This window comes from Rahnella rivi (assembly GCF_019049655.1).
Classification (GTDB): domain Bacteria; phylum Pseudomonadota; class Gammaproteobacteria; order Enterobacterales; family Enterobacteriaceae; genus Rahnella; species Rahnella rivi.
On the sequence record NZ_JAFMOX010000063.1, the window covers coordinates 230,686 to 288,356 of the forward strand.

Sequence of the window (57,671 nt, forward strand, 5' to 3'; positions counted from 1 at the left end):
GCACGTGGTGCGTGCAGAGGGGGTCTGGCTGTATGACAGCGAAGGCCGTCGTTATCTCGATGCGTATAATAACGTGGCGTCGGTGGGGCATTGTCATCCGGCGGTGGTTGAGGCGATTGCGGCACAGGCCGCGCAGCTCAACACACATACCCGCTATCTGAGTGATGCCATCGTCGAGTTTGCCGAAGATTTTCTGACCGAGTTTCCGCCAGAGTTGCGCAGCCTGACCATGACCTGCACCGGCAGCGAAGCCAACGATCTGGCGCTGCGCGTTGCACGACTGGTCACCGGCGGGCAGGGCATTCTGGTGACCCGCTGGGCGTATCACGGCGTCACCAGCGCGCTGGCTGAGCTGTCGCCTTCGCTCGGCGAAGGATTTATGCAGGGAAACACTGTCTGGCTGATCGACGCGCCTGACACCTTCCGTCATCCGGGCGCGTTCGGCGCGGGTGTGGAAAGGGCGCTGGAGGAAATGAAGCAGGCCGGCGTAAAACCGGCGGCGTTGCTGCTGGACACCATTTTTTCCAGCGACGGAATATTCAGTCCGCCGCCGCAGGAGATACAGCGCGCTGTGGCACAGGTGCGCGCCGCCGGAGGATTATTCATCGCCGATGAGGTCCAGCCGGGCTTTGGCCGCACCGGCAGTTCGCGCTGGGGATTTGCCCGCTACGGCGTGCTTCCCGATCTGGTTAGCCTCGGCAAACCGATGGGTAACGGGCATCCGGTGGCCGGATTGGTTGGCCGACCGGAACTGTTCGCGGAGTTTGGCCGTCGTCAGCGTTATTTCAACACCTTCGGCGGCAATCCGGTGTCATGCCGGGCGGCGCATGCGGTTTTGCAGGTGTTACGGCGCGAGGCGCTGCAGCAAAACGCGCAGACAACCGGCGCATTGTTGCGTGAAGGATTGCAAAAACTGGCAGCGCGTTATCCGGTGATCGGCGATGTGCGTGGCGAGGGGCTGTTCATCGGCGTGGAACTGGTGAGCGATCAGCGCAACACCCCGGCACCGGATCAGGCCGCGTACGTGGTCAACGCGATGCGTCGTAAACAGATTTTAATCAGTGCTACCGGCCCGTCGGCCAACGTACTGAAAATACGTCCGCCGCTGGTCTTTCAACCGGAGCACGCGGCGCTGCTGCTGGAAACGCTGGCAGAGGTACTCGGGGAAGCCGCCCATGATCCTGCGCAATAAGTCGCCTTTGCAACGTTCGGGAAAAGTTAAAATGGATGAGTTCGTCAACTCATTCATTATTCCCTGTGCGGGATCTGTCTCAAAAAATATCTGAGATGAAAATAATAATTCCATTATTTTCTGTATAATAAATTCTCTGGAATAAGTTAATGAAGTATTCCTTATTCAGTTTTTCTTATTTAGCTATATGTTTTAGCTATGTTGCCAATGAATAAAAATAATTGTGTGAATGTATATTTTTAAAAGGAGAGAGAAATGTCTGTTCAGGAGTTTAATCGTTTTCGTTGCCGTCAGTCCGAATTACAAACTCAGGGGGGATTTTGCTGTGGGCTCAGTGTGGCTCTGGTGTCGCATATTCTTGATTGCGCTGACGGGGCAGACACATCCCTGACTCCCAGGCAAGTGTTTGATTACGCTGAGGAGTATCTGAGTGCGGTACGGGCGTCGGGGAATATTTTAGATAATACCGTCCCACCAGGGTTTCAGGATTTTCGCCAAAGAATTTTCCATCTGCAAAGCCAATATTCACGATGTATTCTTCCCGAGAAACCCTTCGTAAGGGGATGTGGTCTGGTATTACTGGTTTTATCTGTCGGAGAGATTAACAAGCGCAGAGATAATTGCGCCTATTTAAAACGCAGCACATATCCGATGAATCATATGGGCATCGCATTTTATGGTACCGGCGATGAAATCTTTATTTTCGACCCAAATACAGGGGGAATGATAATTCGCTGGAATGAGGATGTGTTTACGCCAACGGTGATCCACGCCGTCGATAATGGTTTGCAGAAAATGTACAAAATGTATGACCGTTTACAGGGTACGCGTACCGCCAATGTGGTGCTCACAGGAATGCTTTCCGAGCACCACATGCCTTACGGAGATCTGTTGTAACCGCTAAATCAGCTCGCTGATCGCGGTGCTTTTACTCAAACCCTTCACGACTGGCCGCCAGGAATTCGACCATTTTCTGGCTGCCGTCGAGAATATCTTCCTGAATCGCCCGTTTCGCCGCCGCGCCATCACCTTTACGCAACGCCAGCAAAATCTCCTGATGATGCTCGATAGCCATACGCTGGGAAAAATGGGCGTAAGCCTGAGCAATCAACGGGCCGGTGCGCATCCATAAGCTATCGATAAAATTACTCAGCAACGGCATCCGCGCACTTTCTGCCAGCATCAGATGAAACTCGCTGTTGAGGCGCAGGGCTTCGGGTAAATCTTCGTTGCTGATGGCGTTGCGGTTGGCCTCAATGTTTTGCGTAATGCGCGCTAACTCATAGCCGGTCACCGACTGCGCCGCTTTCTCCGCGCCGAGGCCTTCGAGCTCGAGGCGCAACGTACGAATTTCATGATATTGCTGCTCATCAAGCTGCGGCACGCGGATATCTTTTGGCGTGCGCATTTCCAGCGCCTGCTCTTTTGCCAGCTGTAAAATCGCATCACGCACCGGCGTGACGCTGGTGCCCACCTGCTCAGCCAGTTCGCGGATGCGCAGACGATCGTTAGGTTTCAGACGGCCGGTAATCAGGGCTTCGCGCAGCGTGGCATACACGCTGCTGCCCAGGTAGGCGTGGTTAATCGAGCTGATGGGATAATTCAAATGTTCACCGTAGCAATAGAGTGCGCGCACCCGGAATAGAGGAGAAACCGTCGGCGATGAGTATACAACATGATGCATCAAATGTGATGGATGTGAGGCAGCTTCTGCCTCATCACCTATTTACTGCGGATTTGCCCCAGTTTCATTTTCACCCGCTCAGGCATTTCTTCCAGATTATCCTCACGTAAACCCATTACGACGTTATATCCCATCAGTAACCAAGGGTCGCCGAGACGTGGCAACGGAGCCAGTTCCATGGGAATAGTGAGTGTCAGGCTGGCGTCATAATCACACCCCAGGTACACGCGTAGTAGTGTAAACACATCCTCCCGCAGTTGGCCGCCGGGTAACCAGCTTTTGGCTTCCGCCGGATCTTCTGTAAACATCTCCACGCCAATGCAGTAGTTGGCATCGGATGACATGCTGCCAAGTACCAGATGATCCCCCAGCCGTTGTTGTTCTGAAAAAGAGAACCTTGCCCGTTTTCCGGCGGGCATCCGCGTGACCTTATGCGGTTTAACAATGACGCGAGTGTTGGGAGCCTGCGTGCGGATCACGCTGACTATGCCTTCCGCTGTGCGGGTGGTTCTGACCAGCGGTTGAAGTAACGCCAGTAACCGCGAGGCGGGCACGTCGCCGCTGTCGGTGATGCCGGTCAGGGCCATCAGGCTGCGCGACGTTTTGTCTGTACCGCCGTCTTCAAAGGTGGCGGGATAATTGTACTTTCGCCAGATGCGGTAGAACTGCGTCATCATCCGATGGTTGAAGATGTCTAAAAAGGCTTCCATCGCTTCATGGCCTTCGCGCCGCTGGGTGATGTCATCGATATAACTGGTCGGGAGCGGCGAATCCACGCCGTACAGTCCCATAAAGGTGGTGCGCACCGTCGGCGGCGCGTCCGGGCGTTCCGCATTCGTCTCCACCGCTTTTAGCTCGCTGACCGGAAAACCCATCCCCGGATGCGGACGAAAACGCACCGCGTCGTTTTTCGGCGAAAAGGTGCTGCCGATCGGTTTGTTATCCGAGAGCTGTTTCTCCAGCAGCTGGCAGAAACGGTAGAAGTTAAACGCATGCGCCCGGTCGTTGCCTTCACTGTCTTGCCAGAATTCTTTCAGGCGCTTTTCGTTATCTTTCATCATCAGAATAAAATCCGGGTTAAGCGTCGTTCCGGCCATGCCCATTGTGTCCCGGACTGACTGAGCGTCACCGTCAGCTGAATGAACCGGCGGATATCGGCGTACTGGGTGTAGAACTGCTCCAGAATTTCGCAAAACAGCAGGGCATCGCCCGAACCACAGAACTGATGTTCATCCAATGTCACGCGGATGGCCACGCCGTGCCAGCCTTCGGCAGGGTAGTGAGACGGCTTATATTCAACGTGCGTAATGCCCGCAATACGCCGCGCGTTGTCCGGGTCATGCGTCCAGTCCAGCAGGCTGAGCGCGTGACGCAGCGTGTCGATTTCCATCAGACCGGCGATGGCCTGCGGATGCAGCAGAGACAGCACCTGCCACTGATAAAGTTCAGCGGTCGGCGGGTAATGCGGCATAGTGGGACGCAAGCGGGTTGAACACTTCAGTTCAAGATTACCCAGGGCGGTTTCGCCGTCGAAAACGCTCTCCTGCAACGCCATGCGCGGCCAGGCGCCGTTGGTGCAGGTCATGTTCAGCCGCATTTTCAGGCCATTCTGCTCTTCATGAGTGCGTCCCCCGAGCATTAGAATGGTCTCGTTCAGTCCGGACGTTCCGCGGTACATGCGGGTGTGGTAATAACGGTCGGGCCAGTTTTTAGCGTATTTCAGCATGCCGCCTTTCTGACGAAACTGGCTGTAGGGCACGTAGCTGAATTCAGCGTTGTCTTCGGCGACCTCTGCCACGTCATTGACCGCATAAATCTCGGTATGGCCGTCGCTGAGCCGGTGCGGCCGCAGGCGGTAATCGCTGACCGCGGTGGTTACGCTCAGCGGCTGGGCCAGCAGGCGGAACAGGTTAATCACCGGCACACAGTGCATGCGGATGGCGTCCGGCGGCACGGCCAGATCGTATGGCCAGCGTTCGCTGAGCGTCACCTCGATATCAAAGGATGTGGTGTCCGGCGGGAAGGTCAGGGCCTCGAGCCCGCGCAGCTGCATAAAGAAATAACGCGCCGGTGAAGTGAAATATTCCAGCCATGGGCGCACCTCTCCGCACAGTGCCGGGCTGTCGCTCTCCGGCCAGATTGAGGCGTCGTTTTCTGCCTGCCAGCGTGGCACAAACTGCACATCTACCGGCGTCAGCTCAGTGGATTCCTGCCAGAACCGCACGTTCACCCGCTTCACCTGACGGCTGAGGGCCAGATACAGCGCCGACTGCAGCACGCGATCGCCGTTGAGATACAGGCTGATGTTCTGCCAGTCGGCGGGGCGAATTTCAATCAGTGCGGGAAGTGAGAACCGCAGCCGTAGTGCCTGCTGGCCTTCCTGCAGGGTGAATAACGAGACGGTTTCCAGCGAAAATGGATGGATTTCCACATCCCGTACTGTGCGATACGCACAACGCTGGCGATCATTGCCGAGCTGTTGTGTAAAGAGCTCGCTTTCAGCGGGTAACAGCTCTTTCCGCACATGCAGATCCGGCGCGGCCGGTGTCAGTTCGACGATGGCCGTTGAGGGCAGGGTGCGGTTGATCACCGGCAGCAGGTGCGAAAGCAGCGGCTCGGTCAGCTCGGGAATGTCATCGTCAATTTTCTGCCGCAGTTTTGCCATCATCAGCGAAAACCCCTGAAACAGCCGCTCGACGGAGTCATCGCGGGGGACCGGACTGCAGTCCAGGCCTAAAGCACGTCCCAGCTCCGGGAATTCTTTCGCAAACTCCAGCCCGGCTTCCTTCAGATAGCGCATTTCGCCGTCAAAATATTTTAAGAAATTGTCTTCCATTACTGATTTTTCCTGAGCTGCAGCCGGTTGTCATTGAGCTCAACGATCCGGTCTTTACTGTCATCGAGGTCATTGCGTTCGAGAACCAGCCGCCAGGTGTTGTTTGTGACATCCGGTGCCATAAAGAAGGCCACCACGGCGACAAACTGTGCGTCGGCATCCAGCGGCACGGCCACCGTCGCCTCTGCATCCGGCATCACCTGGACAACCTGCCGGTCGAGCAGGTCAGCGGCCAGCACGGTGTTGTCCTGTTTGAGCAGGGCGGCGTAGCTGGCCGTATCAAAGGTTTTACGATCTTTGAGCTGATAAACGCGAACCACCGTCGGCAGCGCCTCGCCGCCTTCATTGCTGTTGAGCGCGGCGCGGGAGGTCAGCTTCAGATGCAAGATGTCTATTTTACGGTAGAGCACGGCATCTGCGACCGCAGAAGCGCCGTTTCCCACGCGCTGCGTCAGGCCGCAGCTGCTTATCAGTAAGGGCAGTAATAACAGCACGGTGCCGCGTCTTACTCGCTGGAAATTATTGGGCGTCATGGCGCGTTGTGTCCTCCGCATTGTCCGTGGCCATGCCCGGAGAGGTAAATATTTGGGCCGGCAGTTTAAAGCGGCGCAGGGCGAGCAGTTCCAGCGGGCCGCCGCCGCTTTGAGTGCGTAACACCACGTTCAGCGTCTCTTTGGTGGCGGTTTGCCAGCTCAGGCGATAGCGGCTGCTGTCGAGCTGTTCAACCTGCGCCTTATCGAGTAAACGCAGCCAGGCCCAGCCGCCGTCCGCCTGAAAATAGCTCTGGAAGGTGTCGGCGCTTTTCCCTGATGCCGCGACCGGTGAGTACGTCAGGGACACCTGCGGGTGTAAGCTTGCGGCGTCTGGCCAGCGGAACGTCTGCCAGCCCGGCAGCTGGTTAAAGTACTTCAGGGTGGCGTCGTCTATCTGCAGGTCAGTTTCTACCACGTTGCGGGTTGGGCGGATCTGCAGCTCAAAGGTCACGCCGGGTTTACCCTGCGGGAAGACGCGGCGGCCGAGCTGGCTAAGCTGGTTAACCGCGCTGAGGAAGTCCGGGTTGATACTCATTCCCTGGGTGTTGAGCGGATTAGGTACCCAGCTGTCACCCTGTTTTTCCAGCACGCCGGCCAGTTGCTGGGTAATAAACTGGTCAATCAGGCCGGTATCCGGCGTCAGGTAGTGAGCCAGCTGAGTGAAGTCGGCATCATTTTTGGTGTTATCGAACGGGTAGCGTCCGGTAAATTCGGCCTGCCACGGGTTCTGCACCTGTACCTGCCATGCATTGTTGATCCCGTGCTGCGCCGGAGCCATCACGCCGTTCCACGCCTGTTCCAGCGGCTGAATAAACGCGGCATCGGCAAAGCTGCTCCACTCTCCGCCAAGGCTGGCCGCCAGAAGCTGTGCGTAGTGGCGCCCCTGCGACAGCGTGGTGTCAACGTTGCTGAAGGCAGATTTGACCAGGCTTTGTGCCATCGCCTGCGGGTCGGAGGCATTGGCCACCTGCATCAGCTGTAATCGCGTTTGTGACACCTGCAGCAGGTAGTTGCTGAGGGAAACGCCGGCGGTGTTTTGCGTAGTCTGCGTTTCACCTGCCGCCGGGCTCTCCGGCGGTAACACGGCCAGCAGCGGGGCGAAGGTCTCGCTCAGCACGCGGGTCGGGTCATTGCGCCCGCCGGCAAATCCGACGTCCGGCGTGGTTTTCGACACCAGTTTTTGCGCCGATTTCAGCAGGGAATCCCCCATCGCTTCGCGGTGCTGACCGGCGGCGCCCTGATAGCGCAGGGTGCGGCTCAGGGCCAGCAGCGGTGACTGACGGGCATCGGCCAGCCGGGTCAGCTGATCGAGGGAGGTGCTCAGCGAGTCGCTGGTGTTCCAGCGGATGCTGTTGAGGAAATTAAGCCAGGCACTGGTGTAATCGGCAAAGTAGCGTTCGGTCAGGCGGAACTGCAGCTGGTCTTTGGTCAGCAGCTGCTGTTCGCCTTTATCATCCAGCACCCAGTCGGAGGTGACGTGGCGTGCCGCCGCCGCTTTATCCATCGCGTCGCTGACTTCCCCCTCCCAGGCTTCACGGGTGAACATGCCGGGCAGGGTGTTATCGGTGCAGAACAGCTGACCGCCGGCAGACTCTCCAAGCAGGCTGTCGAGCGTGACGTCGGCATAGTGCGGCGACACACTCAGCAACACCTGCTGATACAGCGCGTTTTCGCTGTTACTGATACCTTTCTGGCTGCGCAGGATGGTACGCACGTTGGCCACCAGTTGGTCATCGGCAGGCAACTTCCACTGCGGATGGCGCGGCAGCTGCTGCAGGTAAAAGCCGAGCAGCTTGTCCGAACGGGCCAGCCATTCTCCGGGCGCCACGCCGCCCTGCGCCGTCCACAGAGGAGACAGCACCGGCTGCATAAAGGCCGGATCGGCGTGTTCAGGATGCAGCAGCATCAGGTAGGCTTTTAGTTGCTGATAGGCCACTTTCCCGGCCAGACGTCGTTCGGCAGAGCCCGGCGGCAGTGACACAAACGCCTGCAGCCGGTCTTTCAGCGCGTTAACCATAGGCGTTATCAGCATTGCCTGACTTTGCCGTGTATAGGCGGGCCACAGTGCGTTGATCACCGCATCGCGCTGATCGAGGCCGAAGCGGTGCAGCCACGGCGAACCGTTTTGTTGCCACCACAGCAGGCGGTCAATGTTGTCCTGCAGGGCGACGCTGCGGGTCAGAGTGTCGGACATCGGGGCCGGCGTGCGGGTCGCCTGCAGCAGCGCCTGGCTGTCGGCGATAAGCGTGCGGTTGGCACAGGCAGATATTCCCATGCCGAGCACCCACAGCCCCGCCAGCATCAGCGTGCCGATGGCCAGCTTGTCACCGGTGGAAAGATGGTCGCGGCGACCCTGCTGCGTCCGGCTTTGCGCGATAACGCCGTTCCAGGCGGGGGATAAATAGCAGGCGTGGGAGTGTTGCTGAACAGAAGCCGATTCAGGGGCAGCAGGCATAAAGAAGATGCCGCTGGCCAGCACGCGCTGATGCTCACCGAGCCACGGCTGAAAACGCTGCCTGAGCAACGCGCCGGTGTGGTGTTTCAGATCCCCTGACAGCTGCAGCAGCCAGGCCCAGTGTTTGTTCTCGTTCAGCTGCGCAATGCCCTGTGGAATGAGCGTGGCGGCAAGCTGACTTAGCTGGTCATCAAGTGAGACCGGCGTGCCAGCCGGCCAGTGACAGCCGATACTCTGCACCGGGCGGTCGTCCTGTTCCCACTGCGGTTCACTCAGGCACACGCCAAACACCGGCGGACGCCAGCTGAGGGTGCGCCCGAGCGCGATAAACTGCCGATAGACGGCGTCGCTGTTGCCCGCCGGCAGCGTCTGATTAGGCACCGGCTGCGTAGTCCACTGGTATTGTGGTTCAGCCGTCACATCGGTGACCCACAGCACGGCGTTAAAGGCGCGGCGTCCGCGCATGTCGCGCAGCTGCGTCACGGCGGCCAAATCCAGCGCATCGGCCTCGCCACACCAGATAAGGACGGCATTCTGGCTTTCCTGCCAGAACGCCTGCGTCAGGCCGGGGGCGATTTTCTCCACCACCGCCGCCTCACCGGTGACCAAAAGCCACGGCTGTTTGTGCTTCCAGTGCCAGCCATAGCGGTGACGCAGGGTGAAACGCAGGGTATCAAACGCCGTGATGCGCGCGTCGTCCTGTGCCTCGGGCGGGCGGTTAAAATCGAGCAATTCCAAGGCGAAGGCGTAGCGGGCCAGCAGAAAATAGCCCAGCAGGATGACGCCGGTTGCCCACCAGGCCACGCTGTGGGTGAGGGTTTCCCCGTCCGCGTTCAGCCACAAGAGGCTCAGTGCCAGGGCGAGCATCACCACCAGCATCAGATGAAGGCTTTTAGTCATGACGTTGTTGTTCCAGCAGGTGCCATTCCACATCGAGCCGCTTACGCCATAAGCGCAGTGCCAGAGGGACAGAGAAACTCAGTAAGGCCGCGACCACCATCAGCCCGCCGCCCAGCCAGGGCAGCATGCCCATCTGCGTATCACGGTCGGCGGGGAGTAATATCAGGGCCAGCATCACAGCCACAATTCCCGCCAGATAGGCCAGCGGATAGCGTGAAATCGTATCGACAGGCATGTCCACGGGAGCAGCAGGCTGGGTGCTGAGCTGAACCAGGCTGATGGACTCCCCGGACTGTGCGGCGACCAGCTGGCCGCGCTGGCCTAAATCGCATCCCTGCGCCGCGAGGCACAGGGCAAGCCAGAAGGAGGCCGGGCTCGCAGGGCCTAGTAACAGGGACAGATCGTGACGCCCCTGGGCCGGCAGCATCACGTCGTGTTCATCCAGTAAGGCCAGCAGGGCGCCGCGCTCCCGGCTGTGCAACCCGGCATCCCACAAATGGCTCAGACGTTTGGCCTCGGTTTGACCGGCGGCAAGAAATCGCGGGAAGTCCGCATCGAGGTCGTGCGACTGTGTCACCAGCGGGCGGAACAGGTATACCGGGCGGAAAGGCGGGGCTTTTATCACCGGCCCGGAAGACCTCTGGAAGAGCAGGGCGGAGCTGCTGGCACTGGCCAGACTTTTGCCGTCAAGCAAATGCAGGGCAATCACCAGACGCGGGATGGAAATGTCTTCATCACACCAGTTGTCCACCAAGGCGGCGTCCGGGGCAATGCTCTGCCAGTGGATGTTCTCAGTGGGCAGGCGTTTTTTTAATTTGGCAGACCAGTACTGTTCGACCGCGTTTATGGCCTGTTCTTCCGGCGTATTTGTATACAACCATATTTCTATAGAAGACTGCGCACGCAATGTCTCAGACAGCGGCTTGAGCGTCTGGGAGAGAATATCTTTCAATGGGGACTCGCCCAACTGCAAGGGTTGAACGGGGGTGATTTCTGCCGGTTTCGCCGGGGCCTGCGGCGGCTGACCCTCCAGACCCAGTTCCCGGCTGGCGATATCCGGTTCCGGCGTCAGGCAGTGAAATGCTACCAGCCGCAGACACCGGCGTCCCCAGTGCTGCCAGTGGGCATATTTGCGGTCAATAAACAGATGCCGCCAGTCAGTCTGACGACGTGCCTGCAATGCAGCACTGAGCACAAAGGTCATCACCGCAGTGGAGACCAACACCGGCAACAGTAACAGCCAGAACCAGAATCGCAGATTGGTAAATCCACGCTGAACCGGCCAGGTGAAAAACAACGCGATAGCAGCGAGTGCGACACATGCTGGCGGTAACGCCAGCCACCACCACCAGGCAGGAAGTTTGGACAGGGTTTTGCGATCCATATCCGGGAGGCTCCAGTTCATCATTGCGCTCCGGCGTTCGGCAGGGTTGTTTTGAGAGTGCAACCACACTGCGCAACACAACCGTCAACAATCACAGCTTTGCCGTTCATTTTCCAGGTCGGATGCCCCTGATTCACAGGCACGGTGCCATGTTGAGAACAGCTGACGGTATCACCGGCTAACATCACCGGTTTACCCTCAAAGATGGCACCTGACGCTGAGCTGACTTTGCCACCGTGCGTATGGGGATCGCCTAAGCGAATGACACCTTTCATAAGACAGTCCTTTATCTTTAATAAAGATCGGATTCAATCTGGGAATCAGTAAATATGGAACCTAAGTAAGCCAGTCCATATTTAGCTGCTAATTTATTAGCCGTAAGTTTTGCCTCTATCAGATCGTCATGTGAAAGCTCTTTTCTGACTTTCTCTTTCTGAGGAACTCTTTTTACATTCAAGTAATTCGCCAAAGAATACCAGGCATACGCAGTTTTACTGTCCTTTGCCACTCCGGTACCATTGTAATAAATGTCACCTAAGGAAATTCTGGCCTGCAATGCACTATCACAATAGGTAAAGCTATGACCATCTTGATGACGACACTTTGAGGCTTTCAGATACCAATCTATGGCTTTTACGTCATCTTTCTTCACATACAAACCGTTGTAATACATATTTCCGAGATTAAGATTCGAGGGGGACGGGTCATCGTTGTCAATGGAGTTTGCTGATTTCAGATACCAGTTATAGGCAGCCTCATAATTGATTGGTGTGCCACGGCCAAGATAATTAGCATTCCCGAGATTAAATTGCGCAGCTGCGTCGTTAAACTTGGCCGCCTGCTCGTAAAGTTCGAATGCCTTTGCGTAATTGGGAGATGTGCTGGTGTAAAAATCATTACCTTGTTTTACATGGGATGCACCATCCGATTTAAAATTTTGGCTCTCCATATTTGTTAAGTACATGTCGCCTGTTTTTGATTGTTTTTCTTTTAATACACTTTCCTGAGGCGCATTTGAACTGCGTTTAGCTGAATGGTAAATATCAACTGGAAGCATAAGAGTATCAGCGACAAAAGAAAGAGGCAGATCAATCAGCGCTAAAGGAAAAAGTGGGGAAGGTATGACAGCAATGTCGTAAGCAGCTCCAGGATAGACTGCAGGCGGCGTTGCTCCAAGGTTAGTATTGCGTGCGATAACAGATGCACAACCGTTTATTAGCAGTGAATTTATCGCTACAAAAATTAGTAATGCTAACTTAGAACGATTCATTAATATTTATCCCGGTTAGCGTAGGTGGTAGTTACCGTCTGCGGGAGATTATTGGATATTTTCTCTACACCAAAAACAGCGGACTGGAATCCTGCCATGTATAGAATGACCAATGGGGTATCGATTTTTTGTTCTGTCATATAATTTTGTGTGCCAGCACTGACACTGTACTTAGCATTTTTGTTTGAAGGCATAAGAAGTCCGAGGCCTTTTATCATGACTGTACACTCAGAATAATTCTCATCTTTAAGCGCTTGCCTGGACGGGACTACCACTGGCAAAAACTCAGGGGACTGCTGTTCTGACATCATTAACGCCAGATACTCGCCACTGGTCTGTTTCTGAATGTAGAAATCTGCCACATTTTCAAACTTATAACTCCCCTGAATATCAGGACAGGCTTGTACAGATTGCAAGGATGAGGCATTACAACCCGCCAAAAGTAATCCTATCAAAGGTAGCGCACACTTCCATTTTGCGAAATTCATTTAGTTCCCTCTTATACGACTCTAAAAATGTTATTTTTTGCCTAACGCTTCGATGACTTTCGCGGGAAGCGAGGTTCATGTTTTATTCACACCCATCACGTCATCTGGCGAATCTTGATTTCATTTATAGCTTTCATTCCGTTGTAATTCCTAAGTTCGGGTCACAGCGCATATGATCCCAGCCGGTATAGTTTTTGACTTCGGGGACTTTATTAGGAATATTCTGCCAGTTAGGTTTAAAGGCATCGATAACCCAGGGTTTAGGGCTATTCACTGAATTCCAGGATAAATACTCTCTGCCCCAATCTAATCCCGAATTACCCGGCATTAAGCGGTCTTGCTTTAAGTTCCCGCGATGATCACGAAAAGTAAATGCAATCCCGCTTCCGCCAGGTGAGAGGCGAGGGTCATCAAAGGGCTTAGAGCTCATGTAAAGATCACCTTGTGTCGTCAGGACAAATCCCTGGTTATTGACAACTGTGATTGACTTAAGAAATTGATATTCAGGGTATGACGCTTTGTATCGTTCTGCCCCCCCTCCAGGAGCGTAGCGTGCGCCCATCCATGTCTGACCATAGTCTTTTGAAATCAAATAGCTACTGGTACTGTTATATTGCGGTATGACGATATATTGTTCAGATGGGTGTATGAACGTTTTTGTAAATATCCTATATCCATCTGATATTTCGTAGATTTCACTGTGAATATTTTTCTTTGTATCAATGTAATTAAGACCACCCTCGCAATTACTTCCCACAAGTTCTAAGTAACGATGGTCGTCAAATCGATATACCACCTGTGTTGGAGGGGACTGAGGTGTGGCCTGACATGCACTGATTAAGCCCGCCATAAGGGCTATGCCAGTTCTTTGAATAAGCATCATTTTGAAGCCAATCCTAAGTTCGGGTCACAGCGCATATGATCCCAGCCGGTATAGTTTTTGACTTCGGGGACTTTATTAGGAATATTCTGCCAGTTAGGTTTAAAGGCATCGATAACCCAGGGTTTAGGGCTATTCACTGAATTCCAGGATAAATACTCTCTGCCCCAATCTAACCCAGAATTACCTGGCATTAACCGGTCTTGTTTTAAGTTCCCGCGGTGATCAAGAAAAGTATATGCAATCCCGCTTCCGCCAGGTGAGAGACGTGGGTCATCAAAGGGCTTAGAGCTCATGTAGATATCACCGGCTTTTGTGAGCATAAAGCCCTGATCGTTGACGACGGTGAATGATTCAACTTCGTCTTTAGTTGGACCGGAAGAACCGTATCTTTTCGCACCCCCGCCAGGAGAAAACCGGGCCCTGTCCCAAGTTTCCCCATAGTCTTTTGAGATTAAAAAACCCGAAATATCGTTGTAAGCTACAACTATGTAACGTTCGGAAGGATGAATATATGTTTTGGTAAAAAGTCTGTAAAACTGGGAAGTTATTTCAGTATGAATATTCCTACGAGTATCTTTGAACCAAAGAGCACCTTCACATTCGAAGCCTTTCAATTCAAGATAACGGTGATCATCAAATCGATAGACAACTTGCGTTGGAGGGGACTGAGGTGTGGCCTGACATGCACTGATTAAGCCCGCCATAAGGCCTATGCCAGTTCTTTGAATAAGCATCATTTTGAAGCCAATCCTAAATTCGGGTCACAGCGCATATGATCCCAGCCGGTATAGTTTTTGACTTCGGGGACTTTATTAGGAATATTCTGCCAGTTAGGTTTAAAGGCATCGATAACCCAGGGCTTAGGGCTATTGACTGAATTCCAGGATAAATACTCTCTGCCCCAATCTAACCCAGAATTACCTGGCATTAACCGGTCTTGTTTTAAGTTCCCGCGGTGATCAAGAAAAGTATATGCAATCCCGCTTCCGCCAGGTGAGAGACGTGGGTCATCAAAGGGTTTGGAACTCATGTAAATATCACCAGCTTTAGTCAGCATAAAACCCTGATCGTTGACTACAGTGAATGATTCGATATCTTCCCTTTGAGGTTTATCATCAGCATATCTGACTGCACCTCCCCCAGGAGCGTAACTGGCCATATCCCATGTACGACCAAAATCTTTGGAAATATAGAACCCAGACCCTTCGAATTCAGTAATTGCTACATACCTTTCCGATGGATGGATATAACGTTTCGTGAAAATTTTGTAAAATTGTTCCTCTACTTGAGAATGAATCCCCAATTTTGTATCGGTAAACCACAGAGCGCCTTCGCAGTTGTAACCTACTAACTCCAGATAGCGATGATTATCAAAACGATAAACTACTTGTGTTGGAGGCGACTGAGGTGCTGCATTGCATGCATGAACAAAATTCGCCAGTACTATTATTGCTATTATTTTAATCGGTTTCATTTACTTTCCTTGTCAAACAAGCGGCTTAGGCATATCCCACTGCATAATTTCTACAGTTTGGTTTTCTATATCACGGTGGTTACCTGGTTTTACCGTTTGCCTGTTTCCATAATCGTTAACAACACCTTTCGTTCCCAATGGCATAGCATGAGGGCGTTCAGGTTTATTCATGAAGGGTTTGAAAGTGGGAGGCAGAATACCGTCTTGATAGTATTTTTTTTCTTCAATTATCGGGTTTTCTGCTCTTCTCCAATCAGCACGTAATAGCAATCGATCCCAAAACTCCTGATCCTCAAATGCTTCACATTTCCCTATCGCCAAATCGTAGGCCATAGACAAGGCCGGAGCTTTTAAACTCGCAACAATGGACGAATGCTGGCTATACACTGAAGGAATCTCAGCTGCCGCCTTTAATTCTTTTTCTGTCATCCTGCGAGTTAATGTTATGTTTTGTCCTTCACCTCTCTTCCCAGATACCTCAGCGTGCAAAATTTCCCATTCCGGGTATTTTGCTTTTACTTCAATCATTTGTCCTGGTTTTAAATTGTCGCGGTCAAACAAATTCCAGAATTGCGGGCTGTTAGGTACTTCAATTGAGCTATGAACAAGCCTTTCAGCTTTCATCGCTGCTTTAGCGATATGTTTGTCGTTATCGCCTAACTTGTCTGTATATCCGGTACTGCTTTTACCCATAAGGTCAAAAATGAATGGCGTAGGCAGCAGGGGGGCATTAATAATCACATCTTTAAATGAGTAGCCTGTATTGGGCGAGTCTCCTGACTTACGTGCTGGCATTTCAAAGTGAAATCCGGTTTTATCTCCGACCCAATAATCTCTACAAAATACCCGCTGATAGAGGTTGTTACCCATTTGATTTTTAGTTTTCATTTCATCAGGGATACCTCGCCAGCCAAATCCCTGGATAGGGGTCATCGATACGACCTGATCGTTCGGGCAGAAATAGTTGTAGACCATGCCGAAGTTATTACGGCTGTATAGGGGATCGTTCCATAACGTCTTATGAGCATTTTTTGACAGGCAACCGCTGTCTGTGAGTTTTTGAGTGTAGTCGCCTGTATGGGGGACATTTCCCATCTGATAATGACTATTTTTTGCCATCAGTTGGCAAAAGTGTGCAAATGTTTTCTGGCGTGCGGCATCACTTTGCTGATGCCCCGGCAACATGTTCTCCATCCAACGGTTTTCCATTGAATAAGGCGAGTGATTGAGGATCACACAATCCGCAGGATCGAAGCCTTCAGCATCCACCCACATGTTTGCCAACATGGTGATAATCGTCCCCTGACTGTGTGCCACAACATTTATAGTGTCATATCGGGTGTCTGGGTTACGCCTGATATCCAGGATCAAATCCGCCAGTCTCCGTGCGGCATAAGCCTGGTAAATACGGTGCGGGTTTTGATAAATAGGGTGACTCCAGTCCTCATCGCTCATGATACCCCCACGCGACTTGAGGCGGGCGACCATCTCAATGATCATGCCCTGGCCACCAGGGCCAAACATATCAGGAATATTGGTCGTGGCGTTGGCAAACGTACCGCCCCCTTTAGCAGAAGAAGGATCTAACCAGTTGTTTAGATTGTCAGTGTTTTCTCCATCATGGTTTTTAATTTTTGTTGCATCGAATTCGCGATAGGTATCATAGGGTAAATCGGCATCATTGCCTTTTTTGGCAAGTTCAGCTTTGTAGCGAGTCTGGTCGGCTTTCCAGGTATCATGATCAACGGGCTTGTATCCCCAATAAAAAGGAATAATGGGGGAGCGGTTGACTACCCCAATGCAGGTTTGCTCCTGCACGGCACAGGTTTTTGTTGTGATATTGCCGTCTGTATCCGAAATGCTGAACTCTTGTACTTTCCAGTCATGCGCGTGCATGTCCTGGCGACCGAGGCGAGTGTTTAAGCCCAAACAAAGCCCTTTATCCTGATTTTCATAAGCCTCACCTACATCATTGACGCCGTGTACCAGAATCACAATGCAGGGCAGCGGAGGTTGCACGCCACAAAGTTGCACACTCATTGGCCCGGAGCCTTTAGGACGCCCGGTATCACCTTCTGACAGGATTGTTGGAGTACGTATGTTGTTAGCCGCCATTATTTCACTCCCTTGATAATCTCAATTACTGCATTTTCCAGCTCATGCATTTGTAACAATGACGATTCACCCTGCTCATCAGTGACCCCTTCCGTGACAGAGCCGTCCTGACGACGGATACGGAATTTTTGATTTTTCATGACGTGCGTTGGGTCGCCATTAAAATGGAGCCGATATTTGAGTTCAAATGCACCGCTTTCAAATGACGGCATCGCCTGCTTCACGCTATCCCCACCCTGATACTCCAGTACCGGCGACTTTTGGGTAATACGGGTAGGAGCAAGCTCTTCGATCGTTCCATCCTTAATGCGGATCCCAGCCCCGCCACACATCAGCAGCAGCTCTTTTTTGGCGTTAAGCACGATGCGGCCGTTGGTGCTGGTGATCTGCATGTCTTCAAAAGAGGTCAGCTCCATCTGGTCTTTTTGCGCCTGTAGCTGCACCTTTCCAGCAGCGGCGATGAGCTTGATGCCTAACTTGTTCGCAAATACGGAGAACAGTTCCCCGGCGGCTACCGAGAAACGACGGAATACGCTGAAACTGACATCCTGGCCTGCGGTGGCCACCAGATTCTTCCCTGCAGTTTGTTGGATCGTTTTCGGCGTGGTGTGCGCAATTCCGGCATCGCCGTAAACGACGACGCCGGGTTGAGCGAGTTTGGTGAGGTCTGTCTTGAGCCGCTCCTGATCGGTGGTTTCTGCCGGCGACGCCTGAGCGATATCGGCGGTACTCTTCAGGGTTTTGGCCAGAGCCAGGGCTTTTTCAAGCTGGGCAATGGCGGCATCCATATCCAGTTGCTGTCCCTGAGCACTGTTCTTCGGCTCGGTAGAAAGCAGCACGCCTTTACCGCCGCGAACGGCAACATAGGCATCAGTTCGCAATTCTGCGCCTTCACCTCGTTGTTTTCTGGCACTGTCCACCAGGTGTCCCAGACTGAGCTGGCTCTTACCTGAATGTACCGTGCTGATTTTTATATGTTCTTTGCCGCGTTGATCCTCAAGTCGAATCTTATTTCCAGAAGGAGTGCGGATGACGTTCCGCTTGTAGTTGGGTAACGCCACATGATCCGGGTGCATTGAATCATGCAGTGCACAGGCGATATAAGGCCGGTCAACGTCACCATTTTCGAACGCAATGGCCACGCCGGTGGAATCCAGCAGCGGCATATGGAAGCCGTAGGTATCACCGGAATAGGGTTTAGCCAGGCGCAGCCAGCAGCTCTCAAAGCCTTTCTGCCATTCGGTGCGGTCGAAGCCAAACTGGGCGCGGTACAAACCGTCGGCGTTGATGTGGGCGTAAGGTTCGTCCGGATGCGCGCTGGAGATGCGGGCAGGCAGCGTGCCGGTGACGGTCGGCCACGGCAGCAAGGCAGGGCGATACGGATGTTGGCTATTACGCGGAACCGCGGTGAAGGTGACGAAATACGCCGTATCGCGGGCGACGTTGGTAGAGTTCGTGGAAACTATCAGCAGGCCGTCCGGCGCTTCAGGCCAGTCTTTGCCGGGCGTGGTGATGACCATCCACGGACGCAGCGTCATGCAGTTGGACTTGCCCTCAAAGGTGATTTGCTCACTAAGGTAACGTTCCTGACGGCGCTTCGCGTACCACATGCCCTGTCCGGGATCGCTGCTGTATTCCTTGCCCGGCTCGGGATAGTACTCACCCCAGCGGTAATCTTCGGCAACCAGCGCCGGATAGTCCGGATTGGTTTCCGTCGTGCCGGTCATATCGCTTTGTGCCGCGGGGTAATAGTCGTCGTTAACCGTGACAGATTTCGGGATAGATTTACGGCTGACCGACATCTCCCACACTGATTCCAGGCCGCCGTCGAACATGCCCGCCGGGTTGCGGAACGGGATGGCAACGGATTCAGGCCAGGCGTAGGAATGGTCGGCCAGCACCATGACGTCGCAGTTGTTCTCTTCGTCATATTCGAAGAAGTAGGAGATACCGCTGTCTGCCAGGCGGCGCGCAATGTGGGCGTATTCGCTTTCGCCGAACTGCATCATAAATTTTTTCAGCGGATACTGATCATTGAGCGCAAACCGAAAATCCAGCCGGTCCATGTTGTAACGCAGGAAGGTGTTTTCGGTCATGCTGATGATGCTGTCGTTCTGGTAAATCGCGTTATTGCTGCCCTGATTTAACCGGGTGACGCGGTGTTCCAGCGTGGCGACGTAGCGGGTTTCATCGGCAGAGGTTCCACACTGACGAAACCGGGTAATGACACCAGGAATAATACGCGGTTTAACCGATTCCCACGGCTTGCCGTCGGGATACATCAGGAACAGGGCAGAATAATTGATGATGTGCTGAGCGGGAATGTCTTTCACCGCGCTGGTGAACTCAATTTCATAGCGCAGAATATCGCTGATGGCCTCGCTGCCGCTGAACTTAAGCACCGAAATATCGACGCCGGGCTGCTGAGATTCCAGCCGTTTAAGTCTTAACTGGTAATGGTTGTGGATCGGTAATTGAGTGCCTGCAAGAATGTAATCCTGAATGCTCATTGTTTTAAGTCCCTTTTGAACAACTCATGTTGAACCCGGCATAGACAAAAATCCTTGTCCCCTGCGAATGATATGCTTCATTAAGTGAAATTTATAGAAAGAAAAGTCGGAAAATCACGAGTGGCAAAGATTAGTTTGTTGCGGTGATTTCATTGATTGATAGGGGATATAAATGGAGATGTGTGCGTAATAAAAACTTTATAAATAGGAAGGCGCGTCCCTGCGCCGCTAAAAACGGATTAGCTGCCCGACGCCTCTGGTGCGGGTTCGTCCTGTAAGTTCTTTTTAAAATGTTTCTCTATCTGCTCCAGCGTTTTGCCCTGCGTTTCCGGGGCGAAAATGATCGCAAATATCCCGCCTGCGACGCCGATGGCGGCAAAGCAGAAGAAGGACATCGTCAGGCCTATGGATTCCAGCATGATCGGGAACATAAAGGCGATGGAGAAGTTGGTCATTTGCATGGCAAATACCGAAACACCGTTAGCCATTCCGCGGATGCGCATCGGGAACATTTCTGACAGCAACAGCCAGGTCACCGGCGAAAGCGCGCCCTGCTGGAAGCACAGGAACACCAGCATGCCGCCCAGCACCAGATAACTGCGCAGGGTATCCGGATGACCATTTACCGTTTCCGGCATCAGCCAGGTGATAAGGCCGATCGCCAGCAGGGTGCAGGTACAACCAATCTGACCGGTCAGCAGCAGCGGACGGCGCCCAAAACGGCTGAGCAGCATGATGCCGACAAACGTCATGATCACCGAGATTACGCCGTTGGCGATGGTGGCGAGCAGCGAGGCGTTGGTGCTCAGCCCAGTGGCCTGCAACATGGTCGGCGCGTAGAACATGATGGTGTTCACGCCGGAAAGTTGTTGCAACATGGCGATACCAATCCCCAGAAACACCAGGCGCTTCATCCACACAGAAATGGTTTTCTGGCGGCGGGAATGCTTCTCGCTTTTGGAACTCATGGAGCTGCGGATTTCGCTCAGTTCTTTCTCCACTTTGCCCGCTTTACGGGTGCGTTCCAGCACGTCACGCGCTTCGCGATAGCGGCCATGCATGGCGTACCAGCGCGGTGTATCCGGCAGAAACAGCATCCCGACCCACAAAATGACCGCCGGCACGCAGGCGACACCCAGCATCCAGCGCCAGGTGGTTTCTCCGCCCCAGACTTCGTTAATCGCCGCATTACTGGTGTAGGCGATCAACTGCCCGGAGACGATCATCAGTTCCTGCAAGGTCACAAACTGCCACCGGCGGTTCGAGGGTACGATTTCTGCGATATAAATCGGCACTATCGCCGCCGCACCGCCCACCGCCAGGCCCAGAATAAAGCGGAAGGTAATCATCAACACCACGTTCGGCGCCATGGCGCAACCCAGAGAGCCGAGCATGAAAATCAACGCCATCGCGAGGATGATTTTCTTGCGCCCAAACCGGTCAGCAACCCGCCCGGCACACACGGCTCCCACCGCCGAACCGAGGATCAGGAAACTGGTGACCATACCGGTCGTTAACGATGTCAGATGCAGATCATGCTTCATGAACAACAATGCACCGGCGATGACGCCGGTATCGTAGCCAAACAGTAACCCCCCTAATGTGGCAATAAAGGCAATCACTTTCACCAGTGGTTCAGTGGGTTGCGAGGCTTTCGCCGCCTCATTCCCGCTGCCGCTGTTTATTTTCTCAATCACAGACGCTCCCTAATCAATACTTTTATTATGGTTATTGTGTGACTTAGATCACACGCTATAAATCTAACTCAAAATCAGAATTTTGCAGGAAACCGGTGAAATGAATAAAAACGGGGAGTCGCTGGCGGTTTTTGGGCGGTCAAAGATGTCACTTTTTTGTGATGAAACATTCGTCAAAATTATGGGTTCAAATTAAAGAATCACCCTCGAAAATGTTCATCAGCAGGAAAAGATAATGGAACCAATATTCTTACTCAAAAGTGAGTATCAGTGTGCGTTAGCTTGACATCCCACAAGGATGAATTTGCGTTAAGTGTGGGATGATCTTTTCCTTTTTGAGCCAATGTTATGAAAAATAAAGATAGTTGTGACGTAGTGTCAAACGTTACCCGGCGCGACTTCGTCAAGATCAGCAGCATGGTGGCTGCGCTTCCTCTGGTCGGATTCAAATTCAGCCACGCAGCCGGTCAGGCTGCGGTTACTCCTTCTGAGTTATCCTCTCCGGCGGTCAACGTCGTCCCGACGTGCAGCACCTTCGACTGCGGCGGGAAGTGCGATATCCGCGCGCACGTGCAGGACGGTGCGGTCATTCAGATCACCACGCGGCCTGATGCCGAGCTGGACCCGGCCATGCCGGTGATGCGCGCCTGCGTCCGTGGCCGGAGTTATCGCAAATTCGTCTACCATCCTGATCGCTTAAAGTATCCGATGAAGCGGGTGGGCAAACGTGGCGAAGGCAAATTTGAGCGGATCAGCTGGGACGAGGCGACAACGCTTATTGCCGACAATCTGCAACGTATTACCGAAAAATACGGGCCGTCATCGCGCTACGTCCATGTCGGGACGGCGGTCAGCGGCGGTACCTTCTCCGGCGACACCATGGCCCGCCGCTTGCTGAATCTGACCGGCGGCCATCTCGGTTATTACCATTCTGTCAGTATGGGCAACACCGGTGCCGCGACGCCTTATACCTATGGCACGGCGGCGAGCGGTAACACGCTGGATACGCTGGCCGATACGCCGCTGGTGATCCTGTGGGGGCATAACCCGGCAGAAACCGTTTTCGGGCACACCAACCACTATTTTCAGCAGATGAAGCAGAAGGGCACGCGTTTTATCGTGGTCGATCCGCGCTATTCAGACACCGCGTCTTCGCTGGCGGATGAATGGATCCCGCTGCGTCCTTCTACCGATAACGCGCTGATGGACGCGATGATGTACGTCATCATCAGCGAAAATCTGCATGACAAAGCCTTCATTGAGCGCTACACGCTGGGCTTTGACGAAAGCACAATGCCTGAAGATGTGCCTGCCAACGAATCACTGGTGTCCTATCTGAACGGGGCAAAAGACGGCATCGTGAAAACCCCTGAATGGGCCGAAGTGATCACCCACGTTCCGGCGCAGACCATTCGCCAGCTGGCGCGGGATTACGCAACCACCAAACCGGCAGCGCTGATCCAGGGCTGGGGGCCGCAACGGCATAACTGCGGCGAACGCACCGCGCGCGGCTCCACGCTGCTGGCCACAATTACCGGCAATGTTGGGATCAAAGGCGGCTGGGCGGGCGGTTACGGCGGCATCGGCAACCGTAAATTCACCACAGGGCCGGAAATGCCCGACAATCCGGTAAAACAGAAAATCTCGGTGATGAACTGGGTGCAGGCAGCGGATGACGCGAGCCTTGTCACGCCCCAGGACGGGCTGACCGGCGGCGAAAAGCTCGACAGCAATATCCGCATACTTTTCTCGCTGGCGGGAAATTATCTGGCTAACCAGAACCCGGACATCCATCAGGCCGTGAAGGTACTGGAGGATGAATCCAAAATTGAATTTATTGTTGCCAGCGATCTGTACCTGACGCCAAGCGCTAAATATGTCGATCTGCTGCTGCCGGAAACCAGCTTTATGGAACGCTGGAATATCGGCGAAACCTGGGGCACCGGCAATTACCTGATGCTGTCTGAAAAACTGATTGAGCCGCCATTTGAAAGCCGGTCGGATTACGACTGGTTGCGCGAGGTGGCGGCGAAACTGGGTGTTGAAAAGGAATTCAGTCAGGGACGTAACGAGAAAGAGTGGATTGCGCATATCTGGGAAAATACCCGTCTGGCGATGCCACAGGAGGCACTGCCGACCTTTGAACAATTGCAGGTGACCCGCCGCCATCTGTTCAAAAGCGCGCCGTACGTGGCGTTTGAAGACAATATCCGCGATCCGAAAAATCATCCTTTCCAGACACCTTCCGGAAAAATCGAGATCTTCTCCCGCAGGCTTTATGACATGCATCATCCGGAAATCCCGGCGCTGTCGCACTATGTGCCCGCCCACGAAGGGCCGGAGGATGTGCTGGCGGCGCGATTCCCGTTGCAGCTGATCACCTGGAAAGGCAAAAACCGCGCCAACTCCACGCAATATGCCAACCCGTGGTTGCAGGAAGTGCAGACGCAAAAACTGTGGATCAATCCCGCGGATGCCCGGCGTCGCGGTATTGCGCAGGGCGACAGTGTGCGGATCCACAACGACCGTGGCGTGACGCAAATTCCGGCGGAAGTGACCCAGCGGATCATGCCCGGCGTGGTGGCGATGCAGGCCGGTGCCTGGTGGCAGCCGGATGCCAGCGGTGTCGATCACGGTGGTTGCGCCAACGTACTCAGTTCGGCGCGTATTACCGCGCTGGCGAAAGGGAATTCCCATCAAACCATGCTTGTGGAGGTTGTTAAGGCATGAGTCAGTTTATTGATTATCCACCGGTCAGTGACCGTCAGCTCGGTTTCTTTATTGATTCCTCCCGTTGCTCCGGCTGCAAAGCCTGTCAGGTTGCCTGCAAAGATAAAAACAATCTTGACGTCGGCAGACGCTTTCGCCGTGTTTATGAAGTGAAAGGCGGCGGTTTTATCCCCACAGGGCAGGGCGGAATGACGAATAACGTGTACGCCTACACGCTGTCTATTTCCTGTAATCACTGCAAAGACCCGGTTTGCACCAAAAACTGTCCGACGACGGCCATGCACAAACGCCCCGGCGACGGCATTGTGCGGGTGAATACCGACAAATGCGTGGGCTGCGGATATTGCGCGTGGTCGTGCCCTTACGGCGCGCCGCAGCTCAATGAGCAGACCGGGCAGATGTCGAAATGCGATTTCTGCGTCGATCTTCAGGCCGCCGGGCAACAACCGGTGTGCGTCGCAACCTGTCCGCTGGGGGCGATCAAGTTCGGCCCGATCGATGAATTACGGGCGAAATACGGCAGTCTTTGTGATGTGCAGGGGCTGCCAGATTCCGCACTGACTCACCCCAGTCTGGTCATCAAACCGCACCAGGGTGCAGAAAAAGGGAGTCTATAATCATGCAGGAATGGCCACTGATCGTCTTTACGTTGCTGATCCAAATTTCCGTTGGCAGCACCGTTTTCACCACATTTACACTGGTGTATGCCGCTGACCGTCTGCACGCGCAGGAAAAATGGCGCGTCGCCGCACCGGCTATGTTGCTGGCTTTCATCGCCGGTGCGCTGGGACTTGTCGCGTCAACCGCGCATCTGGGCTATCCGCTCAATGCGTTTCACGCGCTGAGCCACATCGGCAGTTCCTGGCTGAGCAGGGAAATTGTCTTCGCCAGCCTTTATCTCGGCGTACTGGGGCTGACAACGCTGATTGCGCTGGTGTCAAAACGCGTGGTGACATCGCTTCTGTTGCTCGCTTCGCTGCTGGGCCTGATTGATCTCTTTTGCATGAGCGCGATTTACGTGCATGCGTCTGTCGCGACCTGGATGCACATCAATACGTACGTGATGTTTTACGGGAGCGCGCTGAGTCTGGGCGCGATCACCGCGCTGTGGCGGATTTCGCGCTGCCCCTGGCTGCCGTGGCAACGGGCGCGGAGGATCGCGGTGGTCTGCGGTGGCATACTGATCGCGGTTACACTGGCGCGCCTGCTGGAACAACCGGTCTATCTGGCGTATCTGAACGGGGTGAGCCGTGATGCGGTGACCTTCCCGCATCAGCCGCTGGTTGCCTTCGCGCAGTCCGGCACCTTGCGCCTGGTGGCGTGGGTGATACTGACCGCGGGCACGATCATCACGGCGCGCAGCCTGCAAACCCACCGCATTGGCCGGTTGCAGCTGCTGACGGGTGGCGCGGCGGTGTTGCTGGCAGAAATCATGCTGCGTTTTAACTTCTTCAGCATTCACTGATGAGTGTGTTTTTGCCTGATGCCCGGCCGCACCAAATCAGCGCCGGGCGGGCCTGCGTGCGCAATACGGTGAAAAACAGCCGCTGCGTGGTCTGCGCCGACGTCTGCCCGACCGGTGCGGTTACGCTGAACGCAGAAGGCACGATGGTAATCAATCCGCAGGCCTGTATCGGCTGCGGATATTGTCTTTTCAACTGCCCGACCGGTGCGCCGGAGGGCATTACTCCGGCTACACGGCATTATCGTGGTGACCGGCTGGTGATGCCGCTGAGTGCCGTCGCGCCATGCCCTGAAGAACTGCTGATGTGGCACAGCGAATTTGGCATCCGCTTTGTTGAGATGGACGCGGACAGCGCGGCTGGCTGGTTTCAGGCCGTCGCCGCACTGAACGTTCGTCTCAGACACATGCAGGAACCGCTGTGGAATATTGTTCCGCCATCCCCGCAAACGCTGAACGGCGCACGTCGCCGCTGGCTGCATCTGAAAAATGAAGGTGTTTCAGCGGGCAGCGTCCCCGTCGGGCGCAGATTCCGACGCGCCCGTTTCATGCAATTCAGCGAGTTTCGCCCTGTTATCTCAACAGAACGCTGCTCGCTGTGCGGTGCCTGCAGCCGGGTGTGCGCTGAACAGGCTATCCGGCTGGATGCGCAGGCGTTGACGCTGGACCCGGTAAAATGCACCGGCTGCGGCAACTGTGAGGCGGTGTGTTTTGACGCTGCGTTATCCGTGCAGGAAAGCTGCGAAGGGACGTCAGAGGTTTACCCGCTTGAACACGCCGAATGCCGGGTGTGCCATCGCCAGTTTCCCGCCTGGACTGCGCAGGAAAAAGCATGCCCGGTTTGCCGTCGTCATGCTTTTGGAATGCGTGAGGCGTGAAATGAAAATCCCGGCGGAACTGGGTTACACTTCAGGGATCACTTTTGGTTCACTTTTTGGGCTTTTGGCTTAAAACGAGCCTGTTTTCACTTCAGAGAAGTCTGTTTAGCGGGCGATGGAGCGTCAGGTTTTGCCTGAAACGGCGCAAAGCTATATTCTATCGGCCAATTTACTGAGACAGTTGCAATGAGGTCTATATGATTATCAAACCACGCATCCGTGGCTTTATCTGTGTTACTGCCCATCCGGAAGGTTGCAAGGCGAACGTTAAAGAACAAATCGACTACGTTACCGCTCAGGGCAAAATTGCCGGCGGTCCGAAAAAAGTCCTGGTGATCGGCGCTTCTACCGGTTACGGCCTCGCTGCCCGCATCTCTGCTGCTTTCGGTTCTGACGCTGCCACGCTCGGCATCTTCTTCGAACGTGCTGGTGATGAATCCAAAACCGCGACCGCAGGCTGGTACAACTCCGCCGCCTTCGAAGAATTTGCGGATGCAAAAGGTCTGTATGCGAAAAGCATCAACGGCGACGCGTTCTCTGATGAAGTGAAGCAAAAGACCATTGAGCTGATCAAACAAGATCTCGGTCAGGTTGATCTGGTGGTTTACAGCCTGGCTGCGCCGCGCCGTACCCATCCGAAAACCGGTGAAGTGTTCAACTCCACTCTGAAACCAATCGGTAAGCAAGTCACCATTCGCGGTATCAATACCGACAAAGAAACCATCAACGAAACCACGCTGGAACCGGCAACGCCTGAAGAAATTGCAGGCACCGTGGCCGTTATGGGCGGTGAAGACTGGCAGATGTGGATCGACGACCTGAAAGCCGCCGGTGTGCTGGCTGACGGCGCAAAAACCACTGCCTTCACCTATCTGGGTGAAGAAGTGACGCAGGACATCTACTGGAACGGTTCTATCGGTGAAGCGAAGAAGGATCTGGACAAACGTGTTCTGGATATCCGCAGCACACTGGCAGAGCAGGGCGGCGACGCGCGTGTTTCCGTACTGAAAGCCGTGGTGACTCAGGCGAGTTCTGCCATCCCTGTGATGCCGCTGTACCTTTCCTTGCTGTTCAAAGTGATGAAAGAGAAGGGCATCCACGAAGGTTGTATCGAGCAGGTTTACGGTCTGTACAAAGACAGCCTGTACGGCGCTGAGCCGCTGGTGGATAACGAAGGCCGTCTGCGCGCTGACCTGAAAGAGATCGCGCCAGAAGTACAGGACGAAGTGGGCAAACTGTGGAATGAAGTCAGCAATGACAACATCCCGGAACTGACCGATTTCGTCGGCTACAAAAGCGAATTCATGCGTCTGTTCGGTTTCGGCCTGAACGGCGTGGATTACGCTGCAGACACCAATCCTGACGTGAAAATCAAACATCTTATCCAGATGTAATTTGGTTTTACGCTAAGCGATGCTGAAAGCCCATTCCCGCTGCAAAGTGGGGGTGGGTTTTTTTATTGCAGCATAAAAAAGGGCGCATCCTGCGCCTTTCCTTCATTCATTTCTTACACATTGTCCGGCAAGCCGTGCGGCCATTCTGAAACATCAGTCATAAGCCAGTTTATGATTAATGTTGTAAACAGTGGCGGTAGCCGCCATGACGTGCTGCTGATCTTTACCCGGTTTGTGCGATTCCACATTGGTAATGTGATAGCCGACGGCACCCGCCGCTAACGCTTTTTTAACAAATGCGTTGTTGAGTTCTTCCATGGACGTTGCCCACGACACCGTTGTCACCCCTACAGCCTGCAGTGAGGAAATTTCACGATGCGATAATCCTGAGCGGATTAAGACAGGTTTGACATCCTTGGGAAAGAATATAGACAAGACATCATTTACTAAGCCTTTCATGATTTTATTCCTCATTAGTTCATCTTCAGGTTCGGGCGTATAGCCGTGCTACTCATTCAATTCGTGACTTGCGGGAATAAGAATTCGAGCGGGCACAACCCTAAGAAACACCTTTTCATGTAACGACGTTTAGCTTTAATTGCTAATTAGTTGTTAAGAAAACTTCCGTCACAATTAACGCGATCTCTAAAGAGGATGCTTTCACTTAGTTACAGGTTCGGTACTTTTGACATGAGCACTGCAATAGGCGATTACGGTGGCCGGAATGATAATAACCAGACAGTTTCCGTTCGCTTGAAAACATGGACAGATTTTTTATCCGAAGATAATTCAGTTCATATCGAGGGTTACATGATTTTTTCAAGAACTGTCCTCAGTTGATTCAGTGCTTCTGCGTGTTTATTTGCTGGCATATTCGACAGATTTTGTTGCTTCCAGCGTACTGCGGGCAAATTATCTATGTTATCCAGGCCCAACAAATTCCAGTCAGGATCTCTGTTTTTGAATGACAGTAAAAATGTTCTTTCATCTGTAGTCATTTCAGCATGGATTTGCTTAATCAATTGTTTGCGCACGGCGAGCAATTCATCCAGCGGAACATCTTTATCTGCCATGCTGCGAAATTCACCCTCATAGATCCCGGCGATGTCTTTTAAATGTGGCCGCAGTAACTCGGCGATAGGGCGTGAATGACTGATGATATAAACCATCAAAGCTTTACGCAGTAACGGAGTGAGGCCCTCATTGTCGAGTAAGAATTTGATGTCAAACAAATCTCTTGGATGTTGACGGTCGAGCGCCGCGCAAATTTTTCCGGCATAGAGATCAGCAAATGACACCACTGAAACCTCAGCAAAGCCAAACTCATTTTCCACCGTCTCACAGACAGGGAGAAGGGCCGGTTCATATACGGTTCCTCTTAATACCGGTGAGAGTTCAATCTTTATCATGACCCGGTCACGTATAACCGTCAGCCGCAATGCATCATCTTTATCTTCGTAGGACTTACGGACTTTGCTGCCCGGAAGGGTAACGACTATAGAATGAGCAATATTATCTAATGCAGATTTGATACCCCTGAGGGAAGCATCCCGCTCCAGTACCGGCAAATATACGAGATCGATATCAACAGATAAGCGGGGGAAATCACGTATAAAAAGATTGATTGCCGTCCCCCCCTTAAGTGCAAAGCAATCGTGTTTGGCAATAAGAGGAAGCAGCTGTAACAGCAACTGCACCTGTTTGTAGTAAATACTTTCCCTGTCCATTCTTGATTACATATCCTTGGGTACAGTGATATTCCAGGTGGTGTCCAGTCTGCCGGAATGAGCAATCACCCGCTTTCCGCTGCCTAGCTCATACTGTTCAGGCTTAAGGTATTTTAACCAGGCGTGGTTATGGCGCTCTGCCAGCCAAAGGAAGAGACGTTTTGATCTGATACTGCAGTTTGCCAGTAACAGCGGTTCAAGTTTGCGGGGAGAGAGGGTGAAAAGCCCCTGCATGATTTGGTCCACATGTTCAAAACTGATGTTTTTCGGTACCTCTGCGAGAAGTTCAATTATGGCTCTTTCTGGCCCGGAATAGTGCAGCGGCGGCAGTGATTGTCGCCATTGGCTTTCGCGGAGATATGCTGCATTTTCAATGATGCTGTCGGGCCATAAACGGCGTGTGCGGCGCCATTCAAAATTCGCGCAGGCAGTGATTTTGTTTAACCATGCCGGTGGCGAACCTGCAGAATAAAGGCTGACAGGCACTATCTGATTTTTAATCTGATAGTGTGCTAAACCTTCCAGATTCAACGCCGTAATTCCCCCCACAGTGATGAACGCAGGTTGCATACGCTGAAGAGAAGATACGATACCTTGCCAGCTTAAGGGTGTTTCATCACAAACATACACACCTGGAACCAGCATCCGCAATGTCCTGCTTTTAACCGCATTATCGATAAAATGCAGGTCTAATCCTTGCTGTTGAAGCCATGCTTTTGTAGCCACCAAGCCTGAGGGCAATAACGTTTTGAGTCGTTGTCTCGCATCGGTATTAAGCATACAACCCCTTTTGTTTATGAAATTCACAATTCACGGCGATTATTGCCGTGAATTTTATAATATGTAAACCGAATGCGACTCAATTTTGTTCTTGTAGGATATTGCGGGCGGACTGTAGCTCAGCTTAAGTCGCTAAACCAACTGGCAAATGATGGAAGTAAGAGATGGTTTCCAGAGAAATTTTGTGTGTTGCAGCGGATTACATCCGCCGTCGCCTCATACAGCTTGAAGCAAAACGACAGGTAATTTGACGACATCCGCTAACGATGGCCATAAAGGGACATATGACCAGTGAGCTTTCAGCAAAACCCTGTTAACTGCCTTCCAAAACGGATTCAAATATATTCCCTCCTGTACTAATTGCGACTCAGTTCACATCATCTCTTGTTAGTGATCTATATAAAACATCAGTCCAAATAAAAAGAAACAGCGGTTCATTAATTTATTTCACATTTTACATGAGCAGTGATGAGTGCGAATGTTGATTTTATGTGAATTTAAAGTTTTTAAAAAATAACAAGTGCCGCAATTTTCAAACAATAAAATTCAATACAAGAGGGGAAGATGGATATATTTCTGAGTTTGGTTAGAACGCCCGCGGTGATAATTGCGATTATTGCTTTTCTGGGGTTGCTGTTTCAGAGGGCATCCGTATCCAGAATAATCACGGGTACGGCGCTTTCTTTCATCGGATTCACCATGATCAAAGTCGGTGGTTCAATCCTGATGAAAGTGTTAACGGCGTTTAGTACGTTGTTTTCCAGCGCTTTTAACATTGTCGGCGTGGTGCCCAGCAACGAAGCGATCATGGCCGCAACCATCGATCAGATTGGTTCCACCGCAGCGATTATTTTGCTTTTCTCCATGGTGATAAATATTCTTCTGGCCAGATTTACCCGCCTGAAATTTATCTATCTTTCGCTGCATCTGGTGCTGTTTATGTCCTTTGCATTAACCGCTGTACTGATGCAGTTGGGCTACAGCCATTATCCAATCATTATCATCTCGTCGATATTTATCGGCTTCTATATGGCAGCCTCACCGTTCTTTCTTAATAAATTTAGCCGTGAAATCATCGGCTCAGATGAATATGCGATTTCCCATGCCGCGATCTCTTCTTACATTATTGGTTCTTATATGGGGAAATGGTTCGGCAATAAGAAAACCGACACAGAACATCTCAAAATCAGTAATAAATTCGACTTCCTTCGTGAACCCAATATCGCCACACTGCTGACGATGTTAGTTCTGCTGTTGATCTCCTGCGTTTTCGCCACGCAACCGCAGATCAAAACGGCCATGACGCTGGTGTACGGGGCGGGCGCAGCAGATAAGAATATGGTTATTTTCATTCTTGAACAGTCAGCCGTGTTTGCCTGCGGGCTTTATTTAGCGAAGGCGGGCGTTAACTTATTTACGGCGGAAATCGTACCGGCCTTTAAAGGATTTTCCCGAGTCTTCGCGCCCGGCGCTGTTCCGGCCGTTGATGTGATGGTGCTGTTCACCAAAGCTCCGAATGCCACGCTGATTGGTTTTCTGGTGAGTTTCTCAGTAGAACTGGTGTGTATCCTGATTTTTCCGTTTATCGGATTGCCGATTATTGTCCCCGGCATCATGGCGAGCTTTATTACCGGCGGCGCTGCGGCTATCTTCGGTAACGCGACCGGCGGGTTCCGCGGCGCGGTCATCGCCAGCGGCATCAACGGGCTGTTGTTGTGTGTTCTCCCTGCGCTGACCCTGCCGCTGTTTGCTCATCTCGGCGCTCAGGGTGTCACTTTTGCGGACCCGGATTTCACCCTGTCTTCACTGCTGTTGGATCATCTGCTGCGTTTGTTTAAATAACAGGATGTAAAGAAAAAGCCGCCTCAGGCACTGAAGGCGGCTTTTTTGCTATGCGGGAAACCAATGAGGCGCTGACGAATTAGCCGGTCAGCTCCCCCAGCGGCTTTTCAGATAACGAACCGCTTCCTGCGTCTGCGGCTGGTTGAGATAGTTCTCTCTGAAGAGAATGGTGCCCTGAATTTGGGGTACAGCGTCGTTTAAATCCAGCTGTTTTTTCAGTTCCGGCACGCCGCCGTTAACCATCCAGTCGGGTTCATTTTTTGAAGGTTCCCCGATTTTGTACAGCGCGATGCCAATATACAGGCGCGTGTGTGTCGGTTTGACCACCTCAGCCCACCAGCTAGCCAGTACGTCATAACGCGCGGCTTTGCGCGAGAAAGGCCAGTACAGCTGCGGGGCAATGTAATCAAGTAATCCCTGCTGAACCCAAAGGCGGGTATCGGCATAAGCTTCGTCATAGGCCGCTGCGCCTTGCGTGCGGGAACCGGCCGGATCGTGCGACTGATTGCGCCATACGCCTGCCGGGCTGACGCCAAACTCGACGTCCGGTTTGAGCTGTTTAATGGTGCGGGAAACCTGCTCGATCAACTGCTGGGTATTGTGCCGCCGCCAGTCCGCTTTAGAGGCAAACCCCTTTCCATATTTTTGGAATGTCAGGTTGTCGTTGAGGCTGGAGCCGGGGGATTCCGTGTAGAAATAATCATCAAACTGCACACCGTCGACAGGATAACGGGACACCACTTCAGCGACAATGCTGGTGATCCAGTCACGTGCATCGGGGATACCGGGGTCGAGCACAAAGCGATCGCTGGCGGTGCGGATCCAGTCGCGGTGCAAGACAAAGACACTGGCCGGGTTCAGGGTCAGGGTATTATTGAGTTCCGCCACGGTGGAAGATTTGGTGTTAACCGAAACCCGATACGGATTAAACCAGGCGTGGACTTTCATGCCACGCTTGTGCGCTTCATCAAGCATGAACTGCAACGGATCATAGCCAGGATCCTGACCAATTTTACCGGTCATCATGTCAGACCACGGCAAAATTCTGGACGCCCACAGCGCGGTACCATCAGGTTTTACCTGGAAAAATACGGTGTTGATACCCAGCGTTTTCAGTTTATCAAGCTTATCCGTCAGCGCTTTTTTCTGCAGGCTGATGCGCAGGGCAGGGCTGCTGACATTGACGGAGGCCACCGGTGGCCAGTCCAGACGAGAAACCGTGGTCAGCCAGACGCCGCGTACCGGTTCCTTATCGTGGGTGGTTTTACCCGGCAGGGGCTTGGTACTGACCGGCGGAAGTGGCGTAACCAAAGACTTCGGCGGTTTGGAAGAACAACTGGCCAGCAAAAGCATGGCAGCCACCAGTGCAATGCCATGCTTCACTTTTTTGAGGGGTAGAGCGCTGAGAGAGCAGACGATGGTAGACTCCGATTCTGTAAGGTAGTCGCTCGAAAGGAGACATTGTCTGTTTATGCCGCGTAAAGTCAATATCTTAGACACAGGGGTCACGCCCCCGCCGTGCCACTCAGTTATCCGAATTTCTTTTTAAACCTTTCCTTGCTGATTTTTCTCTCCATTTTGCCATTACAGCCTGGGCACAAATGCTGCTTTTTTCCTTCTAATTCCCATGTGTAATATTTGCGTTTAAACGCGATATTACACACATCGCACCGTCTGGGTTTTAACGCCGCGATAATGAATGAAATCAGAATCACCGCTCCAACTATCCATACAGACGTTTCCATAATAATGTCGGTTCCTTAATCCATGATGAAAAACAAGAGATGAAACTGCGCCATAAACCTTACAAGAAAAGGGGGTATCTGTAATTACTCATCTTACTCACCTCTTTTGACTTCATACCTCGCCTTTTACCTGGTCACCACTGCGCACCCTGAGAAAGAATCGCCTATGTTTAACGTTCCGTTCTCAGTTTTACGCTGTCCCGCAGGAATAACGCTTAAGCGGAAACACAGGATGAAAAGGGTATGCTCAGAAAAAAAACCAATGCCAGGCTGGACGAAGATATTTCGGTGCACATATTTACCGCGTCAGCGGGAATGGTTGGCGTATGTATTACGGTCATCGGGATTTTTCAGGTTATTACCACTCTCAGACGAGAAGGGACGCTGGGCGATGATTTGCTGGCAATTAACGCCATTTTGTATCTGGCTACCACAATCATGTCTTACTGGGCGCTGAGAACCCGTGGGCAGCGTCGTAATGTGGTGCTGGAAAAAGTCATCGACATTCTTTTTCTGGTTGCGCTGACCTTCACTACGGTCGTCGCGGGTGTAATTACCTGGGCGATGACCTTTACATGAAGCTCTCTCCTCTGATCCTGTATTCGTATTAACACTACGGCTGGCATCAGAGGTAAAACGTCTTTTAGATAAATCATCAGAAAAGCGTGGTTTAATCTCTGACACGCCGATCAGGGATTTATCTGTTTCATTCAAACCGGTGATTGGCTGCTGATGCCAGCAAAACGGCAGAGAGCGAAAGGATATAATCACAGGATGCTTCCATCCTGTGATTATTGGTCAGGGCAGGGGGATGACGATTACTTACGGTCGGTCCAGACGGTTTGCACGTTACAGAATTCACGTAAACCAAAGTGTGAAAGCTCGCGGCCATAACCACTTTTCTTCACGCCGCCGAACGCGACGCGCGGATCCGATGCGCTGTAACCGTTGATAAAGACTCCGCCGGTTTCCAGCTCGCCGGTCATCTCATTTGCCAGATCCAGATTGGCCGTGAAGATCGTCGCACTCAAACCAAATTCGCTGTCGTTTGCCAGCTCAACGGCATGCCGCGCATCACGCGCCACGGTAATGGCGGCGACCGGACCAAACAGTTCCTGACGGAACGCCGTCATCTCCGGTGTCACGTCGCCGAGAACCGTAGGCGTATAGAAGTTACCTTTACCGGCCATCTTCTCTCCGCCGAGCAGCAAGGTTGCGCCCTGTGCCAGACTGTCCTGTACCTGTTGATCCAGCTCATCGCGCAGATCGTAACGGGCCATCGGGCCGATGTAGGTGGCCTCGTCCAGCGGATCACCTGTCACCAGCGCCTGCGTTGCGGCGACAAATTTCTTCGTAAAGGCATCGAGCACACCCGCTTCGACAATCATGCGTTTTGCGGCGGCACACACCTGCCCGGTATTTTGATAACGGCCTGCGACCGCTGCCGCCACGGCCGCATCCAGATCTGCGTCGTTAAGCACGATAAACGGATCGGAACCGCCGAGTTCGAGCACACATTTCTTCACCGCTTTACCCGCCAGTTCGGCAATGGCAGCCCCGGCGCGCACGCTGCCGGTCACGGTGACGGCGGTAACGCGACGATCGGCTATCAGCCCCGCCACGGCGGGCGTATCGACATTAATGACACCAAACGCACCGGCAGGGAAACCGGCTTTCAGCACCGCCTGCTTCAACCTATAGGTAGTGCCCATGACGTTCGGTGCCGGTTTTAGCAGAAACGTATTTCCGGCGAGCAGCGCCGGCACGGCGCCGCGAAGTATCTGCCACACCGGAAAATTCCACGGCATGATCGCCAGAATCATCCCCGAGGGGCGGTAATGGATGTGCGCTTCACCGTTATCAACCTGCGTGGGTTCCGGTGCCAGCATGGCCGGGCCATGTTTGGCATACCATTCACACAGGCTGGCTGACTTCTCGACTTCCGCGCGCGCCTGTTTTACCGGTTTACCCATTTCAAGGGCGATCATGCGGGCGATGTCTTCACTGGCAGCCCGCAATTCAGCGGCCAGTTGCAGCAGATGCGTGGCGCGATCGTTGATGTCCACATTACGCCAGTGTTTAAAGGCGTCGCTGCCCTGAGAAACGGCGGCTTCCAGCGCCTGGGGTGAATCATAGGCGTAGTCAGCAAGGCGTTCGCCGTTGAACGGATTCAGTGAAATAGCGTGAGTCTGGGGAGTGGCCTGGGTCATTGATTTTTCCTCATCAGGAGTGATGGAGAGAGAATAACGGCTTGCGAGTTTCATTAAAAATGAATAAAAATGAACTTTCCTTTCATTTTTTGAGAATGGTTATGAATCTGTCACAACTGGAGATGTTCCGCGCCGTTGCCCAAACCGGCAGTATCAGCGCCGCCGCGCTGCTGGTGCACCGCGTACCCTCCAATCTCACCACCCGTATCAGGCAACTGGAAGCCGAACTGGGCGTGGAATTGTTTATCCGCGAGAACCAGCGGCTTCGCCTGTCACCGGCTGGCCGAAATTTTCTCAGCTACAACAACCGTATTCTGGATTTGGTGGAAGAGGCGCGGATGTCCGTATCCGGCAGTGAACCGCAGGGCGTATTCGCGCTCGGGGCGCTGGAAAGTACCGCAGCGGTGCGCATTCCGCCGCTGCTCACGCGGTATCACCAGAAATTCGGCAAGGTCGAGCTGGCGCTCAGCACCGGTCCTTCCGGGGAGTTGCTGGAGAAAGTGCTTGAAGGGGAGCTGGAAGCCACCTTTGTTGATGGCCCTGTGCTGCATCCGGTGCTCGACGGTGTGCCGGTCTATCAGGAAGAGATGGTGATCGTCGCGCCACACGACCACCCGCCAGTGACCCGCGGTCAGGAAGTGAACGGCGAGATTGTGTATGCCTTTCGTTCCAACTGTTCCTACCGGCGGCATTTCGAAAGCTGGTTCAGGGAAGATGACGCTGCGCCGGGCAAAATCTACGAAATGGAGTCTTACCACGGGATGCTGGCGTGCGTTATTGCCGGTGGCGGGCTGGCGCTGATGCCGCGCAGTATGCTGGAAAGTATGCCCGGCAGCAGCACGGTCAGTTGCTGGCCGCTGGCGGAGAATTACCGGTTTCTGACGACCTGGCTGATATGGCGGCGGGCAAGTCTGACGCGAAATCTCTCGGAATTCGTGACCATGGCGTCGGAGATCAGCCCTCTGCTACCTGCAAAATAATTTGCCAGTCCAGCGCGAGTTTGAACATCAGGCAGCCCGCAAAGACGTAAAACAGGGTTTTGTACATGGTGAAAGGAACGACTCTTATGTGATTTGCGTCACATTCTAAGTCGGGAGATGTGAACTCTTCCAGCGGATTTTTCGCAAATTCTGTGTTTAACATCTGGAAAAGGGGACTTTTTCCGGAAGGGGGTTAAAAAGATTAACTCTCTGCGGAGAATGGCGATATAAGCAACATTATATCGGGCGCATCATTCACTCTGCGACACTATTAAAACTAAGAGTAAAAATTTCACTTAATGGAAAAGTCAGTTAATACAAAGAAACAAACAGACAGAATATTGCGTAACAAGCTGTAATATTACGCTGGCGCAATTGATATAGTTATTTGTTTGTGTAGAATCAGACGCACTTTCAAAAAATAAACTCTCATACTGGCAGGAACATCATGGACAACGCATTAAACGTTTTGAATAATATCCGTACACTTCGCGCACAGGCACGTGAAATGCCTTTAGAAACACTGGAAGAAATCCTCGAGAAGTTGACGGCCATTGTTGAAGAATCTCGCGAAAATGTAAAAGCAGTGAGCGCTCAACAGCAAGAACGTAACGAGAAATTATCTAAATATCGCAAAATGCTGGAAGAAGACGGCATTGATATCGATGATCTGGTCACGCATCAGGGCACGAAAGAAACCACCAAAACCAAGTCTAAACGCCAGCCACGCCCGGCCATTTATCAATACAAAGATACCAACGGCGAGCAAAAAACCTGGACCGGTCAGGGCCGTACGCCATCAGCAATTAAAATTGCGCTGGATGGCGGTGCGACGCTGGAAAGCTTCCTGATCGCGCGTTAATGATACGACCGTATTACTGATGTTTCTGGGATTTCCTGTTTTGTTTACGCGAAACAGGAAGTCACGGATAACAATATTGCTCTTTCCTTACCCGTTTTTATTTTCAAAAATCCCAGTCTATTGAGTCACCTGATAATACTTTTCCTCTGCGCGTTACGATCTTTTAAGCTCCTTTCCCGTCTCTGAACACATCTTCACCAGTAAAGTAAATGTAAGTTTTTCACTGCCGCTTCTGTGTTGGCCGGATATTGTTATATGTGAATGATGACGAACTGGCTGAAATTTTGCATCCCTGTAGCCAGTGGGGTTTATTCAGCAGAATGTGCTTTATATTATCAGGGGATAAGATAAGGATCGAAAAAATAGCCCGCTACGGGAACGGGCATCAGGAAAGAATTAAGCGTTCTGGCGGTTCTTCTGGTACACACAAAGATGGGTATATGCCGCCTGTAAAAGCGGAACATTTATTCCCACACGAATTGCGCGCTCTACCAGATCGCCGACAATCTGGTCTGCTTCTACCGGGTTACCCTGCGTCATATCGCGGTACATGGAGGAGGTTTGCTCAGAGTGTTTGTCGGTGACGGCTTCTTTGACTTTCGCCACTGCCGCCGCGCGTTCTGCATAACCGAACGCTTTCATGGTGGTCAGCGCTTCATTAACGATGCCTGTCGCAAACTCCGTGCCGCCCGGTGCAGACGCTACCTGGCCGATATTGCCGTGCATGGTGCAGGTGATCGCGCCAAAACTGCAAAGCAAAAGCCATTTCTCCCACAGATCGGTCATGATCGTTTCAGAAAGGAATGCCTCGAAACCCGCCTCTTTGAACGCCTGATCGACACGCTGAATGCGCGCGGTTTTTTCACCGGAGAGTTCACCGTAATAAATCTGGTGCATCGGGGTCATCTGGTGGATATGGCCGTCGGCATCCAGGGTCGCATTGATTTTGCATAAACCGCCGAGGAGGGCGTGTTCGCCAAAACGCTGGCTCAGCGTCTCTATATGCTTCATGCCGTTCAGCACCGGCAGGATCATCGTATCTTCACCTACCACCGGCGCGATGTCCTTAATCGCCGCTTCCAGCCCGAAGCTTTTCACTGTCAGCAGGATCAGGTCATAAGGTCCGGTGAGTTGCGATGCCTGTAATACTGACGGCTGGAAATGGAAATCACCGTGCGGGCTGTGCACGGTCAGCCCGTCGCGCTGAACCGCAAGCGCGCGCTTTTCACGTAAAAGAAATGTCACATCCTGCCCGGCCTGCGCCAACCGCGCGCCGAAATATCCGCCGGTCGCGCCCGCGCCCACAACGAGAATCCGCATATATATTCCTCATAGTTCAAGACATTCAGAAACAAACCCGAGGGTGTAAACTACGGCAGACAGTGCCTTTGAATCAAGTGTCAGGGAATAAAGGGCTGGGAGACAGTAAAGAAGAATTTTTGATGATTTTGTCGCGTGATACTATTCAGCATCATTTTTTCTTCAAGGAGCACTGAATGGCCGGTTATCAGCCACCGTACAGTATCACGCCGGCCATTTTGCACCGGGTCGTTGAGGTTGGCGAATTACTCGGGCGCTGGGCCGCGCATGCGGAACAGTCATCAGTCCTGCTGCGCAAAGAAAACCGCATCCGGACCATTCAGGCTTCCCTGGCGATTGAACATAACAGCCTGTCTACACAGCAGGTCACGGCCATCATGGACGGCAAGCGCGTGCTTGCTCCGCAAAAAGACATTCAGGAAGTGCGTAACGCCATTCTGACTTACGAACAGCTTTCCGTCTGGAAAAGCTATCGTCTTGAAGATGTCCTGAAAGCCCATCAGCTGATGATGACGGGTCTTGTGGATGCGCCGGGCTACCTGCGTCGCGGTGATGTCGGGGTCTATCGTGATAATCAGCTGATTCATATGGCTCCGCCCGCCGGTCAGCTCCCGCGCCTGATGGCGGAGTTGCTGAACTGGCTGAAGGAAACCGATATTCATCCGTTGATTGCCAGCTGTATTTTCCATTACGAATTTGAATTCATCCACCCGTTTGCCGATGGCAACGGAAGAATGGGGCGTTTGTGGCAAACCTTGATCCTCAGCCAGTGGCGACCTGAGCTCGCCTGGCTGCCCGTGGAAACGCTGATTCACAATCAGCAACAGGATTATTATCGCGTGCTTGGCGAGTGCGACCGTGCCAGTGATTGCACGGCATTTGTCGCATTTATGCTGGAGAAACTGGTGGACGCATTACGCGAAGGGATTGAAACACAACTCTCGAACTAGACTCCCCGCCCGCAGGCGGGGATAACACACCTGGCGTTATTTCCCCCGCGCCAGAACTTTGCGGTACAGCACCGGCAGCGAAATCACCACGATCAGCATGGCGCCGACAATCACCGACATCACAATTCCCGGCACATTCAGCAGGCTGAGGCCGAAGGTTAGCAGGCCCATCAGGAACGCGGCGATAATCACGCCGGTCATGCTGCCGGAGCCACCGAGCACGCTGACACCGCCGAGCACCGCCATGGTGATCACGCTCAGTTCCCAGCCGAGCGCCAGCGTCGGACGCGTGCTGCCAAGGCGTGAGGTCAGCAGCACCGACGCCAGCCCGGACATCACGCCCACCAGCACGAACAGCGTCAGGTTATGGCGTTTGACGTTGATGCCTGAATACCACGCGGCGACCGGATTGTTGCCGATGGCGTAAGTGTGGCGGCCAAAATTCGTTTTGTGCAGCAGGAAATAAAATACCGCGCCGAGCACCAGGAACAGCGCGAACTCAAACGACAGCGGCCCCCAGACGTAGCCCTGACCAAACCATGCAAAACTGGCCGGATACTGGTTGAGCGACTGGTCACCGAGCAGCACATAAGTGATGCCACGGAACAGACTCATGGTGCCGATGGTGATGACGATAGACGACAGATTCAGCCGCGTAACCAGCAGCCCGTTGACCAGCCCGCACAGCAATCCTACGCTCAGCCCGACGCCGACCAGCGCCGGCGTGGGTAAACCCGCCTGCGCGCAGAACCCCATCACCGTTGAACTCAGCGCCATGGTTGAGGCGACTGACAAATCGATTTCGCGGGCGATGATCAACATCGCCATCGGCAGCACAATGATGGCTTTTTCGGTGAAGTTAAAGGTCGCGTCCGACAGATTCCAGATATTGAGGAAGTAGGGCGAAGCGAGGGCATTCGCGCCAAATACCAGCAGCGTGACAACCAGCAAAAAACCTTCCCAGCACATCAGGCGGCGGAAAAACGGCGTGGCGGCCAGGGTGGTTTTTTCTCCGGCGGCGGAATGCGGCGCGGTGCGCGATGCTAAGGTCTTGTTCATGATCTTACCCCGGTTTCAGTTCGCACAGGCTGGACAGCAGGAGAGTGACGCAGGATCAGCCGTCCTTTACGTTTATTGGCGCGTTCGTTGAGGATCACCGCGATCACAATCACGCCGCCGGAAATCGCCATCTGCCAGAACGGCGACACTTCAATCACCGGCAGGGCATTGTTGATAACGCCGAGGAACAGCGCGCCGAGCAGGCAGCCGACCACTGAACCGATGCCGCCCATGGTGCTGATGCCGCCGATAACGCACGCCGCAACAATCTGCAATTCAAAGCCGTTGGCGACATCGACGTACGCCACCGCGAAGCGCGAAATCCACAGATAGCCGCAGAATCCGGCCAGCGCGCCGGAAAGGCAGAAGCTGACGAACTGCATTTTGCCCGCATTGATGCCGGTGTAATACGCCGCCGTCGCGTTGCCACCTGCGGTATATAAAGCGCGACCGGTGCGGCTGTAACGCAGGAAGTACGCCACCAGAATCAGCGCGGCAATCGCGCACCAGCCGAGCAGCGGCAGGCCGATAAAGGTCGTACGTGGCAGGCTGAGAAAATCCGGGCTCATCTGATGGGCGTTGATCCAGCCACCGTTGGAGAGCAGAAAAATGATGCCGCGATAAATGCTCATGGTGCCGAGCGTGACCACAATCGGCGGAATACCGACTTTCCACACCAGCAGGCCGTTAATCGCGCCCATCACCAGCCCGAGCAGCGTCGCCAGCACCACCAGCGACCACACCGGAATATCCGGGTGATGGAAGTTAATCAGCGCGACGATCATCCCGGTCAGCGCCAGATTCGCCGCCATCGATAAATCGATGCCTTTGGTTAGCAAAACCATCATCTGCCCGAGGGCTAGGATGATCAGAATCGAGGTATCGTTAAACATCTCCAGCAGATTACCGATGCCGATAAACTCCGGCGAACGCGCGCCCACGGCGAGCACCATCAGGACAATCACCACCGCCAGCAGCAGCTCGCGGTATTTCAGCAGGTTTCTGATCATGCTGCCTCCTCGCCAGCGCCGCTGGCGGCGCTGACAATCATTTCTGCGCTGGCTTCACCGGCCCTGAATTCCGCCACCATCAGCCCTTCATGCATCACGATGATGCGATCTGCCATGCCCATCACTTCCGGTAATTCGGATGACACCATAATCACCGCCAGCCCGCGCCCGACCAGTTCAGACATAAACTGGTGTACCGCCGCTTTGGAGCCAATATCAATGCCTTTTGTCGGCTCATCGAGAATGATGATGTCCGGTTTCGTGGCCAGCCATTTGGCAATGACCACTTTTTGCTGATTCCCGCCAGAAAGGGTGCCCACCGCCTGTTTCCAGCTCGATGCCTTGACCTGCAACCGCCGGGCGTAATCATCTGCCAGCGCCCACTCTTTTTTGTCATTGAGTACGCCACGCGGATTGAGCTGGCTGAGCTGTGGCAGGCTGATGTTCTGGCTTATGGGTAAATCAATGATCGCGCCCTGTTTCTGGCGCTCTTCCGGCACGTACACAATCCCTGCCCGGATGGCCTGAGAAGGGCGCGAGAAGTGCTGCTCTTTGCCGTTGATCAGGATCTTGCCGCCGCCTGGCTGCGTAACGCCAAACAGCGCCTGCATAAGCTCGGTGCGGCCAGCGCCCACCAGCCCGTAAAAGCCGAGGATTTCGCCTTTGCGCAGCGAGAAATTAATGCCTGAAAATTCGGTCGGATGGCTGAGGTTTTGCACCTCAAGCACCGTTTCGCCCGGCGCGCAGTTCACTTTCGGGTAAGCCTGACTGACTTCGCGGCCAACCATCATGGTGACCATCTGCTGCTCGCTGATGTCGCTGATTTTGCCGGAACCGACATAGCTGCCATCGCGCAATACGGTGTAGTAATCGGAAATAGAGAAGATCTCGTCGAACTTGTGCGAGATAAACAGGATGGCTTTGCCTTCGTGTTTCAGGCGTTCGACAATCTGATAAAACTCAACGATTTCATGCTGAGAAAGTGCGGCGGTCGGTTCATCGAGGATCACCACCTGCGCATCAAACGACAGCGCGCGGGCGATCGCCACCATATGGCGCTGCGCAATGCTCAGGTCTTTCAGCGTGGCGTGCGGATCGATGTTCACTTCCAGGCGGGTCAGAATGTCGCGCGCCTGCTGATGCATCGCCGGCCAGTTCAGGCGTTTGAACAGCCCGCCATAAACGTAGTGGCCGACGAAGATATTCTCGGTAACGGAAAGCTCGTCAAACAACACGGTTTCCTGATGAATGGCGGTAATCCCGACTTTGTGCGCGGATTCCGGCGTCGGCAGTTTGATCGGAATGGCTTTGTAGCGCAGTTCACCCTCTTCCGGCTGATAAATTCCGGTCATGACTTTCACCAGCGTCGATTTCCCCGCGCCGTTTTCGCCAATCAGGGCGGTGACTTTTCCCGGATATAAATCCACATGCACATTATTCAGTGCCCTGACGCCCGGAAAGACTTTGCTGATGTCTTTTAGTGATAAAAGCGGTGTGGTATCGGTCATAGATGTCTCCTGACGAAGCACAACAAAACGGCTGACCGCAGACCGGTCAGCCGCATTCAGGATCAGAAAATTTTAGAGAATTTGTCGATGTTGCTGGCGTCGTAAACGAACGGTTCTGCCATTGCGCCGCTGCCGTCAGCGTCCAGTTTGACTTTGCCTAAACGGCCCATGCTGGCTTCGGTTTTGGTGGCAGTGCCTTTGACTAAATCGTCAGCCAGATAGGTGGCGGCGTAACCGAGATCGATCGGATTCCAGATGGCGAAGCTTTTGGTCGCGCCGGATTTCACGGCACCGGCCATTTCAGAAGGCAGCCCCAGGCCGGTCACGTACACCTTGCCGATTTTGCCCTGATCTTTCACCGCCTGCGCCGCCGCCACGATACCCACGGAAGACGGAGAAATAATCACTTTCAGATCCGGATAGGATTTCAGCAGGCCGATGGTTTCACGGTAGCTTTTATCTGACAGATCATCGCCATACGCGACGGTCACCAGATTCACCGAAGGGTACTTCGGCAGCACCTTTTTCATCTCCGCAATCCACAGATTCTGGTTAGTGGAGGTTGGGGTGGCGCTCAGGATCGCCACGTCGCCTTTCTCAACGTTCAGGGCTTTCAGCGCGTCGGCGGCCAGTTTGACGTTGGTTTCGCCAATCAGCGCATTGTTAGACGGATTAAGGTGGATCTGACGGCCGTCTTTGGCGACACCGGAATCCCACGACACCACTTTAATGCCGCGCTGCATGGCTTTTTTCAGCACCGGCACTAACGCATCCGGGTCATTGGCGGAAACTGCGATGGCATCGACACCCTGAGCGATCAACCCGTTCAGCACTTCGATCTGCGCCTCGGCGGTGGTTGTCGTCGGGCCGGTGTAAATCACTTTCACGTCGCCCAGTTCTTTCGCTGCCTGCTGTGCACCCACGTTGGCCGCTTCAAAAAATCCGTTGCCCAGTGATTTCGCGACCAGTGCAATTTTCACTTCTGCCGATGCCGCGCCTGCCAGCAGGATACTGCTCGCCATCAGGGTAAGGCTCAGTACGTGTTTTAATTTCATTGTTTGTACTCCGCATAAAGTTTAACGACCAAAAGTTGCCGACGCGCCAGGCGCATGATCACGACTCTAGGAGGTTGCTGATAAACTGACCTTTCCGCGAGTGCCAGTTCTAAGCCAACTATGGCAAAGGTGCAAAGGTTTAAGAGAACAACCTCACAAATTGATAACAATGTTGTGGCGGGCAACGCAAACGGTCAGAAAAACACAGGTTTTTGATGCAGAAAACCCGCACTAAAATCAGGCGTAAACCTGCGTCGCACAGCGGATTTCGCAGGATCAGAGGCAGAAAGAAAGGTTTTGTTCAAAAGCGGCTGATGGGTCACAGTTTCAGCCTGATGCGAGGGGGCAGCGACGACTAAGATATTACGATAATGTTAATAAGGAGTCGCAAATGACCGTGTTACGCAGTAGCGAATATTTTGCCTCAGGAGATTTCCCGGTCGCCATTGAACCCCGTTATCCGCAGGAGACGTTTCCTGAACATCATCATCAGGATTTCAATGAAATAGTGCTGGTCGAACAGGGCACCGGCACCCACGTTTTTAACGATCAGCCGCTGCTGCTCAGCGCGGGCAGCGTCTGTTTTGTGCGTCACCGCGATCATCATCTCTACGAAGACACCGACAACCTGCACCTGACCAACGTGCTGTACCGCAGCCCGGAGGCTTTCCGCTTTCTGAATGGGCTTGGCGATCTGCTGCCGCAGGAAGTCGATGGCATTTATCCGGCGCACTGGCGTATCAATCCCGGCCAGATAGCGCAGGCAAAAACGCTGATCGACCTGCTGGCGCGCAAACCGGTCCGAACGTCACCGGAGTCTCAGGCGCAGCAGGAACTGTATTTTATGCAGCTCTTACTGCTGCTGCGAAAAGGCAGCCGTGAGGTGGGATACAGCGGGCAGGGCGGTGACCTGAATAATTTACTCGACTGGATGAATGAGCATTACGACGAAGAGATCGACTGGCCGGTGCTGGCTGAAAAGTTTTCGATGTCGCTGCGCACCCTGCACCGGCAGATGAAGCAGCAAACCGGCTGCACGCCGCTCAACTATCTCAACCGTCTGCGCCTGCTCAATGCCCGCAACCTGCTGCGATTCACCGACAGCTCAATCACTGACATTGCGCATCAGTGCGGCTTCTGCGACAGCAACTACTTCTCCACTCTCTTCAAACGTGAATTCGGCTACGCTCCCCGCAACGCGCGTTTATGATCCGCAGTCGTTATCTCCAATTTGCAAAAATGTTACGTCGGGCAGTCCGACCATGACATTTTTGCCATTTCCCACGCCGTACTGGCAGTGACGGAAAGGTAAAACCCGGTCGGATAGAACAGGCTGTTAAAACTTCACAAAAAAGAACTTATTTTTTAACAACTCGTTCATCACCTCTATCCGTACTTTGGAGACTCCAGCTATGGGCACAGTTCAGAAACGTATGTACATCAACGGCGAATTCGTTGAAAACACCGGCGGAAAGTGGATTGACGTTGTGAATCCGGCGACTGAACAGGTGATTTCGCAGATCCCTGAAGGTACGGCAGAAGATGCCAAAAGAGCCATTGATGCCGCCGAAGCGGCGCAGCCGGGCTGGGAAGCGCTGCCTGCGGTGGAACGCGGCGTGTGGCTGCACAAAATCGCCGCCGGTATCCGCGAACGCGAAGCCGAGCTGACGCAAACCATCATTGCCGAAGGCGGTAAAACCTACGGCCTGGCACAAACCGAAGTGTTGTTCACGGCGGATTACCTGGATTACATGGCGGAATGGGCACGCCGTTACGAAGGCGAAATCATTCAGAGTGACCGGCCAAACGAAAACATCTTTGTGTTCCGCAAAGCCATCGGTGTGACCACCGGTATTTTGCCGTGGAACTTCCCGTTCTTCCTGATCGCCCGCAAAGCGGCACCGGCGCTGATCACCGGTAACACCATCGTGATCAAACCGAGTGAAATCACCCCGAACAATGCGGTGATCTTTGCTGAAATCATTCACCACATCGGCCTGCCAAAAGGCGTGCTGAACATTGTCACCGGCTACGGCCCGACCGTCGGACAGGAACTGGCGGCCAACCCGAAAGTTGGCATGGTCAGCCTGACCGGCAGCGTGGCGGCGGGTATCGCCACCATGACCGCTGCGGCGCAGAACGTCACCAAAGTTTCGCTGGAGCTGGGCGGCAAAGCGCCCGCCATCGTGATGAACGACGCCGATTTAGATCTGGCGGTAAAAGCCATCGTCAGCTCGCGCGTCATCAATACCGGGCAGGTGTGTAACTGCGCCGAACGGGTCTATGTGCAGCAAGGCGTTTACGACGAGTTCATTTCGCGCCTCAGCGCTGCCATGAAAGAAGTGACCTTCGGCAACACGGCGGAGAAAAAAGAGCTGGATATGGGGCCGCTTATCAGCGCCGCAGCATTACAGCGCGTGGAAGACAAAGTGGCGAAAGCTGTCTCACAGGGCGCGAAAGTGCTGCTGGGCGGTAAGCGCGAGGGCGGCACCGGCTTCTTCTACCCGCCAACGTTGCTGGTGGATGTGAAGCAGGAGATGCCGATCATGCACGAGGAAGTGTTCGGGCCGGTGCTGCCGGTCGCGACGTTCAACACGCTGGAAGAAGCCATCGCGATGGCGAACGACAGCGAATACGGCCTGACGTCGTCGATTTACACCAGCAACATCAATACGGCGATGAAAGCGCTGAAACAGCTGAAATTCGGTGAGACTTACATCAACCGCGAAAACTTTGAAGCGATGCAGGGCTTCCATGCGGGCTGGCGTAAATCGGGTGTCGGCGGCGCGGACGGTAAACACGGCTTGCAGGAATATCTGCAAACCCACGTGGCCTATCTGCAATTCCATTGATCATTTAATCCTCTCCGCCGGAACAGGATCGCCTGTTTCCGGCGTGAGGTGACCTCTACCAGACAAGGACACGCCATGCGCCGCAGCGATTTTCTGACCGCCATCCGCCAGCATAAATTCATTCACGCGCTGTTCCCGGCAGAAGATTCGCAGCCCGATCCTGTGCAGGCTTTTGCGCGCGCGCTGACCCTGAGCGGCGGCATCTGGGATGATCATTTTTTGCAGACTCCGCTGACGGGCTATACCACGCTGAACGCTTACCTGCGCGAACTGTACCCGGCAGATTCCCTGTTTTGTTCCGCGACACCGGAGATTATCGCGGACATCGATTTTGACGCCCGTACCCCGGCGACCGCGTTGAAAGACGCGGATGTCGGCGTGGTGCGCGCCTGTTTTGGCGTCGCCGACACCGGTGCGATTTTTCTCAGCGACCCCGCGCTTGCCGTAAACACCCTCAGCGCAATGGCGAAAAACCTGGTGGTATTGCTCGACGTCAAACATATCGTTGCGCATCTGCACCTCGCCCACCGTCAGCCGCAGCCCTTTAATGCCCGCTACGCCATTATGATCACCGGCTCCGCCGCGATAGCCGACAGTGAAAGTGCGCTGATGCTGGGAGCAAAAGGGGTGACGAATCTGCGGGTGATCGGGATCTGACCTCAAAAAAACCGCAACATCACCTGTACTGCCCCGCTCAAAATAACTCCCCTAAATAAAAGAAATCCTATCTGATACAATCAGTAAATCGATGTACATCGGGCATGTCCTGAATATTTCCTGTGAGTGAGCGCGACAACCATGAGCGTGATACAAAGCCTTATCAAACAAGCCTTTGGCACCGGCAACGGTCACGAAGCGGCCACTTTCCTTGCCAGCGCCTGCAACCGCATGAAGGCCATGGATAAAATATCCATCGCCCGTGAAGTGGAAAGCGCGCTCAGAGGCGTCAGTTTCAGCCGTGCCGAGGCCGATAAAGCTAAAGTCAAAACCGTTTTTAAAGATACGGCTGTCACCGTCGAAAGGCTCGCCGCGCTGGAAAAACAGGTGCGCAGCCTGACGCATGAACTGGCGGTGGCGCGGAACAAAACCGACGGCGGCAACCCTGAAGAGCTGGCCCGGCTGCAAGGGGAGTTGTACCGCCTCAACACGCGGGTCAGTGAACTTCTTAACCAGTCTGAACGCCTCAAAAAACAGCACGCCGATGAACTGGCGCTCATGCGCTCACGCCAGCGCGCGGCGGGCAATTCCACCTCGGCAGAACTTGACGCCGCCAACAGCCTGATTGCCTATACCGGCAGCCAGATGTCCGCCATGGCGGCGGCACGCGACAGCCTGCAACAGCGGTTAACCGCGCTGGAAACGGAGTCTGAACGCCGCCTGCGTGACGAAGAAGATAAACGCCATGCCGCCAACCGTCGTGCAGACGGCAATTACGCACTGCTGGGCCAGCAAAAAGAGCTGACCGCCGAAGCCAACCGTAAAATCACCCAACTGCGGGTGAACCTGAAATCGCAAGAGTACGAAGGGCAATCGGCGAAGAGCGAGGCGGCAAAACTGAATAAGCAGATCGCCGAACTGATGAGCGAAAACAGCCGCTTAGCGGCGCAATCTCAGCATCATGAAGCGCAGTGCGAAAGCCTGAACAACGCGCTCGGGCGAACTCAAAAAGAGCTCGCCGCCTGTAAAGCACAAAAAGGACGTTTCACCCGCTGGATCCACATTCCCAGCGCCATCATGGGCCTCGCCGTGGTCGGCCTGGTGATGTACACCGATGACCACACCGGGCATCTGTCAGACAGCCTCACCCCGGCTGCATTTTTGGGGTGCGTGGTCTATGCGCTTTCGCTCATGATTGCTTTCACCCGCAGGGCGTAGAGCGGGGGAAACCTTACTTCACCCCATTGCCGCCTGCTCAATCAGGGCGGCCACTTCTTTCGGATGTGACTCATACACTGAGTGGCTGGCACCGGCGATTTCGACGGTGTGGCTGTGTGCGCGTTTGGCGTACATCCGCTCTAAATCCGGGTTAATGATTTTGTCGGACATGGCCACCATGTACCAGCTGGGTTTCACTTTCCATGCCGGGTCAGGAATGTTGGCGGTGAAGACGCTGGCGGAGGTCAGCATCTGCGCCTTAGCTTCGAATTCCGCCTGTTTACGTGGCAGGTCAGCCGCAAAGTCGGACGGGAACACCGCCGGGTTGATGTAGAGGAATCCGTCCGGCGTTTTGACAAACGGGTGCGCCGAGTTGGGGAATTTCTTACCGTTGGTCGCTTCCGTTTCACCGTTATCCAGCGCGTGAGCGGCGATATACACCAGCCCCGCCACGTGCGGGTCATTTCCTGCTTCCGTAATGATCGCGCCGCCGTAGCTGTGGCCTACAAGGATCGCCGGGCCATTTTGCTGGTCCAGAATGCGTCTTGTAGCCGACACATCTTCCGGGAAGGACGTCAGCGGTTCCTGCACCAGCGTCACGTTATAGCCATCGTGCGTCAGAATGTCATACACCGGACGCCATCCCGAGCCGCCCACAAATGCGCCGTGCACCAGCACGATATTTTTTACCGGAGCCGCCATCGCCGCCTGAGAAGCGAATGCCGCCGCAGCGGCTACTATTAATGTTGAAGCTAAACGAAAACGCATGGCAATACCTCATGGAGTTTCTGAAACCGGGGGTGAGGTGCCACTGTGGGCGTCTGGCTCTGTCAGGGGAGTGACGGGCGGATGACAAAAACGACATTGATTGCCGGTTGTTTCCATCCGCGCAGATAACAGGCTGCCGCGCGCGCAAAGATCGCCGCCCATGTACCTTGCGTGCGGAATTTTGTTAAAAAGTTATATTTGTAAAGTTGCGTATGTACTAACAGGAAGAAAATAACTATAGTTAGCGCCTTCCTGATTCTCCATCAGATTGATGGTTTTTTGTCTACTCCTAAAGTCTAAAAGTGAGATGTGCATCGTATTTTAACGCGGCTCTCCGCTCGCACTTTTAGCTAACAGAAAAAGAACGCCTAAAGTGAACGCCAAAACCTCTGCTTTTATCATCACCTTTTTGTCATTTTGTAGCCCGGTTTCAGTCAGTTACGCACTCTCTGCTACCAATACACCGAAAAGTGACACTGACGACGCCTCCGACTCATCTTCACTGATGATCATCAAAAAACAGGGCACCGGTGGCCTGTCCGAGCTGGACACCCCGGCAGCGGTCAGCGTGATCGACGGCGACGATTTCAGAAACAGCAAAGCGCAGGTCAATCTCTCCGAAAGCCTCGGCAGCGTGCCGGGTTTACAGGTGCAGAACCGCCAGAACTATGCGCAGGACCTGCAACTTTCCGTGCGTGGGTTCGGCAGCCGTTCCATGTACGGCGTGCGCGGCGTGCGGATTTACGTTGATGGTATTCCGGCCACCATGCCGGACGGGCAAGGTCAGACGTCGAATATCGATCTCAATTCCGTTGAGCGCGTTGAAGTGCTGCGCGGGCCTTTCTCGGCGCTGTACGGCAATGCCTCCGGCGGCGTGGTGAATGTGGATACCCAGACCGGTTCACAGCCCGCGAAACTGGAAGCAGGCACGTATTTCGGCAGTTACGGATCTTTTCGTAACAGCGTGAAAGCCAGCGGTGCGACCGGCGACGGCACCCACGCGGGCGATGTAAATTACCTGATCTCCGGCTCCCGTTTTACCACCGACGGTTACCGCGACCACAGCGGTACACAGAAAAACCTCGGCAACGGCAAACTGGGCGTGCGCATTGATGACGACAGCACCCTGACGCTGATGTTTAACAGCGTCTCCGTTGATGCCAACGATCCGGGCGGCCTGACAGAATCTGAATGGCACGATGACCCGAAGCAGGCCAAACGTGCCGATCAGTATAACGCACGTAAATCGCTGGACCAGACACAGGTCGGATTGCGCTATCAGCGTCAGATGGGTGAGAACGACGAATTCAGCCTGATGACCTATCACGGCGAGCGCCACACCACGCAGTACCAGACCATTCCGGCCGCCTCGCAGAAAAATCCGCTGAATGCGGGCGGGGTGATTGTTCTTGAACGTAAATACTCCGGCGTGGATACCCGCTGGAAGCATGACGATCAAATTGGTTCGGTGCCGTTCTCGGTCACCGGCGGGCTGGATTATGAAACCATGACCGAGCGTCGCTTCGGTTATGAGAATTTCGACAGTCAGGGCGATCTGGGCGTGAAGGGCAACGAGCGTCGTAATGAAAAGAACGTCATGTGGAACCTCGACCCGTATCTGCAAACGACGTGGAACCTGACGCCGCGCTGGACGCTGGACGTCGGCGCGCGTTACAGCACGGTCAGTTTTGATTCGCAGGACTACTACATTACCGGCAGCAATCCGGATGACAGCGGTTCGCGCCGTTATCACAAACTGCTGCCGATGGCGTCCCTGAACTATGCCGTGACCCCTGCGCTGAACACCTATATTTCAGCCGGTCGTGGTTTTGAAACGCCGACCATCAACGAACTCTCCTACCGCACCGACGGCAACTCTGGCCTGAATCTCGGGCTGGAGCCTTCCACCAGCAACACCGTGGAGCTGGGCAGCAAATGGCGCGTGGGCAACGGTTTAGTCACCGCAGCAGTCTTCCAGACGGATACTGATGATGAGCTGATCGTGGCGCAAAGTGTCGGGGGTCGTTCAAGTTACACCAACGCCGGTAAAACCCGTCGTCGCGGCCTGGAACTGTCTTTAGATCAGCAGTTTGAAGAAAACTGGCGCGTCAAGATGGCCTGGACGCTGCTCGATGCCACCTTCCGTAATGAAACCTGTGGATCCGGTGACTGTACGCCAGCGGGCAACCGACTTCCGGGTATTGCCCGCAACATGGGCTACGCTTCACTGGAGTGGGCACCGGTTGATGGCTGGCACGCCGGCGCCGATGTGCGCTACATGAGTGACATTGAAGTGAATGACGAAAACAGCGAGCAGGCACCGGCTTACACCGTCGCCAGCGTGAATGCGGGTTACCGCTTCAACTGGGACAAAGTGACCCTCGACCTGTTTACCCGGGTCGATAACCTGTTCGACAGAAACTATGTCGGTTCGGTGATCGTCAACGAGGGCAATGGCCGTTACTTCGAACCGGCACCTGGCCGTAATTACGGTGGCGGAGCGACGCTTTCTTACAGTTTCGAATAAATTCAGTTTGTAGAACCACGCAGTGCTGCCCGTGACCTGCACTTTTTGAAGTCGGGCAGCACACGCAAGGAATGACACCCGGTGAGAACCGGATGTTCTTGAAGATTCGGCTTACGCCTGAATCGACGATTATAAAAAATCAGTAAGGTCATCAACTATGGAAACGAAAGCCTCGTTATCACGCATCGTCGTCATAATTACCGCTTTGTTCGCCGCGTTAAGCGGGATTTATCTTCTTGTCGGCGGTATCTGGCTGGCAAAATTAGGTGGTTCTCTTTATTACATTATTGCCGGTGTTATCTCGCTGGTCACCGCGTGGCTGTTGTACCGCCGCCGCTCTTCCGCCTTATTGCTCTACGCGATTTTCCTGTTCGCCACCACGGTGTGGGCCGTATGGGAAGTGGGCACCGACTTCTGGGCACTGACGCCGCGTTTAGACGTTACCTTCTTCTTAGGTCTGTGGATCCTGCTGCCGGTGGTGTACAACCAGATGCTGGCGAAAAACGCTTTCGCACGCGGTGCGCTGGCGGTATCCCTGCTGTTCACCGTGATCGTGCTGGGTTACTCCATCTTCAACGACCCGCAGGTGATCAACGGCACCCTTAAAGCGGCGGATTCTGCGCCGGCAAAATCTGAATCCGGCATTCCTGATGGTGACTGGCCTGCTTATGGCCGTACTCAGGGCGGTACCCGTTACTCGCCACTGAGCCAGATCAACGATAAAAACGTCAGCAAGCTCGACGTGGCCTGGACTTTCCGTACCGGTGACCTGAAGACCCCGAACGATCCGGGCGAAATCACTGACGAAGTCACGCCAATCAAAATCGGCGACATGTTGTACCTGTGTACGCCGCACCAGAAGCTGTTTGCTCTGGATGCCGCGACCGGTAAAGAGAAGTGGAAATTCGATCCGCAGCTCAACTCCAACCCGACGTTCCAGCACGTGACCTGCCGTGGTGTGTCTTATCATGAGACGACGCCAGCCGCGGAAGGTAACACCGCGAACGGCGCAGCGCCTGCTGTCTGTTCACGTCGTATCATTCTGCCCGTCAACGATGGCCGTCTGTTTGCGCTGGACGCTGAAACCGGCGCACGTTGCCCGGCATTCGGTAACAACGGTGAGCTGAACCTGCAAGGCAACATGCCTTACGCGACACCGGGTCACTACGAGCCAACCTCACCGCCAATCATCACAAAATCTGTGATCATCGTGGCCGGTGCGGTTACCGATAACTACTCAAACCGCGAGCCTTCAGGCGTTATCCGTGGCTTTGATGTGGAAACCGGCAAACTGCTGTGGGCCTTCGATCCGGGTGCGGCTGAACCGAACAAAATCCCTGCGGATGGTCAGCACTTCACGCCGAACTCCCCGAACTCATGGGCGCCTGCATCTTATGATGACAAACTGGATCTGGTTTACCTGCCTATCGGCGTGGCAACACCGGACATCTGGGGCGGCAACCGCACGCCGGAAATGGAACGTTACGCGAGCGGCCTGCTGGCGCTGAATGCGACCACCGGTAAACTGGCGTGGTTCTACCAGACTGTTCACCATGATCTGTGGGATATGGACGTGCCTGCACAGCCAACGCTGGCAGATATCACTGACAAGAGCGGCAACAAAGTTCCTGCGATTTATGTACCGACCAAAACCGGTAACATCTTCGTGCTGGATCGCCGTGACGGTAAGCTGATTGTTGAAGCCCCTGAAAAACCTGTTCCGCAAGGCGCAGCGAAAGGTGACCACGTTTCTCCGACTCAGCCGTTCTCCAAACTGACCTTCCGTCCGGAAGCGAAACTGACCGGTAAAGACATGTGGGGCGCAACGATCTACGACCAGCTGATGTGTCGTGTGATCTTCCACAAACTGCGTTATGAAGGCACCTTCACACCGCCATCCGAGCAGGGCACTCTGGTGTTCCCGGGTAACCTCGGTATGTTCGAGTGGGGCGGTATCTCTGTGGACACTGACCGTCAGGTGGCTATCGCTAACCCGATTGCACTGCCATTCGTGTCTAAACTGATCCCACGCGGTCCGGGCAACCCTATCGAGCCAGATGCGAACGATAAGGGCGGTTCCGGTACTGAAACGGGCATTCAGCCACAGTACGGCGTGCCATTTGGCGTGACGCTGAACCCGTTCCTGTCTCCGCTGGGCTTCCCTTGTAAACAGCCTTCATGGGGTTACATCTCCGGCGTAGACCTGAAAACCAACGAAATCGTGTGGAAAAAACGTATCGGTACCGTGCGCGACAGCTCACCGTTACCGCTGCCGTTCAAAATGGGTATGCCGATGCTTGGCGCACCGATTTCTACCGCCGGTAACGTGTTCTTCATCGCAGCGACCGCAGATAACTACCTGCGCGCATTCGATATGAGCAACGGTGACAAACTGTGGGAAGCCCGTCTGCCAGCAGGCGGCCAGGCGACGCCAATGACATATTCTGTGAACGGTAAACAGTACGTTGTTATCGCCGCAGGCGGTCACGGTTCATTCGGCACCAAACTGGGCGATTACATCATCGCTTACGCACTGCCAGACGCTGACGCGAAATAATCAGCCGTCATACGCTTTGAAATGTGAAAGGCCGCGAAAGCGGCCTTTTTTTATGGGCGGTCAGGCATAAAATAAGGGATGAATCGCAGAGTATTCCTGAGTGAATCGCGTCAGCACCGCCGACTTTCTGAAAGAGTTACACCGCTTAACATTCACCCGGTCGCCCTTTGCATGGAGACATTTTCGCTCTGCGCACGCACTGCCGCTCAACATGAGGCAGCGGATGCGGGTTTGTGTCAGTTTTATATAAGTTTTTTATAAAGGTGATATTAATAAATTTAATCTATAAAAATCATTTCCCGCCTAATTATATTTTCCTGATATCAATTTATTCACGCCCACTGAACAGTATGCGTATTTTAGACTGGCAATCTTTCACGGTTTAGCTATAACTCTTAAGGCAAATTACTTAAGAATCTTCTTAGATGCTCATCATTTTTAGTGACATGTCCGCATGCCGTTCAGGCATCTGAATTGTTGCAGATCTATTTCGCGCCGGGCTGTGCAGGGTGCGGGGATATATTTTATTACGTGAAAAAATTAAAACCTCATGGATAACAACTGAACTTATACAGGGCGAGAGAATTATGCTAAGCACACAACATGCCGTTATATCCAACAAGAGAAAACGTGAGCTAAAAGATTATTCCTTAAACAAACTCTATATCGCCCTGAAGATCATCATCATCTCGTCCACGATAGGCATGCCAAACGCCTACGCTGTCGATTTGCCTTCGGCGGATGCAGGCTGCGATACCGGTACAGTCACCTGTACGGTGACCAGCGCATTGGGGACGGATTTTACGGTAACCAGCGATATCACCTCGTCAGGTGACGCGATTGACGCTGATGCAACGGTGACGGGCAGTACGTTCACCGTCAATAACGGCATCAGTGTGATCGGGGGTGCAGGAGGTGCCGGGTTCAATTTTGCCACCGGCAGCAGCAACAACACGGTGACCAACAACGGTACAATTCAGGGCGATTTTGGTATTAATTTCAATGGTGGTAGCGATTTTACGGTTATCAATAATGGTCTGGTGAACAGTAACGGGGGCTTGTCATCTTACGGGCTGGGGAATTTCGGCAGCGGATTTACCCTCACCAACAACGAAGGCGCGACGATTTCGGCCGTTCATACCGTTATTCAGAGTTCGGAAGACAGTAATGGTGTCACTATCAATAATGCCGGGGCAATAACCCCCGATGATGGTACCGGTGGAGTGGCGATAAAATTATACGGCAGCAATAATATTCTTAATCTTAATACCAGCTCGGCCATTACCGGGGATATTCAGTTTGATGTGAATCAGGTCAATAACTCCATCAACCTGCTGGGCGGAAGCCTGGACACCGGTACCTTCAGTAATTACGTGAATAACAATACGGTTAATTTACTGAATATCAATGCGCCGGGTAAAACCTGGGATATCTCCGGCACCTTACCGGTCGCCGGTGCGATCCAGCTGCAAAGCGGCAATGTGGTGGTGACCGGCACCTTAAGCAACTCGGGGTCGGGCGGAACAACCATTGCCAACGGCGCCTCACTGCAGATCGGTAACGGTGGTCTGACGGGCAGCCTGAACGACGACGTCATCAACGACGGCACCCTGACGTTTAACCGCGCTATTGCCAGCACCTTCAGTGGAAATATCAACGGTAACGGTAGCGTGGTTCAGGCAGGCTCGGGCATAACAAATCTTGCCAGTATCGGCACCTGGAGCGGCGGTACCCAGGTCACTTCCGGCACGCTTAACGGTATGGGCGCTACTGATGCGCTCGGCAGCGGCGCCATCAGCGTCACCAACGGCGCGATCCTCCAGCTGGGCGATACCTCGACGTTTACCAACTACAATTTCTCCGCCAGCGGGCTGTCGCTGGAAGCGTCCACCTTGCGCATGTACGGCTCGCAGGCCACGGCGCTGCCAGCGGAGGTGAGTTATCTCTTCGGCAACCTGACCGCGCCTATCGCTCTTTCAAACTCGACGTTGCAATTTGATCAGTTTGCTGCGGCAAACATTATTTTCGACGGTGACATCAACGCGTCTAACACCAGTTCGCTGAACTATGTCGCGGATAACGGTGCCCATACGCTGGCGATGAACGGCAACCTGACCGGTTCCGGTACTTTCAGTATCAACATGTCCGAGAACAACACG

Annotated in this window: 45 protein-coding genes and 1 pseudogene (2 of these 46 only partly in view); 19 read left to right on the forward strand and 27 right to left on the reverse strand. The window is 53.6% G+C overall.

Annotation, left to right across the window (positions count from 1 at the left end; translation table 11 throughout):
* Nucleotides 1-1,192 carry the 3' portion of an aspartate aminotransferase family protein gene (locus J1779_RS17555; protein ID WP_217204384.1) on the forward strand. Its footprint begins 80 nt before the window's first position, so 1,192 of the gene's 1,272 nt are visible here — the last part of the coding sequence; the start codon falls outside the window, past its left edge; it ends in the stop codon at nt 1,190-1,192.
* 255 nt (nt 1,193-1,447) lie between these two features.
* Entirely contained in the window at nt 1,448-2,089 is a 642-nt protein-coding gene (locus J1779_RS17560; protein ID WP_136376957.1) for a hypothetical protein, read from the forward strand.
* A 31-nt stretch (nt 2,090-2,120) separates the two neighbouring features.
* On the opposite strand, the gene J1779_RS17565 is transcribed toward J1779_RS17560, so the two are convergent.
* The 15 genes from J1779_RS17565 to J1779_RS17635 all read right to left on the reverse strand — a co-directional run bounded on the left by J1779_RS17565 (nt 2,121) and on the right by J1779_RS17635 (nt 21,421).
* The gene (locus J1779_RS17565; protein ID WP_217204385.1) at nt 2,121-2,798 is read right to left on the reverse strand and encodes a GntR family transcriptional regulator; all 678 of its coding nucleotides are present in this window, start codon (nt 2,796-2,798) and stop codon (nt 2,121-2,123) included.
* A 116-nt stretch (nt 2,799-2,914) separates the two neighbouring features.
* Nucleotides 2,915-3,973 carry a type VI secretion system baseplate subunit TssG gene (gene tssG, locus J1779_RS17570; protein ID WP_217204386.1) on the reverse strand — a complete coding sequence of 353 codons (1,059 nt, stop codon included), beginning with the start codon at nt 3,971-3,973 and terminating at the stop codon, nt 2,915-2,917.
* Nucleotides 3,937-5,712 carry a type VI secretion system baseplate subunit TssF gene (gene tssF / locus J1779_RS17575; RefSeq protein WP_217204387.1) on the reverse strand — a complete coding sequence of 592 codons (1,776 nt, stop codon included), beginning with the start codon at nt 5,710-5,712 and terminating at the stop codon, nt 3,937-3,939. Before tssF ends, tssG begins: the two co-directional genes overlap by 37 nt.
* On the reverse strand, nt 5,712-6,245 hold the full coding sequence (gene tssJ / locus J1779_RS17580) for a type VI secretion system lipoprotein TssJ (protein WP_217204388.1): 534 nt from the start codon (nt 6,243-6,245) through the stop codon (nt 5,712-5,714). The genes tssF and tssJ overlap by 1 nt, the downstream gene beginning before the upstream one ends.
* The gene (locus J1779_RS17585; RefSeq protein WP_217204389.1) at nt 6,232-9,600 is read right to left on the reverse strand and encodes an ImcF-related family protein; all 3,369 of its coding nucleotides are present in this window, start codon (nt 9,598-9,600) and stop codon (nt 6,232-6,234) included. The genes tssJ and J1779_RS17585 overlap by 14 nt, the downstream gene beginning before the upstream one ends.
* Nucleotides 9,593-11,008: a hypothetical protein gene (locus J1779_RS17590; protein WP_238485200.1), complete on the reverse strand. Its 1,416-nt coding sequence runs from the start codon at nt 11,006-11,008 to the stop codon at nt 9,593-9,595. Before J1779_RS17590 ends, J1779_RS17585 begins: the two co-directional genes overlap by 8 nt.
* A complete protein-coding gene (locus J1779_RS17595; RefSeq protein WP_121019871.1) occupies nt 11,005-11,259 on the reverse strand; it encodes a PAAR domain-containing protein in 255 nt (84 codons plus the stop codon). Before J1779_RS17595 ends, J1779_RS17590 begins: the two co-directional genes overlap by 4 nt.
* A 17-nt stretch (nt 11,260-11,276) precedes the next feature.
* Nucleotides 11,277-12,254 (reverse strand): YceK/YidQ family lipoprotein, encoded by a 978-nt coding sequence (locus J1779_RS17600; RefSeq protein WP_217204390.1) that lies wholly within the window; start codon nt 12,252-12,254, stop codon nt 11,277-11,279.
* Nucleotides 12,254-12,742, reverse strand: coding sequence for a hypothetical protein (locus J1779_RS17605; protein ID WP_217204391.1), 489 nt, complete (start codon nt 12,740-12,742; stop codon nt 12,254-12,256). Before J1779_RS17605 ends, J1779_RS17600 begins: the two co-directional genes overlap by 1 nt.
* 133 nt (nt 12,743-12,875) lie before the next feature.
* A complete protein-coding gene (locus J1779_RS17610) occupies nt 12,876-13,625 on the reverse strand; it encodes a T6SS immunity protein Tli3 family protein (protein ID WP_217204392.1) in 750 nt (249 codons plus the stop codon).
* Nucleotides 13,622-14,362: a T6SS immunity protein Tli3 family protein gene (locus tag J1779_RS17615; RefSeq protein WP_217204393.1), complete on the reverse strand. Its 741-nt coding sequence runs from the start codon at nt 14,360-14,362 to the stop codon at nt 13,622-13,624. Before J1779_RS17615 ends, J1779_RS17610 begins: the two co-directional genes overlap by 4 nt.
* A complete protein-coding gene (locus tag J1779_RS17620; protein WP_217204394.1) occupies nt 14,359-15,099 on the reverse strand; it encodes a T6SS immunity protein Tli3 family protein in 741 nt (246 codons plus the stop codon). The genes J1779_RS17615 and J1779_RS17620 overlap by 4 nt, the downstream gene beginning before the upstream one ends.
* 12 nt (nt 15,100-15,111) lie before the next feature.
* Nucleotides 15,112-17,214: a T6SS effector phospholipase Tle3 domain-containing protein gene (locus J1779_RS17625; protein ID WP_217204395.1), complete on the reverse strand. Its 2,103-nt coding sequence runs from the start codon at nt 17,212-17,214 to the stop codon at nt 15,112-15,114.
* The gene (locus J1779_RS17630) at nt 17,214-19,724 is read right to left on the reverse strand and encodes a DUF2345 domain-containing protein (RefSeq protein ID WP_217204396.1); all 2,511 of its coding nucleotides are present in this window, start codon (nt 19,722-19,724) and stop codon (nt 17,214-17,216) included. The genes J1779_RS17625 and J1779_RS17630 overlap by 1 nt, the downstream gene beginning before the upstream one ends.
* Before the next feature lie 239 nt (nt 19,725-19,963).
* Nucleotides 19,964-21,421, reverse strand: coding sequence for a sugar porter family MFS transporter (locus J1779_RS17635; RefSeq protein WP_082465760.1), 1,458 nt, complete (start codon nt 21,419-21,421; stop codon nt 19,964-19,966).
* 348 nt (nt 21,422-21,769) lie between these two features.
* On the opposite strand from J1779_RS17635, the gene J1779_RS17640 reads away from it, so the two are divergent.
* The 5 genes from J1779_RS17640 to fabV all read left to right on the forward strand — a co-directional run bounded on the left by J1779_RS17640 (nt 21,770) and on the right by fabV (nt 27,885).
* The gene (locus J1779_RS17640) at nt 21,770-24,151 is read left to right on the forward strand and encodes a DMSO/selenate family reductase complex A subunit (RefSeq protein ID WP_217204397.1); all 2,382 of its coding nucleotides are present in this window, start codon (nt 21,770-21,772) and stop codon (nt 24,149-24,151) included.
* Entirely contained in the window at nt 24,148-24,768 is a 621-nt protein-coding gene (locus J1779_RS17645) for a DMSO/selenate family reductase complex B subunit (protein ID WP_217204398.1), read from the forward strand. The genes J1779_RS17640 and J1779_RS17645 overlap by 4 nt, the downstream gene beginning before the upstream one ends.
* A gap of 2 nt (nt 24,769-24,770) precedes the next feature.
* A complete protein-coding gene (locus tag J1779_RS17650) occupies nt 24,771-25,616 on the forward strand; it encodes a dimethyl sulfoxide reductase anchor subunit family protein (protein ID WP_217204399.1) in 846 nt (281 codons plus the stop codon).
* Nucleotides 25,616-26,491 (forward strand): 4Fe-4S binding protein, encoded by an 876-nt coding sequence (locus J1779_RS17655; protein WP_217204400.1) that lies wholly within the window; start codon nt 25,616-25,618, stop codon nt 26,489-26,491. The genes J1779_RS17650 and J1779_RS17655 overlap by 1 nt, the downstream gene beginning before the upstream one ends.
* A 197-nt stretch (nt 26,492-26,688) precedes the next feature.
* Nucleotides 26,689-27,885, forward strand: a complete 1,197-nt coding sequence (fabV, locus tag J1779_RS17660) for an enoyl-ACP reductase FabV (protein WP_217204401.1) — start codon at nt 26,689-26,691, stop codon at nt 27,883-27,885.
* A 153-nt stretch (nt 27,886-28,038) separates the two neighbouring features.
* Here the strand turns inward: fabV and J1779_RS17665 are convergent, their stop codons facing one another.
* The 3 genes from J1779_RS17665 to J1779_RS17675 all read right to left on the reverse strand — a co-directional run bounded on the left by J1779_RS17665 (nt 28,039) and on the right by J1779_RS17675 (nt 30,392).
* Entirely contained in the window at nt 28,039-28,344 is a 306-nt protein-coding gene (locus tag J1779_RS17665) for a YdgH/BhsA/McbA family protein (RefSeq protein WP_056779759.1), read from the reverse strand.
* Nucleotides 28,345-28,691: 347 nt separating this feature from the next.
* Nucleotides 28,692-29,612 (reverse strand): nucleotidyl transferase AbiEii/AbiGii toxin family protein, encoded by a 921-nt coding sequence (locus J1779_RS17670; protein ID WP_217204402.1) that lies wholly within the window; start codon nt 29,610-29,612, stop codon nt 28,692-28,694.
* Nucleotides 29,613-29,618: 6 nt separating this feature from the next.
* Entirely contained in the window at nt 29,619-30,392 is a 774-nt protein-coding gene (locus J1779_RS17675; protein ID WP_217204403.1) for a type IV toxin-antitoxin system AbiEi family antitoxin domain-containing protein, read from the reverse strand.
* A 564-nt stretch (nt 30,393-30,956) separates the two neighbouring features.
* Here J1779_RS17675 and J1779_RS17680 point away from each other — a divergent pair.
* Nucleotides 30,957-32,234, forward strand: coding sequence for a PTS ascorbate transporter subunit IIC (locus J1779_RS17680; protein WP_217204404.1), 1,278 nt, complete (start codon nt 30,957-30,959; stop codon nt 32,232-32,234).
* An 87-nt stretch (nt 32,235-32,321) separates the two neighbouring features.
* Here the strand turns inward: J1779_RS17680 and J1779_RS17685 are convergent, their stop codons facing one another.
* The gene (locus J1779_RS17685) at nt 32,322-33,587 is read right to left on the reverse strand and encodes a glycoside hydrolase family 10-like protein (RefSeq protein ID WP_217204429.1); all 1,266 of its coding nucleotides are present in this window, start codon (nt 33,585-33,587) and stop codon (nt 32,322-32,324) included.
* A gap of 176 nt (nt 33,588-33,763) precedes the next feature.
* Nucleotides 33,764-33,979 (reverse strand): hypothetical protein, encoded by a 216-nt coding sequence (locus tag J1779_RS17690; RefSeq protein ID WP_217204405.1) that lies wholly within the window; start codon nt 33,977-33,979, stop codon nt 33,764-33,766.
* A gap of 243 nt (nt 33,980-34,222) precedes the next feature.
* On the opposite strand from J1779_RS17690, the gene J1779_RS17695 reads away from it, so the two are divergent.
* The gene (locus J1779_RS17695; RefSeq protein ID WP_056779774.1) at nt 34,223-34,558 is read left to right on the forward strand and encodes a hypothetical protein; all 336 of its coding nucleotides are present in this window, start codon (nt 34,223-34,225) and stop codon (nt 34,556-34,558) included.
* 239 nt (nt 34,559-34,797) lie between these two features.
* Here the strand turns inward: J1779_RS17695 and J1779_RS17700 are convergent, their stop codons facing one another.
* Nucleotides 34,798-36,189, reverse strand: a complete 1,392-nt coding sequence (locus tag J1779_RS17700; RefSeq protein ID WP_217204406.1) for an aldehyde dehydrogenase family protein — start codon at nt 36,187-36,189, stop codon at nt 34,798-34,800.
* 101 nt (nt 36,190-36,290) lie between these two features.
* Between J1779_RS17700 and ptrR the strand changes: the two genes are divergently transcribed.
* Complete coding sequence (gene ptrR, locus J1779_RS17705; protein WP_217204407.1) at nt 36,291-37,169, forward strand: putrescine utilization regulator PtrR; 879 nt, start codon at nt 36,291-36,293, stop codon at nt 37,167-37,169.
* Between the two features lie 448 nt (nt 37,170-37,617).
* Nucleotides 37,618-38,031 (forward strand): H-NS family histone-like protein, encoded by a 414-nt coding sequence (locus J1779_RS17710; protein ID WP_122096830.1) that lies wholly within the window; start codon nt 37,618-37,620, stop codon nt 38,029-38,031.
* 396 nt (nt 38,032-38,427) lie between these two features.
* On the opposite strand, the gene panE is transcribed toward J1779_RS17710, so the two are convergent.
* Nucleotides 38,428-39,351, reverse strand: a complete 924-nt coding sequence (panE, locus tag J1779_RS17715; RefSeq protein ID WP_217204408.1) for a 2-dehydropantoate 2-reductase — start codon at nt 39,349-39,351, stop codon at nt 38,428-38,430.
* Between the two features lie 176 nt (nt 39,352-39,527).
* On the opposite strand from panE, the pseudogene J1779_RS17720 reads away from it, so the two are divergent.
* Nucleotides 39,528-40,289 (forward strand): annotated as a pseudogene (locus J1779_RS17720) (Fic family protein); the annotation flags it as partial.
* A gap of 48 nt (nt 40,290-40,337) precedes the next feature.
* Here the strand turns inward: J1779_RS17720 and J1779_RS17725 are convergent.
* The 4 genes from J1779_RS17725 to rhaS (J1779_RS17740) all read right to left on the reverse strand — a co-directional run bounded on the left by J1779_RS17725 (nt 40,338) and on the right by rhaS (J1779_RS17740) (nt 44,933).
* Nucleotides 40,338-41,360 carry an ABC transporter permease gene (locus J1779_RS17725; protein WP_238485201.1) on the reverse strand — a complete coding sequence of 341 codons (1,023 nt, stop codon included), beginning with the start codon at nt 41,358-41,360 and terminating at the stop codon, nt 40,338-40,340.
* Nucleotides 41,357-42,370, reverse strand: a complete 1,014-nt coding sequence (locus J1779_RS17730) for an ABC transporter permease (RefSeq protein ID WP_056779792.1) — start codon at nt 42,368-42,370, stop codon at nt 41,357-41,359. The genes J1779_RS17725 and J1779_RS17730 overlap by 4 nt, the downstream gene beginning before the upstream one ends.
* Nucleotides 42,367-43,878 carry a sugar ABC transporter ATP-binding protein gene (locus J1779_RS17735; protein WP_217204409.1) on the reverse strand — a complete coding sequence of 504 codons (1,512 nt, stop codon included), beginning with the start codon at nt 43,876-43,878 and terminating at the stop codon, nt 42,367-42,369. Before J1779_RS17735 ends, J1779_RS17730 begins: the two co-directional genes overlap by 4 nt.
* 62 nt (nt 43,879-43,940) lie before the next feature.
* Nucleotides 43,941-44,933 carry a rhamnose ABC transporter substrate-binding protein gene (gene rhaS, locus J1779_RS17740; RefSeq protein ID WP_056779797.1) on the reverse strand — a complete coding sequence of 331 codons (993 nt, stop codon included), beginning with the start codon at nt 44,931-44,933 and terminating at the stop codon, nt 43,941-43,943.
* Between the two features lie 391 nt (nt 44,934-45,324).
* Between rhaS (J1779_RS17740) and rhaS (J1779_RS17745) the strand changes: the two genes are divergently transcribed.
* From rhaS (J1779_RS17745) to J1779_RS17760, 4 genes are all read left to right on the forward strand, one after another.
* A complete protein-coding gene (rhaS, locus tag J1779_RS17745) occupies nt 45,325-46,143 on the forward strand; it encodes an HTH-type transcriptional activator RhaS (protein ID WP_056779799.1) in 819 nt (272 codons plus the stop codon).
* 202 nt (nt 46,144-46,345) lie between these two features.
* Nucleotides 46,346-47,785, forward strand: a complete 1,440-nt coding sequence (gene aldA / locus J1779_RS17750) for an aldehyde dehydrogenase (RefSeq protein WP_136376133.1) — start codon at nt 46,346-46,348, stop codon at nt 47,783-47,785.
* Nucleotides 47,786-47,860: 75 nt separating this feature from the next.
* Entirely contained in the window at nt 47,861-48,442 is a 582-nt protein-coding gene (locus J1779_RS17755; RefSeq protein ID WP_217204410.1) for an LUD domain-containing protein, read from the forward strand.
* A gap of 141 nt (nt 48,443-48,583) precedes the next feature.
* Nucleotides 48,584-49,660 (forward strand): coiled-coil domain-containing protein, encoded by a 1,077-nt coding sequence (locus tag J1779_RS17760; protein WP_217204411.1) that lies wholly within the window; start codon nt 48,584-48,586, stop codon nt 49,658-49,660.
* A gap of 18 nt (nt 49,661-49,678) precedes the next feature.
* On the opposite strand, the gene J1779_RS17765 is transcribed toward J1779_RS17760, so the two are convergent.
* Nucleotides 49,679-50,428 carry an alpha/beta hydrolase gene (locus J1779_RS17765; protein WP_217204412.1) on the reverse strand — a complete coding sequence of 250 codons (750 nt, stop codon included), beginning with the start codon at nt 50,426-50,428 and terminating at the stop codon, nt 49,679-49,681.
* Between the two features lie 373 nt (nt 50,429-50,801).
* Here J1779_RS17765 and pqqU point away from each other — a divergent pair, with 373 nt between their 5' ends.
* The 3 genes from pqqU to J1779_RS17780 all read left to right on the forward strand — a co-directional run.
* Nucleotides 50,802-52,955, forward strand: a complete 2,154-nt coding sequence (gene pqqU / locus J1779_RS17770; protein WP_183849442.1) for a TonB-dependent receptor PqqU — start codon at nt 50,802-50,804, stop codon at nt 52,953-52,955.
* A gap of 157 nt (nt 52,956-53,112) precedes the next feature.
* Nucleotides 53,113-55,512 (forward strand): glucose/quinate/shikimate family membrane-bound PQQ-dependent dehydrogenase, encoded by a 2,400-nt coding sequence (locus tag J1779_RS17775; RefSeq protein WP_217204413.1) that lies wholly within the window; start codon nt 53,113-53,115, stop codon nt 55,510-55,512.
* Between the two features lie 587 nt (nt 55,513-56,099).
* Nucleotides 56,100-57,671, forward strand: the 5' portion of a protein-coding gene (locus tag J1779_RS17780) for an autotransporter outer membrane beta-barrel domain-containing protein (protein ID WP_217204414.1). 8,817 nt of this gene lie beyond the right edge of the window; only the first 1,572 of its 10,389 coding nucleotides appear in the window; the start codon lies at nt 56,100-56,102; the stop codon falls past the right edge of the window.

Excerpts from the sequence above, each read along its gene's own strand:
- J1779_RS17560 (WP_136376957.1), top strand. The coding sequence starts at position 1,448 with ATGTCTGTTCAGGAGTTTAATCGTTTTCGTTGCCGTCAGTCCGAATTA.
- tssG (WP_217204386.1), bottom strand. The coding sequence starts at position 3,973 with ATGGCCGGAACGACGCTTAACCCGGATTTTATTCTGATGATGAAAGAT.
- tssF (WP_217204387.1), bottom strand. The coding sequence starts at position 5,712 with ATGGAAGACAATTTCTTAAAATATTTTGACGGCGAAATGCGCTATCTG.
- tssJ (WP_217204388.1), bottom strand. The coding sequence starts at position 6,245 with ATGACGCCCAATAATTTCCAGCGAGTAAGACGCGGCACCGTGCTGTTA.
- J1779_RS17585 (WP_217204389.1), bottom strand. The coding sequence starts at position 9,600 with ATGACTAAAAGCCTTCATCTGATGCTGGTGGTGATGCTCGCCCTGGCA.
- J1779_RS17590 (WP_238485200.1), bottom strand. The coding sequence starts at position 11,008 with ATGATGAACTGGAGCCTCCCGGATATGGATCGCAAAACCCTGTCCAAA.
- J1779_RS17595 (WP_121019871.1), bottom strand. The coding sequence starts at position 11,259 with ATGAAAGGTGTCATTCGCTTAGGCGATCCCCATACGCACGGTGGCAAA.
- J1779_RS17600 (WP_217204390.1), bottom strand. The coding sequence starts at position 12,254 with ATGAATCGTTCTAAGTTAGCATTACTAATTTTTGTAGCGATAAATTCA.
- J1779_RS17605 (WP_217204391.1), bottom strand. The coding sequence starts at position 12,742 with ATGAATTTCGCAAAATGGAAGTGTGCGCTACCTTTGATAGGATTACTT.
- J1779_RS17610 (WP_217204392.1), bottom strand. The coding sequence starts at position 13,625 with ATGATGCTTATTCAAAGAACTGGCATAGCCCTTATGGCGGGCTTAATC.
- J1779_RS17615 (WP_217204393.1), bottom strand. The coding sequence starts at position 14,362 with ATGATGCTTATTCAAAGAACTGGCATAGGCCTTATGGCGGGCTTAATC.
- J1779_RS17620 (WP_217204394.1), bottom strand. The coding sequence starts at position 15,099 with ATGAAACCGATTAAAATAATAGCAATAATAGTACTGGCGAATTTTGTT.
- J1779_RS17625 (WP_217204395.1), bottom strand. The coding sequence starts at position 17,214 with ATGGCGGCTAACAACATACGTACTCCAACAATCCTGTCAGAAGGTGAT.
- J1779_RS17630 (WP_217204396.1), bottom strand. The coding sequence starts at position 19,724 with ATGAGCATTCAGGATTACATTCTTGCAGGCACTCAATTACCGATCCAC.
- J1779_RS17640 (WP_217204397.1), top strand. The coding sequence starts at position 21,770 with ATGAAAAATAAAGATAGTTGTGACGTAGTGTCAAACGTTACCCGGCGC.
- J1779_RS17645 (WP_217204398.1), top strand. The coding sequence starts at position 24,148 with ATGAGTCAGTTTATTGATTATCCACCGGTCAGTGACCGTCAGCTCGGT.
- J1779_RS17650 (WP_217204399.1), top strand. The coding sequence starts at position 24,771 with ATGCAGGAATGGCCACTGATCGTCTTTACGTTGCTGATCCAAATTTCC.
- J1779_RS17655 (WP_217204400.1), top strand. The coding sequence starts at position 25,616 with ATGAGTGTGTTTTTGCCTGATGCCCGGCCGCACCAAATCAGCGCCGGG.
- fabV (WP_217204401.1), top strand. The coding sequence starts at position 26,689 with ATGATTATCAAACCACGCATCCGTGGCTTTATCTGTGTTACTGCCCAT.
- J1779_RS17665 (WP_056779759.1), bottom strand. The coding sequence starts at position 28,344 with ATGAAAGGCTTAGTAAATGATGTCTTGTCTATATTCTTTCCCAAGGAT.
- J1779_RS17670 (WP_217204402.1), bottom strand. The coding sequence starts at position 29,612 with ATGGACAGGGAAAGTATTTACTACAAACAGGTGCAGTTGCTGTTACAG.
- J1779_RS17675 (WP_217204403.1), bottom strand. The coding sequence starts at position 30,392 with ATGCTTAATACCGATGCGAGACAACGACTCAAAACGTTATTGCCCTCA.
- J1779_RS17680 (WP_217204404.1), top strand. The coding sequence starts at position 30,957 with ATGGATATATTTCTGAGTTTGGTTAGAACGCCCGCGGTGATAATTGCG.
- J1779_RS17685 (WP_217204429.1), bottom strand. The coding sequence starts at position 33,587 with ATGCTTTTGCTGGCCAGTTGTTCTTCCAAACCGCCGAAGTCTTTGGTT.
- J1779_RS17690 (WP_217204405.1), bottom strand. The coding sequence starts at position 33,979 with ATGGAAACGTCTGTATGGATAGTTGGAGCGGTGATTCTGATTTCATTC.
- J1779_RS17695 (WP_056779774.1), top strand. The coding sequence starts at position 34,223 with ATGCTCAGAAAAAAAACCAATGCCAGGCTGGACGAAGATATTTCGGTG.
- J1779_RS17700 (WP_217204406.1), bottom strand. The coding sequence starts at position 36,189 with ATGACCCAGGCCACTCCCCAGACTCACGCTATTTCACTGAATCCGTTC.
- ptrR (WP_217204407.1), top strand. The coding sequence starts at position 36,291 with ATGAATCTGTCACAACTGGAGATGTTCCGCGCCGTTGCCCAAACCGGC.
- J1779_RS17710 (WP_122096830.1), top strand. The coding sequence starts at position 37,618 with ATGGACAACGCATTAAACGTTTTGAATAATATCCGTACACTTCGCGCA.
- panE (WP_217204408.1), bottom strand. The coding sequence starts at position 39,351 with ATGCGGATTCTCGTTGTGGGCGCGGGCGCGACCGGCGGATATTTCGGC.
- J1779_RS17725 (WP_238485201.1), bottom strand. The coding sequence starts at position 41,360 with ATGAACAAGACCTTAGCATCGCGCACCGCGCCGCATTCCGCCGCCGGA.
- J1779_RS17730 (WP_056779792.1), bottom strand. The coding sequence starts at position 42,370 with ATGATCAGAAACCTGCTGAAATACCGCGAGCTGCTGCTGGCGGTGGTG.
- J1779_RS17735 (WP_217204409.1), bottom strand. The coding sequence starts at position 43,878 with ATGACCGATACCACACCGCTTTTATCACTAAAAGACATCAGCAAAGTC.
- rhaS (WP_056779797.1), bottom strand. The coding sequence starts at position 44,933 with ATGAAATTAAAACACGTACTGAGCCTTACCCTGATGGCGAGCAGTATC.
- rhaS (WP_056779799.1), top strand. The coding sequence starts at position 45,325 with ATGACCGTGTTACGCAGTAGCGAATATTTTGCCTCAGGAGATTTCCCG.
- aldA (WP_136376133.1), top strand. The coding sequence starts at position 46,346 with ATGGGCACAGTTCAGAAACGTATGTACATCAACGGCGAATTCGTTGAA.
- J1779_RS17755 (WP_217204410.1), top strand. The coding sequence starts at position 47,861 with ATGCGCCGCAGCGATTTTCTGACCGCCATCCGCCAGCATAAATTCATT.
- J1779_RS17760 (WP_217204411.1), top strand. The coding sequence starts at position 48,584 with ATGAGCGTGATACAAAGCCTTATCAAACAAGCCTTTGGCACCGGCAAC.
- J1779_RS17765 (WP_217204412.1), bottom strand. The coding sequence starts at position 50,428 with ATGCGTTTTCGTTTAGCTTCAACATTAATAGTAGCCGCTGCGGCGGCA.
- J1779_RS17775 (WP_217204413.1), top strand. The coding sequence starts at position 53,113 with ATGGAAACGAAAGCCTCGTTATCACGCATCGTCGTCATAATTACCGCT.